General features: G+C 28.6%; 53 protein-coding genes and 1 tRNA gene (2 of these 54 cut by a window edge). 21 read left to right on the top strand and 33 right to left on the bottom strand.

What is annotated here, in order from left to right; all coding sequences use genetic code 11:
- On the bottom strand, nt 1-700 hold the 5' end (the start) of the coding sequence (locus tag R3342_RS08885; RefSeq protein WP_318939678.1) for a DUF5687 family protein. It extends 773 nt beyond the left edge of the window; 700 of the gene's 1473 nt are visible here — the first part of the coding sequence; it begins with the start codon at nt 698-700; its stop codon lies beyond the left edge, outside the window.
- A 129-nt stretch (nt 701-829) separates the two neighbouring features.
- Between R3342_RS08885 and R3342_RS08890 the strand changes: the two genes are divergently transcribed.
- From R3342_RS08890 to R3342_RS08910, 5 genes are all read left to right on the top strand, one after another.
- The gene (locus R3342_RS08890; RefSeq protein ID WP_318939679.1) at nt 830-1885 is read left to right on the top strand and encodes a ferredoxin--NADP reductase; all 1056 of its coding nucleotides are present in this window, start codon (nt 830-832) and stop codon (nt 1883-1885) included.
- A 33-nt stretch (nt 1886-1918) separates the two neighbouring features.
- On the top strand, nt 1919-2596 hold the full coding sequence (locus R3342_RS08895) for a LysE family translocator (protein WP_318939680.1): 678 nt from the start codon (nt 1919-1921) through the stop codon (nt 2594-2596).
- Between the two features lie 56 nt (nt 2597-2652).
- Complete coding sequence (locus R3342_RS08900) at nt 2653-3876, top strand: DUF6051 family protein (protein WP_318939681.1); 1224 nt, start codon at nt 2653-2655, stop codon at nt 3874-3876.
- An 89-nt stretch (nt 3877-3965) separates the two neighbouring features.
- Nucleotides 3966-4880, top strand: a complete 915-nt coding sequence (locus R3342_RS08905; protein ID WP_413468707.1) for a glutaminase — start codon at nt 3966-3968, stop codon at nt 4878-4880.
- A 15-nt stretch (nt 4881-4895) separates the two neighbouring features.
- Nucleotides 4896-5804, top strand: coding sequence for an aldo/keto reductase (locus R3342_RS08910; RefSeq protein ID WP_318939683.1), 909 nt, complete (start codon nt 4896-4898; stop codon nt 5802-5804).
- Between the two features lie 7 nt (nt 5805-5811).
- Here the strand turns inward: R3342_RS08910 and R3342_RS08915 are convergent, their stop codons facing one another.
- From R3342_RS08915 to R3342_RS08945, 7 genes are all read right to left on the bottom strand, one after another.
- A complete protein-coding gene (locus tag R3342_RS08915) occupies nt 5812-5961 on the bottom strand; it encodes a hypothetical protein (RefSeq protein ID WP_318939684.1) in 150 nt (49 codons plus the stop codon).
- A gap of 177 nt (nt 5962-6138) precedes the next feature.
- Nucleotides 6139-7974, bottom strand: coding sequence for a M1 family metallopeptidase (locus tag R3342_RS08920; protein WP_318939685.1), 1836 nt, complete (start codon nt 7972-7974; stop codon nt 6139-6141).
- A 100-nt stretch (nt 7975-8074) separates the two neighbouring features.
- Nucleotides 8075-9724, bottom strand: coding sequence for a S8 family peptidase (locus R3342_RS08925; protein WP_318939686.1), 1650 nt, complete (start codon nt 9722-9724; stop codon nt 8075-8077).
- A 12-nt stretch (nt 9725-9736) separates the two neighbouring features.
- Nucleotides 9737-10597, bottom strand: a complete 861-nt coding sequence (locus R3342_RS08930) for an MBL fold metallo-hydrolase (protein WP_318939687.1) — start codon at nt 10595-10597, stop codon at nt 9737-9739.
- Between the two features lie 93 nt (nt 10598-10690).
- Nucleotides 10691-10761, bottom strand: a tRNA-Cys gene (locus R3342_RS08935).
- Nucleotides 10762-10810: 49 nt separating this feature from the next.
- Nucleotides 10811-11173 carry a dihydroneopterin aldolase gene (gene folB / locus R3342_RS08940; RefSeq protein ID WP_318939688.1) on the bottom strand — a complete coding sequence of 121 codons (363 nt, stop codon included), beginning with the start codon at nt 11171-11173 and terminating at the stop codon, nt 10811-10813.
- Complete coding sequence (locus tag R3342_RS08945; RefSeq protein WP_318939689.1) at nt 11174-11389, bottom strand: zinc ribbon domain-containing protein; 216 nt, start codon at nt 11387-11389, stop codon at nt 11174-11176. It lies immediately after the preceding gene.
- A 95-nt stretch (nt 11390-11484) separates the two neighbouring features.
- Here R3342_RS08945 and R3342_RS08950 point away from each other — a divergent pair, with 95 nt between their 5' ends.
- Nucleotides 11485-13164, top strand: a complete 1680-nt coding sequence (locus tag R3342_RS08950) for a glutamine--tRNA ligase/YqeY domain fusion protein (protein ID WP_318939690.1) — start codon at nt 11485-11487, stop codon at nt 13162-13164.
- Nucleotides 13165-13213: 49 nt separating this feature from the next.
- Nucleotides 13214-13429 (top strand): DUF6515 family protein, encoded by a 216-nt coding sequence (locus tag R3342_RS08955; RefSeq protein WP_318939691.1) that lies wholly within the window; start codon nt 13214-13216, stop codon nt 13427-13429.
- Here the strand turns inward: R3342_RS08955 and R3342_RS08960 are convergent.
- The 10 genes from R3342_RS08960 to R3342_RS09005 form a co-directional block, all read right to left on the bottom strand.
- Nucleotides 13426-14400, bottom strand: coding sequence for a DUF4837 family protein (locus R3342_RS08960; protein WP_318939692.1), 975 nt, complete (start codon nt 14398-14400; stop codon nt 13426-13428). The two genes, R3342_RS08955 and R3342_RS08960, sit on opposite strands and share 4 nt — an antisense overlap.
- Nucleotides 14401-14407: 7 nt before the next feature.
- Nucleotides 14408-15949: a lytic transglycosylase domain-containing protein gene (locus R3342_RS08965; protein WP_318939693.1), complete on the bottom strand. Its 1542-nt coding sequence runs from the start codon at nt 15947-15949 to the stop codon at nt 14408-14410.
- Between the two features lie 55 nt (nt 15950-16004).
- Nucleotides 16005-16766 carry an exodeoxyribonuclease III gene (locus tag R3342_RS08970; RefSeq protein WP_318939694.1) on the bottom strand — a complete coding sequence of 254 codons (762 nt, stop codon included), beginning with the start codon at nt 16764-16766 and terminating at the stop codon, nt 16005-16007.
- Nucleotides 16767-16775: 9 nt separating this feature from the next.
- Complete coding sequence (locus R3342_RS08975; protein ID WP_318939695.1) at nt 16776-18596, bottom strand: AMP-binding protein; 1821 nt, start codon at nt 18594-18596, stop codon at nt 16776-16778.
- Nucleotides 18597-18602: 6 nt separating this feature from the next.
- A complete protein-coding gene (locus R3342_RS08980; RefSeq protein WP_318939696.1) occupies nt 18603-20897 on the bottom strand; it encodes a transglycosylase domain-containing protein in 2295 nt (764 codons plus the stop codon).
- Nucleotides 20894-21391, bottom strand: coding sequence for a gliding motility lipoprotein GldH (locus R3342_RS08985; RefSeq protein ID WP_318939697.1), 498 nt, complete (start codon nt 21389-21391; stop codon nt 20894-20896). Before R3342_RS08985 ends, R3342_RS08980 begins: the two co-directional genes overlap by 4 nt.
- Nucleotides 21375-22616 (bottom strand): regulatory iron-sulfur-containing complex subunit RicT, encoded by a 1242-nt coding sequence (locus tag R3342_RS08990; protein WP_318939698.1) that lies wholly within the window; start codon nt 22614-22616, stop codon nt 21375-21377. The genes R3342_RS08985 and R3342_RS08990 overlap by 17 nt, the downstream gene beginning before the upstream one ends.
- A gap of 108 nt (nt 22617-22724) precedes the next feature.
- Nucleotides 22725-22955, bottom strand: coding sequence for a ferredoxin (locus R3342_RS08995; protein WP_318939699.1), 231 nt, complete (start codon nt 22953-22955; stop codon nt 22725-22727).
- On the bottom strand, nt 22956-24209 hold the full coding sequence (locus R3342_RS09000) for a peptidase U32 family protein (RefSeq protein ID WP_318939700.1): 1254 nt from the start codon (nt 24207-24209) through the stop codon (nt 22956-22958).
- A gap of 118 nt (nt 24210-24327) precedes the next feature.
- Nucleotides 24328-25683: a carboxypeptidase-like regulatory domain-containing protein gene (locus tag R3342_RS09005; protein WP_318939701.1), complete on the bottom strand. Its 1356-nt coding sequence runs from the start codon at nt 25681-25683 to the stop codon at nt 24328-24330.
- A gap of 184 nt (nt 25684-25867) precedes the next feature.
- Here R3342_RS09005 and R3342_RS09010 point away from each other — a divergent pair, with 184 nt between their 5' ends.
- Nucleotides 25868-26857 carry an aspartate-semialdehyde dehydrogenase gene (locus R3342_RS09010; RefSeq protein ID WP_318939702.1) on the top strand — a complete coding sequence of 330 codons (990 nt, stop codon included), beginning with the start codon at nt 25868-25870 and terminating at the stop codon, nt 26855-26857.
- Between the two features lie 71 nt (nt 26858-26928).
- Here the strand turns inward: R3342_RS09010 and trxA are convergent, their stop codons facing one another.
- Entirely contained in the window at nt 26929-27285 is a 357-nt protein-coding gene (trxA, locus tag R3342_RS09015; protein ID WP_318939703.1) for a thioredoxin, read from the bottom strand.
- A 185-nt stretch (nt 27286-27470) separates the two neighbouring features.
- Here trxA and R3342_RS09020 point away from each other — a divergent pair, with 185 nt between their 5' ends.
- Nucleotides 27471-29615 (top strand): prolyl oligopeptidase family serine peptidase, encoded by a 2145-nt coding sequence (locus R3342_RS09020; RefSeq protein WP_318939704.1) that lies wholly within the window; start codon nt 27471-27473, stop codon nt 29613-29615.
- A gap of 79 nt (nt 29616-29694) precedes the next feature.
- Here the strand turns inward: R3342_RS09020 and R3342_RS09025 are convergent, their stop codons facing one another.
- A complete protein-coding gene (locus tag R3342_RS09025; protein ID WP_318939705.1) occupies nt 29695-30150 on the bottom strand; it encodes a 3-oxoacyl-ACP synthase in 456 nt (151 codons plus the stop codon).
- Nucleotides 30151-30214: 64 nt separating this feature from the next.
- Between R3342_RS09025 and R3342_RS09030 the strand changes: the two genes are divergently transcribed.
- Both R3342_RS09030 and R3342_RS09035 read left to right on the top strand, forming a co-directional pair.
- Complete coding sequence (locus R3342_RS09030) at nt 30215-31153, top strand: TIGR01212 family radical SAM protein (protein WP_318939706.1); 939 nt, start codon at nt 30215-30217, stop codon at nt 31151-31153.
- Between the two features lie 76 nt (nt 31154-31229).
- Nucleotides 31230-31958 carry a sulfite exporter TauE/SafE family protein gene (locus R3342_RS09035; protein WP_318939707.1) on the top strand — a complete coding sequence of 243 codons (729 nt, stop codon included), beginning with the start codon at nt 31230-31232 and terminating at the stop codon, nt 31956-31958.
- 33 nt (nt 31959-31991) lie between these two features.
- Here the strand turns inward: R3342_RS09035 and R3342_RS09040 are convergent, their stop codons facing one another.
- Nucleotides 31992-32762, bottom strand: a complete 771-nt coding sequence (locus tag R3342_RS09040) for a membrane metalloprotease (protein ID WP_318939708.1) — start codon at nt 32760-32762, stop codon at nt 31992-31994.
- A gap of 203 nt (nt 32763-32965) precedes the next feature.
- On the opposite strand from R3342_RS09040, the gene R3342_RS09045 reads away from it, so the two are divergent.
- Together R3342_RS09045 and R3342_RS09050 are read left to right on the top strand one after the other, a co-directional pair.
- On the top strand, nt 32966-33481 hold the full coding sequence (locus R3342_RS09045; protein ID WP_318939709.1) for a GNAT family N-acetyltransferase: 516 nt from the start codon (nt 32966-32968) through the stop codon (nt 33479-33481).
- A 211-nt stretch (nt 33482-33692) separates the two neighbouring features.
- Nucleotides 33693-34826, top strand: a complete 1134-nt coding sequence (locus tag R3342_RS09050; protein WP_318939710.1) for a saccharopine dehydrogenase family protein — start codon at nt 33693-33695, stop codon at nt 34824-34826.
- Here the strand turns inward: R3342_RS09050 and dinB are convergent.
- The 4 genes from dinB to gdhA (R3342_RS09070) form a co-directional block, all read right to left on the bottom strand.
- On the bottom strand, nt 34823-35914 hold the full coding sequence (gene dinB, locus R3342_RS09055) for a DNA polymerase IV (protein ID WP_318939711.1): 1092 nt from the start codon (nt 35912-35914) through the stop codon (nt 34823-34825). The two genes, R3342_RS09050 and dinB, sit on opposite strands and share 4 nt — an antisense overlap.
- 85 nt (nt 35915-35999) lie before the next feature.
- Nucleotides 36000-37337, bottom strand: coding sequence for an NADP-specific glutamate dehydrogenase (gene gdhA, locus R3342_RS09060; RefSeq protein ID WP_318939712.1), 1338 nt, complete (start codon nt 37335-37337; stop codon nt 36000-36002).
- Nucleotides 37338-37466: 129 nt separating this feature from the next.
- Nucleotides 37467-40508: a PEP/pyruvate-binding domain-containing protein gene (locus R3342_RS09065; protein WP_318939713.1), complete on the bottom strand. Its 3042-nt coding sequence runs from the start codon at nt 40506-40508 to the stop codon at nt 37467-37469.
- Between the two features lie 109 nt (nt 40509-40617).
- Nucleotides 40618-41961 carry an NADP-specific glutamate dehydrogenase gene (gdhA, locus tag R3342_RS09070; protein ID WP_318939714.1) on the bottom strand — a complete coding sequence of 448 codons (1344 nt, stop codon included), beginning with the start codon at nt 41959-41961 and terminating at the stop codon, nt 40618-40620.
- A gap of 228 nt (nt 41962-42189) precedes the next feature.
- Between gdhA (R3342_RS09070) and pheS the strand changes: the two genes are divergently transcribed.
- The 3 genes from pheS to R3342_RS09085 all read left to right on the top strand — a co-directional run bounded on the left by pheS (nt 42190) and on the right by R3342_RS09085 (nt 44243).
- Complete coding sequence (gene pheS, locus R3342_RS09075) at nt 42190-43209, top strand: phenylalanine--tRNA ligase subunit alpha (RefSeq protein WP_318939715.1); 1020 nt, start codon at nt 42190-42192, stop codon at nt 43207-43209.
- 89 nt (nt 43210-43298) lie between these two features.
- Entirely contained in the window at nt 43299-43838 is a 540-nt protein-coding gene (locus R3342_RS09080) for a GNAT family protein (RefSeq protein WP_318939716.1), read from the top strand.
- Between the two features lie 3 nt (nt 43839-43841).
- On the top strand, nt 43842-44243 hold the full coding sequence (locus tag R3342_RS09085; protein ID WP_318939717.1) for a hypothetical protein: 402 nt from the start codon (nt 43842-43844) through the stop codon (nt 44241-44243).
- 1 nt (nt 44244) lies between these two features.
- Here R3342_RS09085 and R3342_RS09090 read toward each other — a convergent pair whose 3' ends face one another.
- The 4 genes from R3342_RS09090 to R3342_RS09105 form a co-directional block, all read right to left on the bottom strand.
- The gene (locus R3342_RS09090) at nt 44245-46200 is read right to left on the bottom strand and encodes a PAS domain S-box protein (RefSeq protein WP_318939718.1); all 1956 of its coding nucleotides are present in this window, start codon (nt 46198-46200) and stop codon (nt 44245-44247) included.
- A gap of 166 nt (nt 46201-46366) precedes the next feature.
- Nucleotides 46367-46894: a menaquinone-dependent protoporphyrinogen IX dehydrogenase gene (gene hemG / locus R3342_RS09095; RefSeq protein ID WP_318939719.1), complete on the bottom strand. Its 528-nt coding sequence runs from the start codon at nt 46892-46894 to the stop codon at nt 46367-46369.
- Nucleotides 46895-47035: 141 nt separating this feature from the next.
- Entirely contained in the window at nt 47036-47227 is a 192-nt protein-coding gene (locus R3342_RS09100; protein ID WP_318939720.1) for a cold shock domain-containing protein, read from the bottom strand.
- A gap of 108 nt (nt 47228-47335) precedes the next feature.
- A complete protein-coding gene (locus R3342_RS09105) occupies nt 47336-48331 on the bottom strand; it encodes an NAD(P)H-dependent glycerol-3-phosphate dehydrogenase (RefSeq protein ID WP_318939721.1) in 996 nt (331 codons plus the stop codon).
- Nucleotides 48332-48464: 133 nt separating this feature from the next.
- Here R3342_RS09105 and R3342_RS09110 point away from each other — a divergent pair, with 133 nt between their 5' ends.
- From R3342_RS09110 to R3342_RS09125, 4 genes are all read left to right on the top strand, one after another.
- Complete coding sequence (locus R3342_RS09110; protein ID WP_318939722.1) at nt 48465-49919, top strand: polysaccharide biosynthesis C-terminal domain-containing protein; 1455 nt, start codon at nt 48465-48467, stop codon at nt 49917-49919.
- Nucleotides 49920-49923: 4 nt separating this feature from the next.
- Nucleotides 49924-50769 (top strand): alpha/beta hydrolase, encoded by an 846-nt coding sequence (locus tag R3342_RS09115; protein ID WP_318939723.1) that lies wholly within the window; start codon nt 49924-49926, stop codon nt 50767-50769.
- A gap of 2 nt (nt 50770-50771) precedes the next feature.
- On the top strand, nt 50772-51203 hold the full coding sequence (dut, locus tag R3342_RS09120; protein ID WP_318939724.1) for a dUTP diphosphatase: 432 nt from the start codon (nt 50772-50774) through the stop codon (nt 51201-51203).
- A gap of 63 nt (nt 51204-51266) precedes the next feature.
- Nucleotides 51267-52640 carry a HAMP domain-containing sensor histidine kinase gene (locus R3342_RS09125; protein WP_318939725.1) on the top strand — a complete coding sequence of 458 codons (1374 nt, stop codon included), beginning with the start codon at nt 51267-51269 and terminating at the stop codon, nt 52638-52640.
- Here the strand turns inward: R3342_RS09125 and R3342_RS09130 are convergent.
- From R3342_RS09130 to recA, 3 genes are all read right to left on the bottom strand, one after another.
- Nucleotides 52637-53587 carry an ABC transporter ATP-binding protein gene (locus tag R3342_RS09130; protein ID WP_318939726.1) on the bottom strand — a complete coding sequence of 317 codons (951 nt, stop codon included), beginning with the start codon at nt 53585-53587 and terminating at the stop codon, nt 52637-52639. The genes R3342_RS09125 and R3342_RS09130 overlap by 4 nt on opposite strands.
- Before the next feature lie 3 nt (nt 53588-53590).
- The gene (gene rimK / locus R3342_RS09135; RefSeq protein WP_318939727.1) at nt 53591-54958 is read right to left on the bottom strand and encodes a 30S ribosomal protein S6--L-glutamate ligase; all 1368 of its coding nucleotides are present in this window, start codon (nt 54956-54958) and stop codon (nt 53591-53593) included.
- Between the two features lie 116 nt (nt 54959-55074).
- On the bottom strand, nt 55075-56082 hold the full coding sequence (gene recA, locus R3342_RS09140; RefSeq protein ID WP_318939728.1) for a recombinase RecA: 1008 nt from the start codon (nt 56080-56082) through the stop codon (nt 55075-55077).
- An 88-nt stretch (nt 56083-56170) separates the two neighbouring features.
- Between recA and R3342_RS09145 the strand changes: the two genes are divergently transcribed.
- The gene (locus R3342_RS09145; protein WP_318939729.1) at nt 56171-56512 is read left to right on the top strand and encodes a cupin; all 342 of its coding nucleotides are present in this window, start codon (nt 56171-56173) and stop codon (nt 56510-56512) included.
- 65 nt (nt 56513-56577) lie between these two features.
- Here the strand turns inward: R3342_RS09145 and tyrS are convergent, their stop codons facing one another.
- Nucleotides 56578-57671, bottom strand: partial view of a tyrosine--tRNA ligase gene (gene tyrS / locus R3342_RS09150; protein WP_318939730.1) — the 3' portion only. The gene runs 196 nt beyond the window's last position; 1094 of the gene's 1290 nt are visible here — the last part of the coding sequence; its start codon lies off the right edge, out of view — the gene reads right to left on this strand; its stop codon occupies nt 56578-56580.

The raw sequence follows: 57671 nt of genomic DNA on the forward strand, positions 1-57671 counted from the left end.
CATCTACATAAAAATCACTTTTTATATAATTAAAATTCCAATAATATAATCCAACTAATAACAAAGCAGGAACAATAACTAAAATTGGATGATTGTATAAAGCATTAAACGCTAAACCAATTGGTTTTGAAATTTGAAAGATGTTAAAAAATTCTAAAGCAATAAATACAATTAACACAGAAAGTAATCCATAAAAAACAGCATCAATTTTATTTACTAAAAAATTAATAAAATTTACAGAATAGGTTAAAAAAAGTATCGCTAAAAACCAAGGAATTACATGTGAAGGAGGATAATTTTTAACTAGTAGCACAATACTAAAAGGTAAAAATAAAAACATTGGTAAAAAGTTGAAAAACGAAATAGTTGTTTTACCTAATAAATAATGAATTATGCTCTTTTTTTTAATTGGTACAGTCATTAAAGGTTTAATATTCATTACAGGCAATTGTTGCATAAAAAATCGCAACACCAAATCAAACAAAAACCAAAAAACAATAAAGTTGTTTACAATAACTATAGGATCGGACTCTGGTATTGCTTTTTTTAATATAAAGAACAAGCCTGTTCCTAAAAATAAAGCAGCACTACCAAAATATAGAACGGCGAATACTAAAATAATTTTTATAGCAATTCCTTTTTGAAAATAAGATGCTCTAAAAAACTGTTTCCATTCTAAACTTAAAAATTTTTGTATCATTTTTGGTTTGATTAAGGGTAATTAGCAATTTATGGGTATAAATTTAATTGATTTTGTTACAAGTAATAGCACGAATTATATTAATTTTCAAAACTAGTTTGTTTATTTTTGCACTTTAAAAATATAACAATGTCAAAATTTCATAAGCTTACGATTAAAGAAATAAAAAAGGAAACGGAAAAAGCAGTATCAGTTTTATTTGAAATTCCTTCCAATTTAAAAGAAGAATTTAAATTTATTGCAGGTCAATATGTTACAGTTAAAACAGAAATTAATGGCGAAGAAGTTAGACGAGCTTATTCTATTTGCTCTTCTCCAACTAGTAACCAATTAAGAATTGCAATTAAAGCAGTGGATAACGGGCTTTTTTCTGTATTTGCTTGCACTAATTTAAAAGAAGGTGACGCATTAGAAGTGACTAAACCTGAAGGAAAATTTTTAGTTGAAACCTCAAAAAATAATAGTAATAATTATTTAGGTATTGCTGCTGGTAGTGGAATTACACCAATAATGGCTATGATTAAAGCCGTGCTAACTGAAGAACCAAATAGTACATTTACACTTATTTACGGTAATAAAACACAAGCAGATACTATTTTTAAAAACGAAATAGAGCAATTACAAAATCAATATTCCAATCAATTTTTTATACAATACGTGTTTAGTAGAGAAGGAGTTCCAAATGCTTTGTTTGGAAGAATTGATAAAGGAAATTTAAATTATGCTTTAAAAAATAGATTCAAAGATCAGGTTTTTGATGCAGCTTATTTATGTGGACCAGAAACTATGATTGAAAACTCTAAAGAAATTTTGTTAGAAAATGGTTTAGATGAAAATAATATTCATTTTGAATTATTTATAACTCCAAGTTCCACAAATACTAAACCTTTAAAAAGTTTTGAAGGTAGTTGCGAAATAACCGTTTTGGTAGATGATGAAGAAACTACTTTTACCATGGAAACCAAAAACACCATTTTAACAGCTGCTTTAAAAGAAGGAATTGACGCTCCGTATTCTTGCCAGGGAGGAATCTGTAGTAGTTGTATGGCGAAAATAACCGAAGGAAGTGCAGTTATGGAAAAGAATACTATTTTAACAGATTCTGAAATTAAGGATGGCATTGTTTTAACTTGTCAAGCGCATCCAACTAGTAAAAAAATAACAGTAGATTATGATAATGTTTAACAAATAAACATTATTTTCACTTTTTAAATAGTTATGACATTCTACGAAATAAAAGACGCTTTACTTATTGGCTTTTTCTTAGCTTTTATGATTGGTCCTGTTTTTTTTATGCTTATACAAACAAGTATAATTAAAGGTTTTAGAGCCGCTTTTGTTTTTGATTTAGGAGTAATTTTAGGTGATGTCACCTTTATTCTTATAGCTTATTTTGGAAGTAGAAGTTTATTAGAGCAAATAAAAGATGATCCTCGATTATTTTTTATTGGAGGATTTATTCTGGTGGTTTATGGTCTCATAACCTATTTAGATAAAAGGCAAAAAAAATTAGCAGATGATAAAACCATTAATTTACCTGTTAAATCCAATTATTTAAAATTATTTTTAAAAGGATTTTTATTAAACTTTATTAATGTTGGAGTTTTGGCTTTTTGGCTTGGTATGATTGTAGTTATTGGAACTAATTTACAAATGAATCCTAATAAAATATTTGATTATTTTGGATTAATTATAGTTAGTTATTTAGTTACTGATGTTGGTAAAATTTTATTAGCAAAACAGCTTAAAAAGAAGCTAACTCCATATGTTGCTTATAAAATAAAGCGTACAATGGGAATTTTATTAATGATTTTTGGAATGGTTTTAATTTTAAAAGGATTTATTCCAAAAGAAAATCAACTTTTTAATCACGTTATAGAAAATGTAGAAGAATAGTTATTTTTTAAATTCGTTATAAAGTTTTTAATAAAATCATAAATAATTCTTGAATTATGGATTATCAAAATTGCTATATCAAGTTAAAAGAAGGTTTAGCATCTAATCAAAATAAAATTAAAATTGATGAAATTGAAATTCATAAACTTCCTTTTACTTCAAACTCTCATAACTTATTATCAGGTAACAAAAGTTATTTTTGCGAAAAACACCAATTAACTTTTGAAGATACCATTTCTTATTTTAATGATATAGGAACTATCGAATCTGGAGTACATATTAAAGATGTGTTTGTTAAAGAAAATCAACAGTTTAGTTATTATATTTTAAAACCATCGGGTACTGAAAAAATAAAAAAAGTTACTTTTCTTTTTCATGGATTAAACGAAAAAAATTGGGAAAAATATCTTCCTTGGGGTAAAGCTATTTGCGAAAAAACCAATAGTGCTATTGTATTTTTTCCTATAGCATTTCACATGGATCGAGCACCTTTAAGTTGGAGTGAAAAAAGAAAGATGTTTGAGCTAAGTGAACAGCGAAAACTAAGGTTCCCAAATGTTGTAAACTCATCGTTATCAAATGTTGCTATTAGTATGCGATTACACGCAATGCCACAACGAATGATTTGGTCTGGTTTACAAACCTATTATGATGTAATTCAGTTTATTGAAAATTGTAAAAGCAATAAACATCCGTTAATAGACAAAGATTTTAGCTTTAATATTTTTGCGTATTCTATTGGTGGTTTACTAGCCGAAATTTTAAAACTTTCTAACTACAAAAATTATTTTACTAACTCTAAACTTTGTTTATTTTGCAGTGGAGCAGTAGTAAATAGAATTTCACCAGTTTCAAAATTTATATTAGATAGCGAAGCTAATATTGCTTTATATGCGTATTTGGCCGAGCATTTTAATAAGTTTTTAGAAAAAGATAAATTATTACATCATTATATAGAAGAAGATCATATTGAAGGAGAAGTTTTTAATGCAATGCTTGAATATCAAAAAAAGCGAAAGTTTAGAGAAGATTTGTTTAAAAAAGTAGAACATCAAATTTATGCCATAGCTTTACAAAAGGATTTTGTAATTCCTCCTTTTGAAGTTATGAATACACTTCAAGGCGCTTTTAGAAATATTAATATAAAAGTAGATTTAATGGATTTTAATTACAATTATACACACGAAAATCCATTTCCGTTAAAGGTAGCTGACCAAAATTTGGTAAACGAAAACTTTAATTTAGTTTTTGATAAAGTAACTTCATTTTTCAATAAATAATTTTAAATACTTAACTATAAATAAAGTAATTTTGGTATTTAGTTTACCAACTAATTAATAATACATTTTAATAAAAAATGAATGCCAAAATAAATTATAATACGTTATTTTCTGAAATTGCTTCAGAAGTTGAAACTACCGTTTCCCCAGGAAAAATTGCAGATTATATTCCTGAGTTATGTAAAGTGAATCCTAATAAATTTGGTGTTCATTTAACAAATTTAAACCAAGAACATTTTGAGTTTGGCGATGCTAATGAAAAATTTTCAATACAAAGTATTTCAAAAGTTTTAGCATTAGTTTTAGCTTATAAAATGGAAGGTGAAAATCTTTGGAATAGAGTAGGAGTTGAACCTTCCGAAACGCCGTTTAATTCTTTTGTACAACTAGAAAATAATAATGGAATTCCACGAAATCCGTTAATAAATTCAGGAGCATTAGTAATTTCTGATGTTTTAATAAGTCATCTTAAAAATCCAAAAAAAGAATTTTTGGCATTTGTTAAAAGCCTTTCAAATAACAAGAGTATTAATTATTCGGCTCGTATTGCTGAATCAGAAAAATCTACAAGTTTTAGAAATGCAGCATTAATTAACTTAATGAAATCCTTTGGAAATATTAAAAATGATGTTAATGAAGTAATGGATTTTTATTTTTATTTATGTTCTATTGAAATGACTTGTAAAGAGCTTTCCGAAACGTTTTTATTTTTAGCTAATTACGGTGTTAATATTTTTACTAATGAACGAGTATTAAGTACAAGCAAGGCAAAACGTGTTAATGCAATAATGCAGCTTTGTGGGTTTTATGACGAAGCAGGTGATTTTTCGTTTAAAGTTGGTTTACCAGGTAAAAGTGGTGTTGGTGGAGGTATAGTTGCTATTTACCCAAATAATTATAGCATTGTAGTTTGGAGTCCTGAGTTAAATGAAAAAGGAAACTCTAAAAAAGGACTTAAATTTTTAGAACTATTTACTACAGAAACAGAAACATCTATTTTTTAAAATTTAATTTAAATTATGGCAATAAATAAAGTAAAACTTAATAATAATTTTGAAGTTTCTAACATAATTCAAGGTCATTGGCGTTTGGCAGATTGGAAATTAACTAATAATGAATTGTTAGATTTAACTCAGCAAACAATTGATCTTGGAATTACTACTTTTGATCATGCCGATATTTATGGAGATTATACTTGCGAACAATTATTTGGAGATGCGTTAAAACTAAAAAAAGGATTACGTAATAAAATTGAAATAATTACAAAATGTGGAATTAAACTGCTTTCTAAAAAATATCCGGAAAGAAAATTAAAATCGTACGATTATAGCTTTAAACATATTGTAGAATCGGTAGAAAATTCACTTAAAAATTTTAATACTGATTATATTGATTTGTTATTGTTGCACAGGCCATCTCCATATTTTAATCCAGCGGAAGTTGCCGAAGCATTTTCTTATCTAAAAAAGCAAGGAAAAGTATTGCATTTTGGAGTTTCTAATTTTAATAAAACTCAATTTGAAATGCTAAATAAATTTGTTGAAGAGCCTTTAGTAACTAACCAAGTTGAAATTTCACCATATAATTTAGAACATTTTATTAATGAAAATATTGATTATTTTTTAACGAATAATATAAAACCTTTAGCATGGTCTCCTTTAGCAGGAGGAAATTTACTTCAGCCAAATACTACAAAAGGAAATAGAATATTTTTAGCGTTACAGGAAGTTGCAGATGAACTCTACGTAAAAAGTTTAGATATAGTAATTTATAGCTGGTTACTTAGCCATCCTTCTAATATAATTCCAATAGTTGGAACTCATAAAATTAATCGTTTACAGAATGCGGTTAACGCTTTAGACTTAAAAATGAATGCAGAGCAATGGTTAAAAATTTATGTGGCATCATTAGGAAATGAATTACCTTAAATTTTAATTAACTAATGTAATTTTTTAAAAACTCTTTTAAAGGCATTGGCTCCAAGTTTCTTGAGCGATAATGCTGCACGTAAGTTTTGTAATTTTTTTCAGCAAAACTAAGAACAGCGTCCGTACTTGTAAATTCTGAAATAGATATTGTTCTCATAATATAAGAATTTGGGGTTGATAATTCTTAACTATAGAATATAAAATTCTAAATTTTGATATAAAACTACAATCTATTTTTTAGAAAAACAAATAAAATATCCATTTATTTAAAAAAACTTACCATTTATTTAAAAAAACACGCATTTTATTTTTAAACAAGACTCGTTAAATATTATTATTCATTTGGAAATACATTATTATTTCGATTAACATCTGCCATAATTTGTGATTTATCAATTACTACAGATTTAATATTTTTAGAAACTTCAAAAGTATAGGTTGGAATAGCCCAGGCCCAATCTTTTAAAATAGTATTATTAGTAGGTTTATGTCCATACATCATTCTAAGCGGAATAGTAAAATTTTCAGAACTTCCATCTGTATAAGTAACCGTAACATCAACAGGCATAGGCATTTTCCCTATTCTAGATAAAGTTATGGTCTTATTTTCTACATTGGTAATTGCATAATCAATAGTATGCGTAGTTTCTATCCATTCATTTAAATACCAACCTAATTGCAATCCAGAAACTTTTTCGGCTGTTCTAATAAAATCATTTGGAGTTGGGTGTTTTAGATGAAAATCTGCAAAGTATTTTTTTATTGTATTTTTTAAATTTTCTTTACCAATAATATAATTTAATTGAGCCAACAACATGCTTCCTTTTGTATAGCTTCCTACGCTAAACATGACATTGGTATTAAATCGGTCAGCGTGCGTAGTTAGCGGTTCATCTAATCCATTTTTTACTACATAAAAATAGCCTCTATAGTTTTTTGGTGAAAATTCATCTTTAATTCCTTTAGTAATTTCATTAGAAGCTAGGGTAGAAATATAAGTAGTAAATCCTTCATCCATCCATGAATGTTCACTTTCATTTGTTGCTAACATAAATTGAAACCACTCATGACCAAATTCGTGAAACATGGTTCCTAAAATACTATTTAAAGTTTCTCCTCCTGTAATTAAAGTACACATTGGATATTCCATTCCACCATCTCCACCTTGAATTACAGAGTATTGTTTGTATGGATATTTACCTATGTTTTTATTGTAATAGTTTAATGCTTTAACCGTATATGGCTGTATTTCTTTCCAAGCTTTAGCAAATTTTTTATCGTTTTTATATAAAAAATGAAGCGTAGTTCCTGTGTTTGTTTTAACTACATCATGTTGATAGTTTGGATCAGCAGCCCAAGTATAATCGTGTACATTTATAGCTTTAAAATGCCAAGCTAATTTTTTCCCTTTAGGAACTTTTAATTTTAGATTTTCATCTTGATAACCGTGTCCAACTTCTTGAGGGTTTTGTAGATTACCTGTACCTCCAATAGTATATTTTTTATCAATATGAAGCGTAACATCATAATTGCCCCAAACTCCAAAAAACTCACGAGCAATATACGGATCAGCATGCCAACCTTGGTAATCGTATTCTGCTAATTTTGGATACCATTGTCCCATAGAAAGTGCAACGCCATCGTTATTATTTCTACCTGCTCTTCTAATATGAACGGGTACTTGTCCTTTAAAAGTCATATCAAAAGTTGTTTTTTCTCCTGGTTTTATAGGTTCGTTTAAAACTACTTGTAAAACAGTTCCAACAGTTTTAAATTTTACAGGTTTTCCGTTTTGTTTTAAGGTAATAACTTTTAAATATCCTATTTCACTTGGTTTTAATTTAGCTATTCTACTTTCGTATTTTGGATTTTCTTTAGTGCCAACATTGGTTACCATTCTTGGATCAGGATCGGCTATATTTTGTAATCTAATATCCATTTCGCTTCCTGGTTGAAATGCATTGTAAAATAAATGATAAAACACTTGATGTAATTCATTTGGAGAATTGTTGGTATACACTAATTTTTGAGTTCCTGTGTATTGGTAATTTTCCACATTCATATCAACATCCATAGTATAATTAACATGTTGTTGCCAATAAGAAGTGTTATTTTGAGCGGTTGCTAAAAAAACAGCGCTTAAAAATAAAAAAGTAAATAGTTTTTTCATGGGATATTTATTTTGTCAGAGTTGCAATATAGATATAACTTCTTTAAAAGAAAAAAACGCACTCCTAGGAGTGCGTTTTTTAACAGAAAATTATAAGTTTTTATTTTTTGTTAACCATTTTGTCAGCTAAAACTAAAGCGTTGTATGCATTTACTACACCACCTGTAACAGAAAGTGAAGAGAAGTTAACCATTTTTGGATCACTACCTCTGTTAGCTGGTTGGAGAACCTCCATATTTACTTTTGTAGCAGAATTCATAAGGATATGTTTTACTTGGCTTGCGGATAATTGAGGATAGTATTCTCTAATTAAAGTAGCTACACCTGCAACTTCTGGAGAAGCCATTGATGTTCCGCTGTATTTTGCATATTTATTTTCAGGAACGGTAGAATAAATTTGAACTCCAGGAGCAAATACATCTACATTTTTTTGTCCGTAGTTAGAGAAAGTTGCTGGTAAATTTTCATCATAATTAATGCTCATTGCACCAACAGTAATCATGTTATCTGAAATTTCATTGATATGATCTTCAGAATCGTTTGGCCAGTTATTTTTAACATCAATATCTTTATTATCATTTCCAGCAGCGTGAACTAATAATACATCATGTTTTGCTGCATATTTTATAGCATCAAAAACCCAATTACGATTTGGAGACCAACTTTTTCCAAAACTCATATTAATAACTTTTGCTCCGTTATCTACAGCATATCTAATAGCTAATGCTACATCTTTATCTCTTTCATCTCCGTCTGGAACTGCCCTAACTACCATTAGTTTAGCATTATTAGCAACGCCATTTAATCCAATACCGTTATTACGTGTTGCTAAAATAATTCCTGAAACATGAGTTCCGTGAGATTCTGTTTTCGTTGAACCTATAACATTACCATTACCATAGTTTGTATCGTTAATATCTTCAGGATTATCTCCTACTATTTTTCTTCCATTAAAGTTTAAATCCCAGTTTTTATTTGCTTTTTGTGTGGCATAAAATTCTAAATATGCTTTTTCATCTAAACCTCTGCTATATAATCCTAAAACATCACCTACTTGAGCTTGTAATTTTTTATCATCGGTTTTAATTGCTTGTAAATCTTCTATAGTGAAATTATCTTTTCCTAAGAATTTTTTTACAGCAGCAATATTTTCACCAATTTGTTTTAAACGAGCCATTGTTTTAAAATGTCTTTCAGAAGAAGCTTCATAAGCTTTTTTGTATTTTAAATACTTTTCATAAGCTGGTTTTTCACTTTCGGTAATATCTGCTTCTGTTTTTCCTTCAAATAGAGGTTTAATTTTAGCGTATAATCTTGTAATTTCTAGTTGCTCTGGAGCTGAAACGCCATTGCCGCCTAAAAAATTCCATCCATGAATATCATCAATATAACCGTTTTTATCATCGTCAATTCCGTTACCAGCTATTTCATTTGGATTTGTCCAAACTTCATCTTTTAAATCTTCATGGTTAATATCAATTCCTGAATCTATAACTGCAACAAGTACGGTTTGTGATTTTTTTCCTTCTAAAAATTTGTATGCTTTAGTTACACTCATTCCAGGAATAGAATCTGTAACTAAATCGGCATGAGCCCAATTATCAAATTGTTTTTCACTAACAACACCTTTTTTTGCGGTTGCATTAACAGCGGTATCCATGGTAGGAACTGCTAAATTTTTTACAGAAGCGCAACTTGCAAGTGTTAATGTTGCTACAACTGCTACGTACATGGGTTTAAATATTCTCATTTTGGATCTATTTTAATTAAATATTTGATTGAATTTATAAGTTTGATTTAATCTCACACCTTTTTCGGTATGTTTTACGGTACACAATTCATTTACAGCATCGTGTTCTAAAAATAAATAATAGTTATTATCTGCAGCTTTGTTTAAAAATGCAGCTTTTTCATCCATAGTTAATAACGGACGTGTATCGTAACCCATTACATATGGTAAAGGTATATGTCCGGCAGTAGGTAATAAATCTGCTGCAAAAACTATGGTTTTATCTTGGTATTGAATATGCGGAATCATTTGTTTATCCGTATGTCCATCAGCAAAAAGAATATCAAATCCTAGTTCTGTTTTTGTTGCAAAATTTCCAACAGGGACATCTATAAAATTTAACTGTCCGCTAGATTCCATAGGATTTATATTTTCTTTTAAAAACGAAGCTTTTTCTCTTGGATTAGGTTCTGTAGCCCATTTCCAATGGTTTTTATTACTCCAAAATTTAGCATTTTTAAACGCAGGCTCGTATCCAGTTTTATTTTTATTCCATTGAATACTTCCACCACAATGATCAAAATGCAAATGCGTTAAAAATACATCGGTAATATCATCTCTATGAAATCCATATTTAGCTAAAGAGGTGTCTAACGAAAAATCGCCAAATAAATAATAGTAGCTAAAAAATTTATCGGACTGTTTGTTCCCAACTCCTGTATCAATTAAAATAAGTCGATTACCATCTTCAATAAGCATACAACGCATGCTCATATCAATTAAATTGTTGTTGTCTGCAGGATTGGTTTTTTGCCATAAAACTTTGGGTACAACTCCAAACATTGCACCACCATCTAGCTTAAAATTTCCTGTTTCAATAGGGTATATTTTCATATAAAGTCTATATTATTACAAATATACATCATTTTATAAGTAATAATATGTTAAAGAAAACAAAAAACCTAAGCATTTGCTTAGGTTTTGAAGAGGCGTCGAGCGGATTCGAACCGCTGTACAAGGTTTTGCAGACCTCTGCCTAGCCACTCGGCCACGACGCCATTATTGGATTGCAAAATTAACTATTTTTAATAAGTTACCAAGTATTTTTTAAGCTTTTCTTTCTTTACTCATTTCTATGGTAACCATGGCAACATTACCCCCAATAGGTGGATTTAGTTTTGAAATAGCAACAGTTGCTTTTTTAACTATAGGTATTTCTTCAAAAATTTTATCTAAAACTCTTTTTGCTACTTCCTCTAATAATTTGGATCGAATAGCCATTTCTGTTTTTACAATTTTATTTAAATGAACATAATCTACCGTATCGCCTAAATCATCTGTTATGGCAGATTTTGTTAAATCAGCTTTCACACTTAAATCTACTCTGTAATCAGAGCCAATTTTACCTTCTTCAATTAAACAACCATGATAGGCGTAAATTCGAATATTTTTAATTTTTATAGTACCCATTTAGTTGGTGAAAAAGTCGAAAATATTACTTAATGCTTTTGTAGATGCCTTGTAAAATTCTGTATAAGTACAATTACTACAAGTTATTGAAGTATATTTTTCAGTTTGTACATCAAATATTTTAGATAAAAATCCCCCAGTTGCACGCATTTGCCCAATTTTATAGGTTTTATTTCCGCATTTTGGGCAAGTGTAACTTAATGGTTTTGTATTCATAAACTTTATTTTTGTCAAATATAGTGATAAGGCTCTTTTTTTGTAGTTGTATTGACGAAAAAAATCGATAATTTTGTGACTTTAAGATTTGTATTATGAGTGAAGAAAAAAAATCGCTAAATTTTATCGAGCAAATTATTGAAGAAGATTTAGCTAATGGCTTGCCAAAAGATAAACTAAGGTTTAGATTTCCGCCAGAACCAAATGGATATTTACATATTGGTCATGCAGCTTCTATTTGTTTAAACTTTGGATTAGGTTTAAAATACAATGCACCTGTAAATTTACGATTTGATGATACAAATCCGGCAAAAGAAGAACAAGAGTATGTAGATTCTATTAAACATGATATTGAATGGCTAGGCTTTAAATGGGATAAAGAATTATATTCTTCAAATTATTTTCAACAATTATTTGATTGGACGATAGAGTTAATTAAAGAAGGTAAAGCTTATGTTGATAACCAAACTTCTCAAGAAATGGCTATTCAAAAAGGGACACCAACTGAACCAGGAACGGATAGTCCAAACAGAAATAGATCTATTGAAGAAAATCTAGCACTGTTTTTAAGAATGAAAAATGGCGAGTTTGAAGAAGGTTCTCATGTGTTGCGAGCTAAAATTGATATGAAACATACCAATATGCATATGCGCGACCCAATTATGTATAGAATTCTTAAAAAAGAACATCACAGAACTGGGAATGATTGGTGCATTTACCCAATGTATGATTGGACTCATGGCGAATCGGATTATATAGAGCAAGTATCTCATTCTATCTGTACTTTAGAATTTAAAAGTCATAGAGATTTGTACGATTGGTATGTTGATCAAGTGTACGATTCAAAAAAATTACGTCCAAAACAACGAGAATTTGCACGTCGTAATTTGAGTTACACTGTAATGAGCAAACGTAAATTATTACAATTAGTAGAAGAAAAAATTGTATCAGGTTGGGATGATCCACGAATGCCAACAATTTCAGGCTTAAGAAGAAGAGGCTATACTCCAGAATCTATACGAACTTTTAGTGATACTGCGGGTATTTCAAAACGTGAAAACGTAACAGATGTTGCTTTATTAGAACATTGTATTAAAGATGATTTAAACAAAACTGCGCCGAGAGTAATGGCCGTTTTAAATCCTGTAAAAGTAGTTATTACCAATTATCCAGAAGGAAAAGAAGAGTGGTTACAAGCAGAAAATAATCAAGAAGATGAAAATGCTGGTTTCAGAGAAGTTCCTTTTAGCAGGGAATTATATATTGAAAAAGAAGATTTTAGAGAAGAAGCTAATAAAAAATTCTTCCGTTTAAAATTAGGAAAAGAAGTCAGATTAAAAAATGCATACATTATAAAAGCGGAAAGCTGCATAAAAGATGAAAATGGAGAAGTTACTGAAATTCATTGTACATATGATGAAGATAGTAGAAGTGGAAGCGGTTCAGAAGCTAGTAAACGTAAAGTAAAGGGAACTTTGCATTGGGTTTCCATTAAACATGCAGTAAAAGCAGAAGTTCGATTATACGACAGATTATTTACTGATGAAGCTCCTGACGGACATAAAGATGTAGATTTTAAAGAGTTTATAAATCCAAATTCATTGCAAATAATTAATGCTTATGTTGAGCCAAGTTTAAAAACAGCTAAAGTATTAGATAGATTTCAATTTCAACGTTTAGGATATTTTTGTGTAGATAAAGATTCTACGGAAAATCGTTTAGTTTTCAACAGGACGGTTCCTTTACGAGACAGTTGGGCGAAAAAGGATAATTAAACCATTTTAATTTTACTTAGTCTTATAACAAATCTTAAAGGATTAAGTTATGAGAACCGCAATAGTATTTTTAATAACATTATTTTTTTCATTTACTTTAACATCTTGTGTAACTACAGTAAGGGCAACGCCAAATAATATTATTGTTGTTAAAAGGTTGCCACGAATACATAAAGTCGTTTATATTAAAGGACATAGATATTATAAGTGGAATGGTGTTTACCACAGAAAAACAACAAGAGGGTATGTAGTTGTTAGAGTTTAATTAATTTTTAGCGTTTTTAAAATAGCTTCTAACTCAAACATATAATCACGTTTATTTATAGATGGTGCAAAAGTAAAGCCTTCAACTACAATTACTCTATTATTTTTTTTGTCAATTACCGAATAATTTAAAAAAGGACCAGCCATATAAACACCTTTAACTTCCCATTTACCTCTTGTTTCAATAGCAGGTAAACCTGCTAGTTTTGTTTGAAACATATGTGGTGTATAAGCAGCTTCAGTAATCATATATGAATTTTTAATAGCTCCAGGAATATATTTTTTACCAATACTATCTCTTTTTTCCACTACATTATTTCCATTTATATCATTATCAGATTTAATAGGATAAGTGTAAGAAATTAACTCCATACTATTTCCACCTGCTAAATGATATCTATACCAAATAAAATCTCCATTATCTTCTACTTTATTATATGATTTAGGGATCTTTAAACTGTAACCATGTTTTTTAAATGTAGCAATATTAGCAATATTATAATATTTTTTAATAATCTTATTTTGTACTAAATGAATATCTGCTTTTTTAAAAGTACTAATAATAGATTTGCTGTTTTTTTTAATTTCAGCTATTAAATCTGCTTTTGTTTTTCCTGTAACAGTTATAATTTTTTGTGGATCAGCATATACATTGGTAGCTATGTTAAATGAATTTCTATCTGCGATTCCAAGTTTTAAAACGTTTCTAACAGCTTTAAACATCGACCCAAAATTATCTTCAGGAACTTGTGTAATATCAAATAAAGGTTCAGGTTGAGGTAATCCAACTACAGGTTCTGTTAGTATTTTTCTAATTGCATCTCCTACATTTCCTTTCCACTCACTATTTTTCATTACAATAAGAAGGTGGTTCATTCTTCCATTTGATTCTTGAAGAACAATTTTATTATTCCCTGTACTACAGGAAATTAAAAGTGTAAAAATGGTAAATAATACTGCTAATTTTTTCATTTTTTTTCTAAAGATTATATATTTTTAACTTAGTTCCTGGTTTTAAACTTTTAACACTCCAAATATTGTTCCAATCTTTAATATTTTGAACAGAAACATTAGAAAACTTTTTAGCGATTAACCATAATGAATCTCCATTTTTAACGGTATAAATTTGATACTTACCTTTTGGTGTTGATTTTTTGGTGTGTTTTTTTGTGATTTTAGATCTTGAAACTCCGGGTAATCTTTTAGGATAAATAGTTAACCGTTGCCCTATTCTTAATCGAGTACTTTTTAAACGATTCCATTTTTTTATACTTCTTACAGAAACACCATATCTATTTGCTATTTTACCTAAAAAATCTCCACTTCTAACTCTGTATCTAATACGTTGATTCATTTCAAAGTATTTAGGTAAAGGTTTTTCTCTTTTGGCGTCATCAAGTTTAGCTAACGTATATATTTGACGTTCGTTACTTACAAATTTTCCAATATATTTAATAGGTAGCGTTAACGTGTAATTTTTACCCTTTACGTATGGAATTATATCTAATTTGTATTCTGGATTTAAAAATTGAAGTATTTTAATATCAACACCAACTGTTTGACTAATTTGAGCAAAAGTTAATAATCGTTTTACTTGAACAGTATCTGTTTCAAACTTGGCTAAAGCAGTTTTTTTAGCTTCAATATGATGTTCATTAGCATATTCAAAAATATATAAAGTGGCATAAAAAGCAGGTAAGTAACCTGCAGTTTCCATAGGTAAATTGTGACGGATATTCCAATAATTAGTACTTCCGCCAGATCTTCTAATAGCTTTGGAAACATTTCCTGGTCCTGAATTATATGCTGCTAAAGCTAAATCCCAATCTCCAAAAATTTGATGTAAATCTTTTAGATATTTACAGGCTGCTTCTGTAGCTCTATAAGGATCGTAACGCTCATCAACATACGAACTAACATTTAAGTTATATTGTTTACCAGTTTGATACATAAATTGCCATAACCCTGCAGCGCCTACCCTTGAACGAGCTCTTGGTTTTAAAGCCGATTCTACAATTGCCAAATATTTTACCTCAAGAGGAATATCATATTTACTTAATTTTTCTTCAAATAAAGGAAAATAATAACGTGCTCTTTCTAATAATTTTGAAAAAGTTGCTTTTCTACGTTTTAAATAGGTTTTAATTATAGATTCTAGTTGCGGATTATACTCAATATGAAAGGGAGACTTTGCATCTAAAATTTTTAGACGTTTTTTTAAAGTGTCTGTAGGTAATTCAACTAAATCAGAAACCACCATTTTATCGCCAGTTAATACATATTTAATGGTGTCATTTAATGGTGAATTTACTAAATGGTGTAACCATAAACTATCTATTTTATCAGCAATAGTATCTTTTGTAAAAGTTAATGAATCTTTTGGTTGCTTAAAAATAGTGTCGTTTTTTGAAGATATTTGTTTTAAATCTTCAATTTTTTGAAGCTTAATCGTGTCTTTTTTCTCTTGGGAAAAACCGTTATAAAAAAAACATAATAAAAGAATATATACTAGTTGTTTCATTTTAATCATTTCAAATTTCTACAAAGTTACCTTTTCAAGAGGTAACTATTATCACTTAATCTATTTCAACAACAATTGGACAATGGTCAGAATGTTTTGCTTCAGGCAAAATATAGGCTCTTTTAATTCTGTCTTTCATTGGTTCACTAACCATATGATAATCTATTCGCCATCCTTTATTATTATTTCTTGCATTTGCTCGATAGCTCCACCAAGTATAATTATGAGGCTCTTTATTCAAATACCTAAAAGAGTCTATAAACCCACTATCAATAAATTTACCTAACCACTCTCTTTCTACAGGTAAAAAACCTGAAGTGTTTTTATTTTGAACAGGGTTATGAATATCAATTTCGGTATGACAAATATTATAATCGCCACATATAATTAAATTTGGAATATTGTTTTTTAACTCATTTACATATTCTTGAAATTCAGCCATGTAATTTAATTTAAAATCTAGTCTGGCATCATTTGTTCCAGAAGGTAAATATAAACTCATTAAAGAAAAATTATCAAAATCTATTCGAAGGTTTCTTCCTTCAAAATCCATGGATTCAATTCCTGTTCCGTATTCCACATGATTGGGTTTGTGCTTTGATAAAATAGCAACACTACTATACCCTTTTTTTTGAGCGGAAAACCAATAATTATAAATATATCCTGCTTTTTCAAACACGTCTATATCTAATTGTTCTTTATGTGCTTTTGTTTCCTGTAAGCAAATAATATCTGGGTTTGCTGAGGTTAACCATTCTATAAATCCTTTTTTTAAGGCTGCTCTAATTCCGTTTACGTTGTAGGATATTATTTTCACAAATTGTACTTAGTTTTGTTCGTATAAATTTCTTAATTTTCTACGCATCACTTTATTGGATGCTGTTCTAGGCAATATATCTATTTTAATTAAATCCACTAATTTAAAAAGAGGATTTAATTCTTTTCTAATTTTATTTTTAGCTTTATTAAATCTTTCCTCATTTGAAAAATCGCTTTTGTTTTCCACATAATAAACTACTAAAAAACTTGGACCTCCTCCTTTTGGAGATGCGGCAATTGCGGCGGATTCTTTTACAAAAGGTAATTTGTTAATTACCGCTTCAATTTGTGTAGAACTAACTTTTATTCCGCCTAAATTCATAGCATCATCAACTCGTCCTTGAGCTTGGAAATACCCATTTGGTAATTCTTCCATTTGATCTCCATGACGTCTTAACACTTTTCCTCCAAAATCAGGTGTATTTTCATAATACACTTTAAAATGATTTCGATTTAAAAGTTTAGTTGATAATCCCATAACAGGAGGAATTATAAATACTTCACCTTTTGTTGATTGTTGATGATTTTCATCTAATAAAACAAAATTTCCACCTAATGCTTGTGTTGAAAATGTACTAGCAAAATTTGGCTGAACTATAGAACTTGTAACATAACCACCACCAATTTCGGTTCCTCCACAATATTCTATAACAGGTTTATTATTAGCTAACTGCATTAAGTATTTCATTTCTTCAGGATTGGATACTTCTCCAGTAGAACTAAAACATTTAATAGTATTCCAATTATATTTTTCCATGCATTTACTGCTTTTCCAATATTTTACAAAACTTGGAATAACACCTAACATAGTAACCTTGGCGTTTTGTACAAATTCTCCAAACTCTTCTCCCATAGGAGCTCCATAATATAAAGCGATAGTTGCTTTATTTATAAGTGTGGCAAAAACTAACCAAGGCCCCATCATCCAGCCTAAATTTGTTGGCCAGCAAACTACATTATTTGCTTGAATATCATGGTGATAGTAGCCATCACTAGCGCTTTTTATTGGAGTGGTGTGTGTCCACGGAATTGCTTTTGGTTCTCCTGTAGTTCCTGATGAAAATAATATGGTTATAATATCTTCAGGATTTTGAACAACCGATTCAAACTCTTTATTTTCAGTTAAAAAATCACTCCAATAAACATCGTTTTCTCTAGTTTCAATTGTTTCTTCTGAAATTTTTAAAATTATGGCTTGTGGCGCATTAGCTTCAACTACTTTTTTAAATAATGGAAGTTTTTTACCAGCTCTAGAAATTACGTCTTGTGTAAAAACAATCTTTGGTTCTGTTATTTTTAATCGGATAGCAATCTCGTTTGGAGTAAAACTATCTGCAATAGTAACTATAGGCATTCTGGCTTTTATTCCTGCTAAATAAATAGCAACTGCTTCCACAGTCATTGGCATATAAATTGCTATTTTATCTCCTTTTTTTAAACCTAATTTTAATAAACTGTTAGCTATTTTATTGGTTAAATTTAAAAGCTCTTTTTGAGAAATTTTTTCAATCTCTCCTCCTTCTTTTTGAAAAACAATAGCAGTAGCATTATTTTCATTCTGAAAACATGAATCTACAATATTTAATTTTGCATTTTTAAGCCATTCTGCATTTTCAACTCCTTTTGAGATATCTAAAATGGAAGTATAATTTTTATTTAAATGAATATTTAAATTTTGAAGGGTTTCTTTCCAAAAAGTTTCTTTATGCGAAATAGACCATTTCCAAAAATTTGGATAGTTATCAAACCCAAATTTTTGCATCATTTTAAAAATGTTGCTGTTTTTAATAATTTCTTTGGTTGGATTCCAATCAGGTTTAAAATTCATAAATAATTAAAATTCAGGATTATCATCAACACTTTTTTCGTCAGGATTATCTTTATCTGTGTTTTTATCACAATCTACTTGAATGGTTAATTTTTCTGGTTTTTTAAAGTCATCCTGACTAACATGTAAATCTTTATCCGCATACAACTTTTTATAATACAAAGCCCAAATAGGTAAAGCCATGGTTGCTCCTTGACCTTTATCTATTCCTGCAAAATGTATAGAACGATCTTCACCTCCAACCCAAACTCCAGTAGCTAAATTCGGCACCATTCCCATAAACCAACCATCCGATTGGTTTTGTGTGGTTCCTGTTTTACCAGCTATTGGATTGGTAAATTCATATGGATAGCCTGTAGAAACATTATCAGGATATTTACCCCATTTGCTTCGTAGACGAACACCTGAGCCCGATTCGGTAACACCTTCCAGTAATTTTATAACTACATATGCAGATTCTTCACTTAAAACCTCTTTTGATTTTGGAATAAACCGTTCTAAAACGGTTCCATTTTTATCTTCAATTTTAACTAACATCATTGGAGCAATTCGTAAACCTTTATTCGCAAACGTGGTATAAGCTCCAACCATTTCATATAGCGATAAATCTACAGTTCCTAAAGCTATAGCAGGAACTTCAGGAATTTTACTTGTAATACCTGCACTTTTAGCTAAATTAACTACGGTTTTTGGGTTAACCATATCAATTAATTTTGCAGTTATCACATTTACAGAATTTGCTAAAGCATCTTTAAGAGTTAGTTCTCCGCCATATTCATCACTTGCATTTTTTGGAGTCCAATCTTCTGGCATTCCATATTTTTCTTTAGGAATAGTGTATAAAGTATTTGGTAATTTATAACAAGGTGATAATTTTAATTGATTGATTGCCGATGCATAAACAAACGGTTTAAAAGTAGAACCAACTTGACGTTTTTGTTGTTTTACAGCATCAAATTGAAAATGTTTATAATTAATACCTCCAACCCAAGCTTTTATATAACCTGTTTGTGGTTCAATAGATAATAAGCCCGCTCTTAAAAAATACTTATAATAGCGGATAGAATCCTTTGGAGTCATAATAGTATCTTTATCTCCTTTCCAAGAAAATACACTCATTTTTACTTTTTCATTAAATGAAGCTAGTATTTCTTTTTCGGATTTTCCTTGTTTTTTCATGCGATGCCAACGATTAGATCGTTTCATAGCTTGAAGCATGGTGTTGGCAATTTGATGTTTGTCTAAATCATAAAAAGGAGCTGTTTTATTGTGTTTTTGTTCTTTAAAAAAGACTCGTTGCAAATTTGCCATATGTTCTTTCATAGCTTCTTCTGCATAGGTTTGCATACGAGAATCTATGGTTACATAAATTTTAAGTCCATCACGATGTAAATTGTAAAAAGTTCCATCAGGTTTTGGATTATTTTTAATCCAATTTTTCATAAAATCACGCAAATATTCTCTAAAATAAGTAGCATGACCATCACTATGACCTTCTCTATTAACGTTTAATCCTAAGTCTGTTTTTTGAAGTGAATCTTTTTGTTTTTCCGTTATGAAATCATTTTTAGCCATTTGGTGTAACACCACATTTCTACGTTTTTTAACTAATTTTTTTCTGGATTCTCTTAAAGGGTTAAATAACGAAGCATTTTTTAGCATTCCAACTAGCATTGCAGATTCTGGAATGGTTAGTTCTTTAGGCTCTTTTCCAAAATAAATACGAGATGCAGATCGAATACCTACTGCTTGGTTTAAAAAATCGTACTTATTTAAGTACATGGTTATAATTTCTTGCTTGGTATATTCTCGTTCTAATTCTACAGCAATTACATATTCTTTTATTTTTTGTAAAATACGTTCTGCTACGTTTTTTGAGCCTTCTCCATGAAATAAAAGTTTTGCTAATTGTTGTGTAATAGTACTTCCACCACCTTCACTGCCCATTTTTACAACTGCTCTAATACTGGATTTAAAATCAATTCCTGAATGTTCATAAAAACGTTCATCTTCAGTTGCAACTAAAGCATTAACTAAGTTTTGAGGTAAGTCTTTATATTTTACAGGAGTTCTATTTTCATATGCGTATTTACCTAAAGTTTGTCCGTCAAGAGAAATTACTTCAGTAGCTAAGTTTTTTTCAGGATTTTCTAATTCTTCAAAAGTTGGTAATGGGCCAAAAACACCCCAAGATGCTAATAAAAATATTAGTATAATAGAACCTGTTCCTCCTAAAATTAGTATCCAAAACCATTTAATATAGGTGGAAAATGGATTAGTAGTTACTTTCTTTTTTTTCATTTTTTCATTTTTTCAATACTTAAACCAACATCCGAAATACCTTTTAAAGGCATACTTCCTTCAATATCGTTATTTCCACGTGTTGCTTGTTGAATGGTAAACGTATAATTTCCTTTTTTTGAAAAATGATAATTTTGTTTATAAATCAACTTGTTTTCTTTTAAATTAGAAATTCCAGAGCCTAACCAATTTCCAAAATTGTCTGCCATTTTATATTCTAAAGTGTCAATAATCTGCTTTTTAGCTGGTGTTTCAATTTTAGCAATTAAAAACAATGAACTAAATGGATAGTTATTGGTATTTCTTATATTAAGAAACACATTTTTATTAAAAATAGTATCTGTGTTATCTACATTAAAGACAATTTTATTATTTAAAAACCATGTTTCGTTTGGTAGACTTTTATATTCGCTAAATTCTGTTTTTGAATTACATGATAATAGCACTAAGGAAAATACTATATAAATTTTAAATTGCTTAAGCATTTTTTTCATTATTAGGTTTTCTTCTTGGTGGTTTTCGTTTAGAATTTCTTTTAATGTTTGGTTTATTTTCTCTAGAAACAGTATTTTTAGTTGCTACTGCATTATTTTTGGAAGGTTTTTTCTTCTTTCTTTTTTTTCTTTTTGGAGTATCAAATCTTGTTAAACTATCTTGACCAACTACATTTTCAAAAGTGTTAACTTTTTCTACGATTAATTCATTTTCAAAATCTTCTAAAGAGGCTACTGTTTTATTTTTTTTGTTTTGTTCAATAATTTCTTTGGTTTGCTCTACAGTTAATTTGTACCATTTACTACGGTCATTTTTGTAGGTGTACCAAATCAAATTTTTAAAAATATCCATTTTAATAAAAACAGCAACTCCTTTTTCTGTTTTTAGTTCTACATCTTGTTTTGGGAAGTCTTTAAGAGCATCTAAATAGGTGTCTAACTCGTAATTTAAACAGCATTTTAATTTACCACATTGTCCTGCTAATTTTTGAGGATTTAAAGATAATTGTTGGTAACGTGCCGCTGCGGTATTTACTTTTCGTAAATCAGTTAGCCAAGTAGAACAGCATAATTCTCTCCCACAGGATCCAACACCTCCAAGCCTAGCAGCTTCCTGACGCAAACCTACTTGTTTCATTTCAACACGTATGCTAAAAGCACTTGCTAAATCTCTAATTAATTGCCTAAAATCTACACGTTCATCCGCAGTATAATAAAAAGTAGCTTTATTTCCATCTCCCTGATACTCAACATCAGATAGTTTCATTTTTAATCCTAATCTACTTATTATTTCTCTTCCTCGGTATTGTGTATTGTACTCTTTTTCTCGTGCAGCGGTCCAAATATCAATATCTTTTTGGGTGGCAATCCTATATATTTTTTTTATTTCTTCGCTTTCTAAATTAACGCCCTTTTTTTTAAGTTGTATTTTAACTAATTCACCAGCAAGAGAGACAATGCCAATATCATGACCGGGATTACTTTCAACGGCAACAATATCGCCCATAGTAATTTTTAAGTTATCTACATTTCGATAAAAATGTTTTCTTCCGTTTTTAAAACGTACTTCAAACACATCCATAGGTTTTTGTCCTGTTGGTAAAGCCATGTTTGCCAACCAGTCAAAAACGGCTAATTTCTCACAGCCTCCTGTTGAACAATTTCCGTTACTTTTACATCCTTTTGGGACACTATTTATAGTTGAAGAGCAATTATTACAGCTCATATTTATTTATATTTATTTGGTGTTATTAAACTGAAAGATACTTTCAGTGCTCACTAATTTGTAAAGATAGGATTAAAATTAAGAATTATAAAACGTTCAAATATGGTTTTACACTTGTTTTACATCAATAATTTTAACCGGACAAGCTTCTTTAGCTTTTAGGCTATTCTCAAAAATTGTTTCATCGGGTGATTTAATTGTAAAAAAACCTTTTTTTTCTTTAGAATGAAGCAAAACGGATTTTCCATCTTTTTTTGACATTTGAAATTGAGAAGGAGCTAATTCTACACAATAATTACAGCCAATACATTTGGCTCTTTGTAATGTTATAATTACCATTTAAGCTTCTACTTTATTTTCAACTATTTTATATAATTTGTCAGAAGGCCTTATTCTAAATGTTAAAGGAATAGTTACGGAATCTCCTTTTTGAGCTTTTTCTCCTTTTGTATCATTTACAAACATTTCACTTACTTCCATTTCTTTAGCTCCGGTTGTTGGACCTGTAATTAAAATAGTATCTCCAATAGTTATATCGTAGGCTTCAATTTTAAATTCGCCAATGTTAGATTTAGGAAAATAATGCATTCCTTTTCCTAAATATACTTTCTTTTGAGTAGCATGACTTCCAGAACCTTTACTCCATTCTCCTAGCTTTTGACCTAAATAATAACCACTCCAAAAACCACGATTGTAAACTTTTTCTAGTTCTTGCATCCAAGAAATTACTTTTTCTTTACTATAAGTTCCGTTTTCAACACTATCAATAGCATCTCTATAACTTTTAATTACTCTTGCAACATATTCAGGAGCTCTACCTCTTCCTTCAATTTTTAAAACTTTTACACCAGCATCTACAATTTGATCTAAAAAATCAATAGTACATAAATCTTTTGGCGACATAATGTACTCGTTATCCAGTTCCATTTCAACACCAGTTTCTTGATCTATAACGGTGTATTTTTTTCTACAATTTTGTTTACAAGCTCCTCTATTTGCTGATGAATTATGATTATGCAAACTCATGTAACATTTTCCGGAAACTGCCATACATAAAGCTCCGTGACCAAAAATTTCAATTTCTACTAAGTTTCCTGAAGGTCCACAAACATTTTCTTTTACAATTTGTTCAGTGATTTTTTTAACCTGACGTAAACTTAATTCTCTACTTAAAACCATAGTATCTGCAAACATGGCATAAAATTTTACCGTTTCAATATTGGTAATATTAATTTGAGTAGAAATATGTATTTCCATTCCAATAGCTTTTGCAGAAGCAATAACTGCTTGATCCATCGCAATAACTGCTGTAATATCCGCTTCTTTTGCCTTTTGAAGTAATGTTTTAACAATAGTTAAATCGTGATCGTAAATTATAGTATTTAAGGTAAGATATGTTCTAACATTTTTAGCCTTACATCTATTGGATATTTCCTGTAAATCATCTATAGTAAAATTTATAGATGCTCTAGCTCGCATATTTAATTGTTCCACACCAAAATAAACTGAATCAGCTCCGTTATCTAATGCAGCTTGTAACGATTCAAAATTTCCGGCAGGAGCCATTAATTCTATTTTTCCAGTAGTAGTCATTCTTTTTAATTTTTTGCAAAACTACATAATTTCTTATAACTAATAGGAATTCAATGGTATAATCATGTTTTTAAATTATTGAATTCTTTGTTAAAGTTGCTTTAATTAAATAAGAATTTTAGAATGTTTTTGATTTTATGACTTTTGTTAAGTTAAATTCATTTAAGTCAATGCTAAAAAGATCATCGGAACGTACTTTAGAATAATTGGTATACTTAAAACCACCTAAAATATACAATTTGTTATTGTAGTAATAAAGATGTGCTGATTTCTCATTCAAATTAATATAATATTCATTTAGTTCTTTTGTTTTTATATTGTAGGTATAAATTTTACCATCGTCATATATATAAATGAATTCTTCGTTATGGGCTATTGCAGGTCTTTCCATTCCTTTAAATAGTTGGCCTTCTTTTTTCCATTTACCAGTTTTAATATTGTAAGTTTCCATAGAACTTGATGGTTTATTGTTAAAACCTCCTATTAAATAAATGGTATTATCAATTAAAACTCCGTTAACTTCTTTAGCTACAGGCATAGTTGCCAAATTGTACCATAAACCTGTTTTTATATTGTATAAATGAACTTTATTTGAAAATTCTTTAACGCCATTCCTTTTTAATTTAATTGATCCGCCAACAATTATAATATTATCCTTATAGGTGAAAGAAGCAAAATTTACTGCTTGATGTGGATTTGTGTTATCAATAGTTACGGTTTCTTTTTCTAAATCTATTACTTCAATTTTATCATCTAAGTATTCATTAAAATAACGCCCATGTCTTGCTAAATTTTTACCTCCTAAAACATATATTTTATTATTATAAAAATTTGAATTGTTATAAGCTCTTTTTCTTAGTTTTAATTTTGATTTTGTCCAAGTATCACTTTTAATGTCATAAATTAAAAATTTATTTGAATAGCCTCTGAAGTAGTTTGAATTTCGTATTCCTTTTGCTAATAATTCATTAAAACTCATATCAGGAGATTCATCCATTATTTTTCGTAAACCGTCTTCATAAAAAGAAACATCACCTCCAAGTACATAAATTTTGCCATTATTTAAAAAAGATCCAAAATTATGCAATCCTACTTTCATTGGAGAAAGTTTTTTAAAAGATATACTAGATTTTAAGTTTCTTTTTTTTGAAATTTTAATTTCATTAAGTTTATTTACATCTTCAAATAGATAAACTAAATAATTTTTTTTATTTGAAGTAAAAGGAATTTCTTTGGTTTTATATGCTATATGAGAAAACTGAATAACATCAGATTTTACAATTCTAGCAGGAAATTTTAAATAATAATTTCCTTTTACATTGGTTAAAGTTCCTCTATTTATACCTTTCATAAAAACGTGAACTCCTTGAATTGGTTTATTAGTTATGGCATCTAAAACTTTTCCTTCAATATATTGAGAAAATGAAATAAAAGAGCAAAGCGAAAAGAGGGCAACTAATAGAAGTTTTCTCATAATTAATTTTTAAATACAGCATCAAAAATTATACCTAACGAATTAAATTAAAAGCTAATTTTAAATAAAACAAACATACCTATTTAACAAAAGTATATTTATTTGTTAATTAATGCTTATTTACTACATTTTTCTTACAATTTTTTATAAGATTTGCATTTAATTAATATTTAAATTCTTTTATATGAAAGTTGCTGTTGTTGGCGCTACCGGAATGGTAGGAAATGTAATGTTACAGGTTTTAGAGGAACGAAATTTTCCAATTGATGAACTACTTTTGGTTGCTTCAGAAAAATCAGTTGGTAAACAATTAACATATAAAGAAAAAACATATACGGTTATTGGATTACAAGACGCCGTTAATGCGCGCCCAGATATTGCCTTATTCTCAGCTGGAGGAACTACTTCAGAATTGTGGGCACCAAAGTTTGCCGAAGTTGGAACTACAGTTGTAGATAATTCTTCTGCTTGGAGAATGGATTCTTCTAAAAAATTAGTCGTTCCTGAAATAAATGGTTATGTGTTAACAAAAGAAGATAAAATTATTGCAAACCCTAATTGTTCAACTATTCAATTAGTTATGGCATTAGCTCCTTTACACAAAAAATATAAAATGAAACGAGTGGTAATTTCAACCTATCAATCTGTTTCAGGAACTGGAGTAAAGGCAGTACAACAACTAGAAAATGAAGCCAAAGGAATTAAAGGAGAAATGGCTTATCATTATCCAATTAACCGAAATGCAATTCCACACTGCGATGTTTTTTTAGAAAATGGATACACTAAAGAAGAAATGAAATTAGTGAAAGAACCAAAAAAAATATTAAATGATGAATCATTTTCAGTAACTGCAACTGCAGTTCGTATTCCAACAGCTGGTGGACATTCTGAGGCGGTAAATGTTCAATTTGAAAATGATTTTGAGTTAAATGAAGTTCGTAAATTGTTAAGTGAAACTTCCGGTGTTGTTGTTCAGGATAATTTAGATACTAATACGTATCCAATGCCAATTTACGCACATAATAAAGATGAAGTTTTTGTTGGGCGTATCCGTAGAGACGAATCGCAACCAAATACGTTAAATATGTGGATTGTATCCGATAATCTTAGAAAAGGTGCAGCAACCAATACCATTCAAATTGCAGAATATTTGATTGAAAACGAGTTAGTATAATTAAAATTAATGAAAAAATAAAAGCCGCATATTATGCGGCTTTTGTCTTCAGGATTTTGGGGTTTAAACCATTAAGCTATTTTTAAAACGTCTTTAAAAATTTGTTCCAATTGATGTTTAGGTAATGCACCTTGAGCCATTTGAGGTTCTCCATCTTTAGGACAAAATAATATAGAAGGAATACTTCTAATTCCAAATGCACCAGCTAATTCTTGTTGAGCTTCAGTATCAACTTTATAGATGTTTAATTTACCTTCATATTCGTTGCTTAATTCTTCTAAAACTGGGGCAACCATTTTACAAGGACCACACCAATCAGCATAAAAATCAATAACACATGGTAATTCACCTTCAAACTTCCACTCTTTATTTTTTTCGTAATTAAAAACTTTTTCTAAAAAAGTTTCTTTAGTTAAATATTCAGTCATTTTCTACTTTTTTTAAATTCATAAAATACTTTTATGCACTTTATTAGTCTGCAAAGTGACATAAAAACTTACAAAGTTTGCGTAACTTTGGTTACACCCATTAATTATCAAGCAATTTAAAAAAAAACATACATTTATCTACACTCTTTTTAGTTAAATTTGTTAGGTATTATAAAACAATAATCATGAAAAATATTATATTAATCGCTCTTTTTGGAATTTTATTAATTTCTTGTAAAAATTCTGAATCAAATAAAAACGAAATTAGTTTGAACTATCCAGCCACAAAAAAAGTTGATACTGTTACTGATTATTTTGGAACAAAAGTTAAAGATCCATATAGATGGTTAGAGGATGATACTTCTACTGAAACTGGCAATTGGGTAGAAAAAGAAAATGAATTTACTTATAATTATTTAGCCAAAATTCCTTACAGAGAAGAATTAAAAAAAAGGTTAGAAAAATTATGGAATTACGAAAAAATTGGAGCTCCATTTAAAGAAGGTAATTACACCTATTTTTATAAAAATAATGGACTACAAAATCAATATGTTCTTTACAGACAAAAAGGAGAAGAAACACCTGAAGTATTTTTAGATCCAAATACTTTTTCAAAAGATGGAACTACTTCGTTAGGGAATGTTTCTTTTTCTAAAAATGGAGAAACAGTTGCTTATTCTATTTCTGAAGGAGGTTCCGATTGGCGTAAAATTATTGTAATGGATGCCGAATCCAAAAAAATTAAAGAAGATACTATTGTTGATGTAAAATTTAGTGGAATTTCTTGGAAAAACAATGAAGGGTTCTTTTATTCTAGTTATGAAAAACCTAAAGGAAGCGAGCTTTCCGCTAAAACAGACCAACATCACTTATTTTATCATAAACTAGGAACTTCTCAAAAAGAAGATCAAATAATATTTGGGAAAGATCAAAAAAGAAGATATGTTGGTGGAAATGTTACAGAAGATGGCCATTATTTATTAATAAGCGCATCAATTTCAACATCAGGTAATGAATTATATATTAAGGATTTAACCAATAAGAATAGTGAAATAATACCTATAGTTTCTAATTTCGAATCAACAACTTCATTGCTAGATAGTAAAGGAGATATTTTATTTTTAGTTACCAATTTAAATGCTCCAAATAAACGAGTAATAAAGGTTAACGCATCTAATCCTGAACCAAAAAATTGGGTAGATGTAATTCCAGAAACAAGTAATGTACTAACTCCTTCTACAGGAAATGGCTACATTTTTGCAAAATATATGGTTGATGCTATTTCTAAAGTAAAACAATACGATTATAATGGTAAACTTATTAGAGATATTAAATTACCTGGTATAGGAACTGCTTCTGGTTTTAGAGGCAAAAAAGATCAAAAAATTATTTATTATTCGTTCTCAAATTATATTACTCCTAGCTCTATTTACGATTTAAATACAGAAACAGGAAAGACTTCTTTATACAAAAAACCTGCTATCGATTTTAATTCTGATGATTTTGAATCGCATCAAGTTTTTTATAATTCAAAAGATGGAACTAAAATTCCAATGATAATTTCCTATAAAAAAGGTACTGTATTAAACGGTAAAAACCCAACTATTTTATACGGTTATGGAGGATTTAATATTAGCATAACTCCAAGTTTTAGTATTGTAAATGCTGTTTGGATGGAACAAGGTGGTGTTTATGCTGTACCAAATTTACGTGGTGGAGGTGAATATGGCGAAAAATGGCATAATGCAGGTATTAAAATGAAGAAACAAAATGTGTTTGATGATTTTATTGCTGCAGCCGAATATTTAATTAAAAACAATTATACTTCATCAAAATATTTAGCAATTAGAGGTGCTTCAAACGGAGGTTTATTAGTTGGCGCAACTATGACGCAACGACCAGATTTAATGAAAGTTGCTTTACCTGCTGTTGGTGTTATGGACATGTTACGTTATCATAAATTTACAGCCGGAGCAGGTTGGGCTTATGATTATGGAACTTCAGATGATTCTAAAGAAATGTTTGAATATTTAAAAGGGTATTCTCCAGTTCAAAATGTAAAAAAAGGAGTTCATTACCCAGCAACATTAATAACAACTGGTGATCATGATGATCGTGTTGTTCCTGCACATTCTTTTAAATTTGCTGCTCAATTACAAGCAAAACAAGGTGGTAATGCACCTATTTTAATTCGAATTGAAACTAATGCAGGTCATGGAGCCGGTACTCCTGTATCCAAAACTATTGAACAATACGCAGATATTTTTGGATTCACTTTATATAATATGGGATATAAAGATTTACCTAGTAAAACAAAAGTAAAAGGATAATATTAAAAAAACTTTTTGTCAAATTGGGCTTGTCGAAACCTTTAATTAAAATTTCAACAAGCCCAATTTTTATTAAAATTCAATTTATTTCCAATATTTCAGCATCATTAAAAGGTATGATATCTCCAATTTTTTTACCTAATAATTGCTTCCCAATTGGTGAATTTGTGGAAACTGCATAGTAATCCACTAAATTTATAGTGATTTTTCCAACGCTAATTGCTAAATAATAATTTGCTTTGTTGGTTAAAATTAAGCTTCCCAAGCAAACTATTTTAGAAGTTTTTTTAACATCAATTTTTTTTAAAACAGCGTTCATTTCATTTATTTCAGCTAATTGTGCTCCAGCTTTTTCCATTTCAAGTTGAATCATTGCTCTACCTGTTTCGTGTTTATCACCAGCAGAACTTTTTGTTTCTGAAAGCAATGCTTTTTTGTTAGAAGTTATAATAGAAGAAATGGTTTGCTGTTTTTTATTTACAAAAAGCAAACAAGCCTCCAATAAACTCTTTTTTATTTCTAGAAAACGCTTCATAATTTATAGGTAAAAGTAACTCAATCTATATTCTTTTAATAATTTTGTCATACAATTTTTATAAATGCAATTTACAGGAAAACGATATTTAGATTATTCTTCTTTTATTAAACTAAAGTTTGGTGAAAGAGTACAAAAAATAGCTTTAAATATTGGGTTTTCTTGTCCAAATAGAGATGGTTTAAAAGGTTATGGAGGTTGTACGTATTGTAATAATAATACGTTTAATCCAGATTATTGTGAACCTGAAAAAAGTATAAAACAGCAACTAGAACAAGGTATTGACTTTTTTTCTAAAAAAAAGAAAAACAATAAATATTTGGCTTATTTTCAAGCATATACCAATACGTATTCTGATATTGAATCGTTAAAAAAAATGTATGAAGAAGCTTTACGCGTTCCTAAAATTGTTGGTCTAGTTATTGGTACAAGACCAGATTGTATTTCAGATGAAATAATTGAGTATCTATCATTTCTTTCAAAAAAGTATTTTATTTCTTTAGAGTTTGGTGTTGAAAGTACTTCAGAAAAAACTTTATTAAATGTAAATAGATGTCACACTTTTGAAGACACCAAAAAAGCATTTGAACGTTGTAAAAATAAAGGTTTTCATTTAGGAGCTCATTTAATAATTGGTTTACCTAGAGAAACTAAAAAGGTATTATTGCAACATGCAAAGGAAATTTCTAAACTACCAATTGATACTTTAAAACTACACCATTTACAAATAGTAAAAAATTCGGTAATGGCTGTGCAATACAAAAGGAACCCTGAAAATTTTAACTTATTTACTTCTGAAAATTATATTGATTTTATTACTGAATTTATAAGTTATTTAAGCCCAGATATTATTATTGAACGGTTTGTTAGTGAGGCTCCAAAAGATTTATTAATTGCACCAAAATGGGGGAATTTAAAAAATTTTGAAATTGTTGCTAAAATTGATAAAAAACTTATCGAAAAAAATAGTTGGCAAGGGAAAAATTATAAATACCATTTATAAATAATCTATGTACAATTAGTAGTCTTTAAAATAAAGCCGTATTTTTAAAAAGGTTTTATTAGAAAATTTACGGATTTTGGATTACTTGTTATTATTTATTTTTTTAGCGTTAATAGCTGAAATAATTGGTACTGTAGGAGGGTTTGGTTCCTCATTGTTTTTTATTCCAATTGCAAGTTTTTTTTTAGATTTTCATTCTGTATTGGGTATTACTGCAATATTTCATCTGTCAAGTAATCTTACAAAAATTGCATTTTTCAGAAAAGGTTTCGATAAAAAATTAATTTTATATATTGGTATTCCAGCTATTATTTTTGTAATTATTGGTTCTTATATAAGTAAATTTATTCAATCAAATTGGCTTGAGGTTTTTTTAGGATTTTTTTTAATCACCACTAGTTTATTGTTACTTATTTTTAAAGATTTAACCATAAAACCTACTGCTAAAAATTCAATTTTAGGTGGAATATTTTCGGGCTTAATTGCAGGTGTTATTGGTACGGGAGGAGCTATTAGAGGAATGACTCTAGCAGCATTTAATTTGAAAATTGAAATTTTTATTGCGACTTCTGCTATTATAGATTTTGGAATAGATTTTAGTAGAGGTTTTGTTTATTACATGAACGGTTATTTGCACAAACATGACTTGTATTTAATACCTTTATTGTTAGTGGCTAGTATTTTAGGAACTTTTATTGGAAAAAAAATATTAAATAAAATTTCAGAACAAAAGTTTAAAAAAATTGTGCTATTACTTATTTTAACAACTGGAATTGTTACAGTTTTTAAAGTACTGTTCTTTTAGTTATTATAAATTTTTCTCTATTAATATATATTTTTATCTTCCTCCATTTGCTTTTAAATCTTCTAAACAAAACGAATCTAATTGTGGTATTTGTCCACCTGAAACCATATTACCAATACTACTACCATTTTCAGCTTTATAATACATTAAGCAATTTTGATCTGTACAATGAGCTCCATTTGCGGTGTCTTGATGATCAGTAACCATAGTTGTTCCAACATTTACTAATCCTAATAAATGACCAAATTCATGTAAAACTACCGTTGATTCTAAAACTTCTCTACTTGGTTCAAATTGGCTATCTGAAAATGATTGTACAGATTCTTCGAAAATAACAAATGAAGTATTTCTGTATGCGGTTCCTAATACATACGAATCAGAGGTGTTATTTGCAGAGGCTCCATTTATAAAGATGGCGGAAAGTGCTATTTGATTATTAGCTGAAAAATGAGTTCTATTATCATCTTCAATTGTTCGTATATCATCTATTGAATAGGTGGTTTGTACTGGGGGAGTTATTTCTTTTTTCTCCACAATAACATTTGTTTTATAAGTTCTTTGCTCAATAAAATTTTTAAAATTATTAAGTGTATTATCTGTTGGAGCAAAACCATTAACATACATTACTTCAATATAAATAGTAGAAAATGTATTGTTTGATAAAATATCATTAGCTGAATATCCTACTTGCTGTAAATAAGGATAATCTGCAATAGAAGTTGAACCTGAATTAAAAGTATCGTCACCTTTACTACACGCAATAAATAAACTAAAGATCAAAAGGCTTTTAAGTATGTTTTTCATGAAAAAGGGTTAAAAATTATAAGTTATAACGCTAATAATTACCGTTTTAATACATAATATTAATTTTTTTTGCAAATAAACACAAAATATATATAATCTGTCAAGATTGTTGTTAATAAATGATAGTGCATATATTTCAATTACTTGAGTAAAAGAAATAAAATTGTATGTTTATAGCAGGTTAAAAACATCAAGAATTTAAAATGATAAAGATTATTAAAGGTGAAATTGAGCACTGTGAATTAATAGCTGAAATTGGTAAAAAATCGTTTTGGGAATCACACGGCAAAAGTGCTTCAAAAGAGGATATTGAAACGTTTGTTTTTAAAACGTATAGCAAGGAAAATATATCAAAAGAATTAGAAAATTTAAATATCAAATACCATATAATTTATTATAAAAATAAAGCAGTTGGATATTCTAAAATTGAACTGAATTCTCCAAATACTAATATTGAATATAAAAATGTTACCAAATTAGATAGGTTTTATTTGTTGAAAGATTTTTATGGTAAAAATTTAGGTAAAAAACTATTCGATTTTAATGTTGAACTATCTAAAAAAAACAATCAAAAAGGTATTTGGTTGGCTGTTTGGATAAAAAATGAAAGGGCAATTAAATTTTATAACAAAACAGGATTTAAAATAGTTGGAAAATATAATTTTCAAATTTCTGAAACACATTCTAATCCAAATCATATAATGTACTTAGCGTATTAAATATTTGCAAACAATAGGTTGCCATAAAAAAAATAGATATCTTTCCATCGTTTAAATTAAATTTAAGTTTGGTAAATTATCAAATAATACAACTTTCCGAAATGCCTTGGATATTAATTCCAGGCTTATAGTTTCGCCTTATTTTTAAAAGAGAGTTACAACTTTCAAATCACAATTATTTTCTTTTTTCATTTTAAAATCTCACACAATTATGAGCAATATAATAGTATTAGGAGCCGGTATGGTTGGCTCAACAATGGCCATTGATTTAACAAAAAAACATAACATAACATTAGCTGATTTTAGTCAAAAAGCTCTTGAAATAGCTGTAAATAAATGCAATAAGTTGCAAACACTTCAAATAGATGTAACTAATAAAATTGAACTTGAAATAAAACTTCAACCTTTTGATTTAGTAATTTGTGCTGTTCCAGGTTTTTTGGGTTTTCAAACTTTAAAAAATATTCTTGAAGCCAAGAAAAACGTAGTAGATATTTCCTTTTTTCCAGAAAATTCTCTTGAATTAGACGAATTAGCAAAAAAAAATAATGTAACTGCTATTGTAGATTGCGGAGTTGCGCCAGGTATGGGAAATATTATTTTAGGTCATTACAATGAAAAATTAAAAATAACTGATTTTGAATGTTTGGTTGGTGGTTTGCCTAAAGTTAAAAAGTGGCCTTTTAATTATAAAGCTCCTTTTTCTCCAGTAGATGTAATTGAAGAATATACTAGACCAGCTAGATATGTTGAAAATGGAAATGTAATTATTAAGGATGCTTTGTCAGATGTTGAATTAGTAGATTTTAAAAGTGTTGGAACGTTAGAATCTTTTAATTCTGACGGGTTACGTTCGCTAATTTTTACCATGTCACATATTAAAAACATGAAAGAAAAGACATTACGATATCCTGGACATGTGGAATATGTTCAAGTTTTAAAACAAAGTGGTTTTTTTGATACGAATCCTATTAAAATTAATGGTAATAAAATATCTCCATTAGAGTTTACTTCAAAAATATTATTTAACGAGTGGAAATTAGGAGAAACAGAAGAAGAATTAACTGTAATGAAAATTAGTTTAAAAGGAATCGATATAAATAACAACTCAAAAACTATTGTTTACCATTTACACGATGAATTTTGTCCTAAAACTAAAACCTCATCAATGGCAAGAACAACAGGTTACACAGCAACAGCAGCAGCCAATATGTTTTTAGATGGATTATTTAAAGAAAAAGGTGTGTTTCCACCAGAATTAATAGGAAGTAAAAAAGGTGTTTTTGAATATATTTTAAATTATTTAAAAGAACGAAATGTAAAGTATATAAAAGAGGAATTTTAAAATTCAAATTTCAATTGTACGTTTATTTGTTTTTCAATTTTTTTAGATAATGTATTTAAATTAGTTACTGAAATACCTAACAAACGAACAGAATTTTTTACCTTTTCTTGAAAAAGTAACTCTTTTACAGTATCAAGTATAATTGCTTTATCTTTAACAAAGTAAGGTAATGTTTTGCTACGTGTTTGTGTTTTAAAATCGCTATATTTTATTTTTAAAGTAATGGTTTTTCCCGAAACTTTTGAATTAATTAAACGTTGTTCTAGTTCTTCGGAAATATTCTCTAATCGTTCAAGCATAAAAACTTCAGAAGTTAAATTTTTAGTAAACGTATGCTCTGCAGCAACCGATTTTCTAATTCTATTAGGTTTAACTTCACTTTGTTGAACACCTCTAACTATATTGTAGTAATGTAAACCAGCTTTATTAAAATGTTTTGCTAAAAATTCAATATTTTTTTCTTTTAAATCTTTTCCGTTAAAAATGCCTAAATTATACATTTTTGAAGCGGTTACTTTTCCAATTCCAAAAAATTTTTCAATTGGCAATTCTTCTAAAAAAGTAACAACTTCTTCAGGAGGAATTGTTTTTTGACCGTTAGGTTTATTTATATCTGAAGCAACTTTGGCTATAAATTTATTTATTGAAATTCCTGCGGAAGCTTTTAAGTGTAGTTCATTAAAAATTCTGTTTCTTATTTCTTTAGCAATTAAACTAGCTGAAGGATTTCCTTTTTTATTTACGGTTACATCTAAATAAGCTTCATCTAAGGAAAGTGGTTCTACTAAATCGGTATATTCATAAAATATAGCTCTAATTTTATTAGAAATATCTTTATATCTGCTAAAACGTGGTTTTACAAATATTAAATTAGGACAATTTCTTTTGGCCATCGCTCCGCTCATAGCAGACTTAACTCCAAATTTTCGAGCTTCATAACTTGCTGCAGCAACAACACCTCTTTCACTGCCTCCGCCAACAGCAACTGGTTTTCCTATTAATTCAGGATTATCTAATTGCTCAACAGAGGCAAAAAAGGCATCCATATCAATATGGATTATTTTTCGGTAGGTTATTATTTCCTTCACTTTTTAAAACTACAAAATTGAAGATAATACTCCATAAAAAAAGCCCACCAATTTGGTGAGCTTTTTTATTTATTGAATTGTAAAATTATATAATACCTTGATCTAGCATAGCATCAGCAACTTTAATAAATCCAGCAATATTTGCTCCATTTACATAGTTGATGTAACCATCACTTTGAGTACCATATTTAATACAAGCTTCATGGATTGAAGACATAATGTGATGTAATTTAGCATCTACTTCTTCGGTAGTCCAATTTAATTTCATTGCATTTTGAGACATTTCAAGTCCTGAAACTGCAACACCACCAGCATTAACCGCTTTACCTGGCGCAAAAGGAATTCCAGCTTTTTGGAACTCTTCTATAGCTTCAGGGGTACATCCCATATTAGAAACTTCAGCAGCATATTGTACACCATTAGCAATTAATTTTTTAGCATCTTCACCATTTAATTCATTTTGAATTGCACTTGGCATAGCAATATCACATTTTACTTCCCAAGGTTTTTTACCTGGAATAAATTTAGCTTCAGGGAATTCATCAGCATAAGGAGAAACGATGTCATTATTAGAAGCGCGTAATTCTAATAAATAATCAATTTTTTCAGCATCTAATCCTTTTTCATCATAAATATATCCATCAGGGCCAGAAATAGTAACTACTTTACCGCCAAGTTCGGTTACTTTTAAAGCAACACCCCAAGCAACATTTCCAAAGCCAGAAACAGTAACTGTTTTTCCTTTAAAAGTATCATTATTAACTGCTAACATTTCTTTAGCAAAGTAAGTAGCTCCAAAACCAGTAGCTTCTGGTCTAATTAAACTACCACCCCAATTTAAACCTTTACCAGTTAAAACACCAGTGTTTTCCATTTGTAATTTTTTATACATTCCGTATAAATAACCAATTTCTCTACCACCAGTTCCTATATCTCCTGCAGGAACATCAGTATTAGGGCCAATAACTCTCCATAACTCTAACATAAAAGCTTGACAGAATCGCATAATTTCAGCATCCGATTTCCCTTTAGGATTAAAATCAGATCCACCTTTTGCACCTCCCATTGGTAGAGTAGTAAGTGCATTTTTGAAAGTTTGTTCAAATCCTAAGAATTTCAAAATGCTTAAATTTACACTAGGGTGTAATCTAAGCCCACCTTTATATGGACCAATAGCATTGTTAAAATGAACTCTGTAACCTAAGTTTACATGTACTTGACCTTCGTCATCAGTCCAAGAAACTCTAAAGGTTAAGATACGATCAGGTTCAACTAAACGTTCAATTATTTTTGCAGCTTCATATTGAGGATTTTCATTGTAAATAGTTTCAATAGATTCTAAAACCTCATGTACTGCTTGTAAGTATTCTTTTTCACCCGGATGCTTTGCCTCCAAGTTGTTAATTATAGTATTAACATTCATTTTTATTGTGATTTTAAATAATTAAATTAGGTTTGTTATTAATTTAAATTAAATTGTCTACAAATTTAAGTATAAAAAATCCATTATTATCATAATAATGTGCTGATTTTTATCATATTGATATTATTGTTACATAAACCCATCTGGGGGTAAATCGTCTATTAAATCTTCACTATTATTACTGGCTTTTTTCCAGTCAAAATTTTCTTTATAAATGGCAGCCTTATTATTTTTTCCTTCAATAATTACAGTTAAGGGAGTTTTAAATTCTATATGCCGTAAATACTCATCTTCATATACAGCTTTTTGATTGTTTAAATAATCTATGTCAAAAAAACCGTCATTTAAAAATGGATTTATAGTAAAATAGCCAACTCTAAATGATGTTAAATTTTGAAAGAAGTGAGTTCCTTGACTTGGGTCAATTCTAAAATCATGCAATCCTGCTTCTACAATTATTTTTGCAGCAGAAATTTGAGGCCAAATAACCGGAATTCCTAACCAAGGATCACTAGAACCCCAACGTCCGGGACCAACTAAAATATATTGTTTATCTTTTTTCAAAAAATCTTTATTTATTTTTTCAACGGCTTTAGCTATTTCTCTTGTGTTTGCAGAATTAAAAGTTTCAGGTTTTACATAAACAAAATCTTGAATATGGTCGTAAGTTCCATTTCCTAAAGCCGATTTTGAATAAATAATAGTGTCTTTTTCATCAAAATCTTTTGGAAGTTCACTTTTAGTTTCAATACTTTCTACAATAGGTCTTATTTGTAAAAAGCTAAAAATTCTAGGTTGACCTTTTGGAACATCTAAATTTATTGCAAATTCTATTTCAATAGGATTTCGCATTTCTCGCTGTCCTATTCTTAATAATTCTTGTAAAATTTCAGCTAAAGGAAATGTTCCATATTTTAGTACATTATCAAAAGTAATTACACGAATTCCATCGTGTAAAGTTCCAGGTTTAATTATATTATTTTGAAGGTCATACGTTGATGCTACAAATTTTAAGGAATTATGATTTTTTGCAGCTCTAATACTAATTTTCTTTTTATTAATAGCCTCACTTGTAGAAACCTTATAGCTATCTGGATTTAAATCGAGCCCGTAAAAATATTTTTGTGTATCTCTTTGAGATGATCCTGGAGAGGATAATTGTAAAACTTTTTTAGGATGATATGGCGAAAATCTTAAAGTTTGTCCTCCTCCTACAATAATTTCACCCAAACCTAAAGCTATATTAGCAATTCCTTCGTGAGGTTTTTCATTTCCAATTGGATAGAAATTAATAGAACGAGCCACACCTGAAATGTTAGGATAATAAACATCTTCATATTCTTTACCTGTTAATTCTTGTAAAATAACCGCCATTTTATCTTCTTCAATACTGTGTGAAGTTGCTTCCAAATAAGATTTGCTATTTTGGAAAAATGAAGATGCAATAACCGATTTAACAGCATTACTTGCCATTTTAAGCATTTTTTTCTTACCCGAATGTGGAATCATATAAGTTGCAAAAACTCCAGCAAAAGGTTGATAATGAGAATCTTCTAATACGCTTGATGAACGAACGGCAATAGGTCTTTTAATAATATTTAAAAATGCAGCTATATCATCTTCTACCCATTTTGGTAAAGGCTTTGAAATAAATTCATTTAATATTTCTTCATCGCTATTACATTTTACCACAAAATTTATTAAATCGTGTTGCTCAATAAATTCATCAAAAACTTCAGTACTTAAAACAACAGTTCTAGGAATGGAAATAAATACATCTTTATATTTATTAAATAATTTGTGGCGTTTTAAAAAGGAATCTACAAAAGCTAAACCGCGACCTTTACCTCCTAATGCGCCTTCTCCAATTCTTGCAAATCCTAAATATTCATCATATTTATCTTTATCAAAATTTGCAATTACTCCTCGTGATTGGTAAATTCGATATACTTTTATGGCTTTAATTAAAAAATCTCTTATTTCTTCAGGATGATCAAAATCATCATATTCTACATTGCTAAATAAATTTGCTAAAGAAAATAAAGCTCTGGATTTTAGCCATTTAGAGTACTCACTTCTTTTGGCATGATATTTTATAGATTCAAGCGAAACAATAGATAATGCTTTTTGAAAACTATTTAAATCTTTAACTTTTACAAGTACTTTTTCTTGCTCTGGGTCCCAAAATTCAAAATCACCAAATGAAAAATATTTAGTAATGTATTTTTTAATATCGGTTCCTAAAGTGCTTGAATATTTATGTAAAAATTTACCTTTAAGTTCCAGCGCTTTTTTTTGATTTTCTATGTTTGAAGACTGAATTAAAAAAGGAAAATAACGTTCTACACTTCTAACATATTTTAAGAATGCAAACCCAGCTTTTGGATTTCTTTTGCCTCCTTTAAAATAATTTACATCAGAAATTACGCCTAATAAATTTTGCTGATAGGTTTGAAATAAATTTATTCCATCTTCGTAATTTGTTGCTAGTAAAATTTTAGGACGACCTCGCATAAGCATCATTCTTCTATGTTCATTTAATCCTTCGGACATAAAAGAGCGAGTTTGTTTCATTAAAATTTTATAAATAATTGGCAAATACCGGGAATAAAATTTTAAAGAATCTTCTACTAATAAAATGGCTTTTACACCAATTTTATTAATATCATTTTCTGCATTCATTCTATCCTCAGTTAGTTTTATAATTGCCAAAAAAATATCCACATTTCCGTTCCAATGAAAAACATAATCAATAATACCTGTATTTCCGCTTTTTAATTTTTTACGTAATTCTGAAGAATACAAACTTAAAGCCGCAATAGGCACATCTGGAAAAGCATCTTTTATTTGTTTAGAGGTTTCAAAAGCTTTGTAATTTCCAATATCTAGCCAAGTAATAACTAAATCAATTTTATTGGCTTCAAGCATTTTAATAGCTCTTCTTGCTGAATTTGCATGTGTAAAACTAGGTGGATAACGTAAATTTAAGGCAGTATACTCATTAAAAATCCGCTCATCAATTCTACCATCTTCTTCTAACATATAATAATCGTAATTAGAACATACAATTAATATGTTATTAATACGATTTTGCATCAATTGATTAAAGGCTACATCTTCAAATTTATAGGTTTTTAAATCTGGCAATCGGTTATTTTTTTCGCTATCCATAATAAGTATTTCCCTATTTTTAATTTTTTCCCTAATTTAAACGCTTTTTGTACTACTAACCAAAAAAAATGCTGCTAATTAGCAGCATTTTTAATTCTTTTTTTTGAGATTAAACAACTCCTTGTGCTAACATTGCGTCGGCTACTTTTACAAATCCAGCAATATTTGCTCCTTTAACATAATCAATATATCCATTGGAATCTTTACCGTATTTTACACAGGCTTGATGAATATTAAACATAATTCCATGTAGTTTGGTATCTACCTCTTTAGTGGTCCAGTTATAACGCATAGAATTTTGGCTCATTTCTAACCCAGAAACAGAAACACCACCTGCATTAGAAGCTTTTCCAGGAGAATATAAAATTTTATTTGATTGAAAAACATTTATTGCTTCTGGTGTAGTAGGCATATTTGCCCCTTCTGAAACACAAATAACTCCATTTGCAACTAATGTTTTAGCAGCAGCTTCGTCTAATTCATTTTGAGTTGCACATGGCAAAGCGATATCGCATTTTACTCCCCAAGGTTTTTCATTTTTAAAGAATTGAGCTGAAGGATATTTTTTTACATATTCGCTAATTCTACCACGTTTAACATTTTTTAATTTAAATACGTATGCTAATTTATCTGCATAAATACCTGCCTTATCATAAATATATCCTGATGAATCAGAAAGCGTAACAACTTTACCGCCTAATTGTGAAGCTTTTTCACAAGCATATTGCGCAACATTACCTGAACCTGAAATAACTACTGTTTTTCCTTTAAATAATTTACTTTGCGTAGCTAACATGTTTTTTGCAAAATATACAGTTCCATAACCAGTAGCTTCTGGTCTTATTAAAGATCCTCCAAAAGACATTCCTTTACCAGTTAAAACTCCAGTAAACTCATTTCTTAAACGCTTATATTGCCCATATAAAAAACCTATTTCTCTTCCGCCAACTCCAATATCTCCTGCGGGAACATCTGTATTTGGGCCAATATGTCTATAAAGTTCTGACATAAAAGATTGGCAAAAACGCATTACTTCTGCATCCGATTTTCCTTTAGGATCAAAATCTGAACCTCCTTTAGCACCTCCCATTGGAAGTGTAGTTAGTGAATTTTTAAATGTTTGTTCAAAACCTAAAAATTTTAAAATACTTAAATTAACAGAAGGATGAAAACGCAAACCTCCTTTATATGGGCCAATTGCTGAATTAAATTCTATTCTAAAACCTCTATTTACAACAGTATCTCCTTTATCATTAACCCATGGAACTCTAAAAATTATTGTTCTTTCAGGCTCAACCATTCTTTCAAGTAGTTTTTTACCTTTATACTGAGGATTTTTTTCAATAAAAGGGATAACGGCCTCCGCAACTTCTTGTACGGCTTGTAAAAATTCTGGCTCATTTGGGTTACTTTTTTTCACCAAATTCATGAACTCATCTATTTTAGATTTCATAATTAAAGATAAGATATTTTAAATATTTGTTAAATTATTACTCAAATATAATTAATAATATGATGAAAATAAAGGAAATAAGTTTCGAATTGATATTTTTTTTAATTTAACGAAAACGTTTTCGTTAAATTTGTAAATATTAAATTTTAATACCCTTTTTAAACCCCATTCAGAAAAGTTAAAAACCCAATAAAATTGTTTAAATTTGCAATCTAATTTTTATGGAAGATGATAGATAAAGTTAAAGAGTTTCTTGCTGAAATTTCAGAATTTAATGCAAAAACTTCTGAAGAAATAGAAGCTTTTAGAATTAAGTTTTTAGGAAAAAAAGGAATTTTAAATGATTTATTTGCTGCATTTAAAAATGTTGCACCTGAAGATAGAAAAGAATTTGGGCAATTTTTAAACACATTAAAAAATAGGGCTCAAGAAAAAGTAACAGAGCTTAAAGAATCTTTAGAAAACACTAAAGAATTAAAAGGAGTTTATGGAGATTTAACAAAACCTGAAGAGCCAATTGAATTAGGAGCTAGACATCCAATTTCTATTGTAAGGAATAAAATAATTGATGTATTTTCTAGAGTTGGTTTTAATGTTTCTGAAGGTCCTGAAATTGAAGACGATTGGCATAATTTTACAGCGCTAAATTTACCAGAATACCACCCTGCGCGTGATATGCAGGATACTTTTTTTATTGAAAAAAATCCAGATATTTTATTAAGAACGCACACTTCTTCGGTTCAGGTTAGATACATGGAAAACAATAAACCGCCAATTAGAACCATTTCACCAGGTAGAGTATTTAGAAATGAAGATATTTCGGCGCGTTCACATTGTATTTTTCATCAAGTAGAAGGGTTATATATTGATACGGATGTTTCCTTTGCTGATTTAAAACAAACGCTGTTGTATTTTACAAAAGAAATGTTTGGCAAATCTAAAATTAGATTGCGTCCATCTTATTTCCCATTTACGGAGCCAAGTGCAGAAGTTGATATTTATTGGGGATTAGAAACTGAAGTAGATTACAAAATTACTAAAGGTACAGGCTGGTTGGAAATTATGGGATGCGGAATGGTTGACCCAAACGTGCTTAAAAACGCAAATATTGATCCAGAAAAATATTCTGGATATGCATTTGGAATGGGAATTGAACGTATTGCAATGTTATTATATCAAATTCCAGATATTAGAATGTTTTATGAAAACGATATTCGCTTTTTAGAGCAATTTAAATCTGTTTTGTAAATACGACTTTCTAGGAAACTTTAAGTAACTTTTTTTATTAAGATTAACTGCAAAGAATTAATATTGTTTATTGCAAATAAAATTTAACGATGGAAAAAGTAATTATAGAGACGCTTAGGTTACGTTTAAGACCAATTGACAATAAAGACGCAGTTGAATTATTTAAATACAGGTCTGATGCTGTTACAAATAAATTTCAAGGATGGATTCCAAAGGAATTGGAAGATGCTTATGAATTTATAAAAAAAACTTCCACTGAAATTGATATTGTAGATTCTTGGTTTCAATTTGTTATAATTGAAAGAAATTCTAATGAATTAGTTGGAGATATTGGTGTTCATTTTTTAGATACAGATAAAAAACAAGTCGAAATAGGAATTACATTAGATAAAAATCAGCAAGGAAAAGGATTTGCAACAGAAGCTTTAAAAGGAACAATTGATTTTTTGTTTAATAAATTAAATAAGCATAGAATAACTGCATCCATTGATCCTGAAAACAATAAATCCATAGAGCTTTTTGAGCGATTAGGCTTTAGAAAAGAAGCACATTTTAGAGAAAGTTTACTTATAAATGGAGAATGGGCGGATGATTTAATATTTGCTATTCTTAAAAATGAGTGGAAATAAAAAATGAAAAAAGATATTAAAATACCTGAAGTTTCTAACGTTTTTATTGCGGCAGTTAAAGAATATAATGAAGAATTTAAATGTGATGATTGGAATACATATATAATTAATGCTAAAGAAATACCTATTGAAATGATTTTAATTGTTTCTAAAGGTTATGACGAAACTAAAGGAATTGAAACCGCAGTTTTAAGACATAAAATTGAGAAATTACCGGCTAACTCTTTCGCTAAAATTGAATTACTACAAAACGAAGTTTTAAAACTTACTAATTTTTTTAATGTTACTTTTTTTGAAGGAAATAAAATGTTTGATAAAAAATATGTTTTTAAAAAAGGAATCATTAAAGAAGGTAATTTACGTCAAATTCCTATGTTAAATAAACGAGGTATTCTTATAAAGTAAGTTATTTTATATATTTTTTTAATACGGTTTTTATTTTTTCTTTATCTATAGGTTTCGAAATAAATTCGGAACAACCATATTCTAATGCTTTTTCCTTTTCGTTGTTTGTAGAATATGCAGTTTGTGCAATAATAATAGCGTTCGGTCGTATTTTTTTAATTTCTTTAGTTGCTTCAAAACCGTTCATTACAGGCATTTTTAAATCCATTAAAATTATATTAATAGTTTTATCTTGCTTAATTATATCCACGGCTTCTTTTCCATTTTTAGCATGTATAATTGTGCAATCTGCAAAGGCGTGAATTATTGTTTCAAGATATAATACATTAACTTCTTCGTCTTCTGCAATTAACACTTTACATTTCTTTCTTTTTAAATTTGTAGTAATTTCCTTTTTTATTTTTTTAGAAATAGGTTCATATGGTAAAGTTAAAATAAACTCAGAGCCTTTCATAACTTTAGAAATTACTTCTAAAGTACCACCTAATAATTCGGCATTTTCTTTAGCAATTGAAAGTCCTAATCCTAAACCAGAGGCATTACTACTTAGTGGATGATCGTTTGCTTGTGTAAAACGTCCGAAAATAATTTTTAATTTGCTTGATAAAATTCCTATTCCTGTATCTTTTACATATATTTTAAGGTTATCATTTTCTAAATAATAACCAAGTTCAATATATCCTTCATTGGTGTATTTTATGGCATTTTCTAATAAGTTGCAAATAATTTTATGCAATTTAGTTATATCGGTTTCAATTATACTTTCTTTATCTGAAAGAGAATTTTTTAAATATAATGGCGTTCTATTTTCTTTGGCTTTGTTATCAAATATTGAAAATAATTCTACAAGTAAATTGTTTAAACAAACGGGTTCGTTAATTACTTTAACTTGTTTTGTTCCTAATCTTGAAATTTCTAAAATATCATCTATAATTCGAAGTAATAATTTTCCGCTATTCTGAATTATCGTAATATAATGTTTTTGTTTTTCGGCAGGTAAATTTGGGCTTCCTAATAATTCTGAGAATCCTAAAATTCCGTTCATAGGAGTTCTAATTTCATGAGACATATTATGCAAAAACTCAGACTTTAATCTACTACTTTCTTCTGCTTTTTCTTTGGCTTTAATTAATTCTTTTCTAACAAGAGTTTCTTCAGTAATATCTTTAAATGTACAATAAGATTGTTTAAATTCTCCATCAGCATTTTTGCTAATGCAACCTTCATATAAAACCTGAATTTTTGTTTTGTCCTTTTTAATCATAGTATATTGTTCACTATGAATATGTCCTGTTTCTTTAAAAACAGGGAAAAGAGATTTGAATTTTTCGTGAGATTTTTTGGTTAAAAAATCCCCAAAATATTTGTTAATTACTTCTGCTTTTTTATATCCTAAGGTTTTTAACCAAGCAGGATTAACATCTATAATAATACCATCTTTATTAAGTGATTGATAAGCTAAGGGAGCTTTTTCATATAAAGCTTTATATTTCTCTTCGCTTTCTGCAATCTGTTCTTTAATTTTTTTTTGCTCGGTTATATTTCTAGCAATGCCTAAAGCCATTTTTTTACCATTAGCTTCTATTGTAGAAATTTTAATTTCAACAGGAAAAGAACTTCCATCTTTACGTTTATGATATTTTTCAATAGTAACTGGTTTTTCAGGCCTAATATTTTGCCATCTTTTTTGTTCTTTTTTTAAATCGAAATCTGTAGTATCTAAATCACTTACTTTTAATTTTAATAGTTCTTTTTTTGTATATCCTAAATTTTTACAAGCTACTTTATTACACTCTAATATTTGTCCAGTTTCTATATCTGCTAACAAAATAGCATCTCCAGCAACATCAAATAAATAGTTAAAATGAAGATTGTTATTTGTGTTTGATTTTGGTGTAGTTGAGTTTTCTACAGCATTGGATAGGTTGTTTGTCATAGCTTTTAACCTAAATTTCAATTAGTTAGATTTTAAATTTACTTATTTTTTTTGAATAAAACTTGTTTTTATTAAAAAAATGAAGGCCAGAAAAATTTATATTTTGTTTATTTAAGTAATTATTGAAAGAAAATAGCAATTGTTTAATTTTTTAATTTATTATCTAAAAACATACTAAACAAGCTAATTATAACTTAGAAAGTTTTTCAGAAAATTGAGCTACTTTTTCCCAATTAGTATATTCAATTTTTGTGTTTTTGTCGGTAGGCCCTTTGGTCATCCACATAATAAATTGAATCATAATTCTATCAAAAAATTTATATCGTTGGTAATCTAACATTCCAGCAAAAACTTCAACAATAGTTGGTTTCCAGTTTATAGTTTTAAAAAATTTAACTACATATGGATTAGTTTCCGGAGTGTTTTTTTCTGGTTTTCTTGCAACTAAATTAACAGAAATAAATGCAGTTTTAGTTGCATCTAATTCTTTTTTATGCGCTTTAATAAAGTTGATTATTTTTTCATTATGAATACCATATCGTATACTTGAAGCAACAACAAAAGTTTTGTAATTAGAAATTTTTGAATTAAAATCGTCTATTGAAAATAAATCTACATTTTGATTGTTTTGTTGTAATTTATCTTTAATAAAATTACATATTTTATGAGTTTGCCCATCTATAGAGCAGTACAAAATTCCAATTTTATCACTCATAATTAAATACTTAAATATTAGTAAGTAACAAATTTACAAAACTATTTAAGTTACAAGTATGATATAAATCAATAGCAATATAAAAGAAAAACCAGCCTAATTAGGCTGGCTTGTACTTTAAAAAAATTTATGTAATAAATATTAAATTACTTTTACATTTACTGCGTTTAAACCTTTTTTACCTTCTTTTAGTTCAAATTCAACATCATCACCTTGTTTAATTTCGTCAATTAAACCAGAGATGTGTACAAAGTAATCTGTGCCTGAATTCTCTTCTGTAATAAAACCAAATCCTTTAGTTTCGTTGAAAAATTTTACTGTTCCTTTTTTCATTGTTAAATAAATATGTTAAAAAGCAAATATAAACTTATTTCGATTTAAATCATATTTTTATAAAAAAAAACAGCTAATTTTTTTAAAATTATTTGATGTAAGTTGTTGTTAGTCTAATAGTTCTGTTAATTTTGAGAATATTTTTTTAGGATTTTTTTGTTTGTAAAGCACAGCATAAACAGCATCAATAATTGGAGTTTTAGCTTTATTTTTTTCGTTTATTAAATAGGCGCTTTTTGAAGCGTAATAGCCTTCTGCAATCATACTCATTTCCATCATAGCACTTTTTACGGTATACCCTTTACCAATCATATTTCCAAACATACGGTTTCTACTAAAAATGGAATATCCTGTAACTAATAAATCGCCTAAATAAGCAGAGTTATTAATATTTCGTTTCATTTTATGTATTTTTTTGATAAATCGTTTCATTTCTCTAATAGAATTAGACATTAAAACCGATTGGAAGTTATCTCCATAACCTAATCCGTGTGCTATACCAGCGGCAATTGCATAAATATTTTTTAACATTGCCGCATATTCAATTCCTATAATATCATCAGAAATTTTAGTTTTAATATAATCGCTTGATAAGTAATTGCTTAACATTATTGCTTTTTCTTCATCTCTACAAGAAATAGTTAAATAGGATAAACGTTCCATAGCAACTTCTTCTGCGTGGCAAGGACCAGAAATTACACCAATGTTTTCAATAGGGATATTTAGCAGTTGATTAAAATGTTCGCCAACAATTAATCCTGATTCAGGAACAATTCCTTTAATTGCTGAAAATATAATTTTATTAGAAAAATCAACGGTTATTTTATCTAATTCCGATTTTAAAAATGCAGATGGAATAACGAAAATTAAAACATCTGCATATTTAACCATTTGATTTATGTTGTTGGTCATTTTTAGTTTTGAAACATCAAATTCGGCAGAACTTAGGTAATTTGGATTATGGTGTTCTTTTTTTATATAACTAATTGTAGCTTTATTACGCATATACCATCCAACCTGATCTAAGTTTTCGCATAACATTTTTACAATTGCGGTAGCCCAACTTCCACCTCCAAAAACAGCAACCTTAGGTAATTTATTCATTCTATGAAATTTTAGAATTCAAAAGTATAAAATCTAAATTAAATGATTTTTAAATTAGCTTGAATTTTAATAGGAAATCAAATGATTACTTTTGTACATTTATACGGTATATTTTACTAATACTTATTTCTAATTGAGCGCACTTAAAAGATTTTTTAAAGACACCATTATCTACGGAATTGCAGCTGTTTTACCTAGGGTAATAAACTTTTTATTAGTAAAAGTTCAAACAGATGCTTTACCAACTAATAATTATGCTGAAAACACTAACTTTTATATTTGGGCGGCTTTATTTGCTATTTTATTAACTTTTGGCTTTGAAACAGCTTTTTTTAGGTTTTATAAATCGGAAAAAAATAAAGATTCTTTACTTTCTACGGCTTTTTTAAGTGTGGCATTTTCCGCATTTATTTTTATAATAATAGCTATTTCGTTTACTGATTTTTTTATAAATATTTTTGATTTTGAACATAATCCTATTCAGTTTAAATTATTAATAGGAATTTTAACGATAGATACTTTAGCAGTTATTCCTTTTGCATATTTGAGAGCTACAAACAGACCTATAAGGTACACAACCATTAAGCTTTTAAACGTTTTTGTAATTGTTGTAATAAATTTAATTTTCCTAAAATTTATTCCGGAATATATTAATGAAGGAAAGCATGTTCCAAAATTTTTAGTTTCAGCCTTTAATAGTACAAAAATTGTAAACTTTATTTTTATTGCTAATTTAATAGGAAGCGCTATTTCGTTGCTACTATTAGTTCCTTATTTGTTGAAATTTAAATGGACTTTTAATGTTGCTTTATTAAAAAAAATGCTTTCGTATTCTTGGCCAATTGCAATAGCGGGAATTGCGTATGTAATTAATGAAAATTTAGATAAAATTTTAATCGGAAAATTAATAGATAAAAATGCTATGGGAATTTATGCTGCTTGTTATAAGCTAGCTATTTTTATGAATTTATACATTATGGCATTTCGCTTAGGAGCTGAGCCGTTCTTTTTTAATCATTCTGATCAAAAAAACGCAAAAGAAACGTATGCTAAAATTTTAAATTATTTTATAATAATTGGCGCTTTGGTATTTGTTAGTATTGTAGTTTTTATTGATGTTTTAAAACAATTATTTATAAATAAGGCATATTGGGAAGCTATTGGCATTGTACCAATTGTTTTGTTAGCAAATTTATTATTAGGAGTTTATCACAATTTAGCAATTTGGTATAAGTTAACCGATAAAACACGTTATGCCATGTTATTTTCTATAATTGGAGCAATAATTACTATTGTAGCTAATGTAACTTTAATACCAATTATTGGGTTTATGGCTTCTGCTTGGGCAACTTTATTTGCTTATGGAAGTATGACGATTCTTTCTTATTTTATTGGAAAAAAACATTATAAAGTTCCATATAATTTAAAAAAATCTGGAAGTTATTTAGTAGCTTCTATCATTATTTCATTTGTTTCATTCCAGTATTTTAGAGAAAATTATTTAATTTCTGCAGGACTTGTTTTGGCTTTTGGGATTTTAATTTTTTGGAATGAAAAAAAGGAAATATTAGCAATTATTAAACGATAGTTTTATGAAAAAAATAATTAGTTTTTTTACAATAATTTGCTTTTCTGTTTCAGTAGTAACAGCTCAAAATTCAATTGAAAAGAAATCCACAGCAGCAAAAAATGTTTCCATTTTAAAAAAGGAGTTTGTAATACAAAACTTAAATAATATTTCTCATAAAATTTGGGTGTATTTACCGCCAAATTATACTAAAACATCTAAAAAATTTCCAGTAATTTATATGCATGATGCTCAAAATTTATTTGATAATGCAACTTCATATATAGGAGAATGGCAAGTTGATGAAACTTTAAATAAATTGTTTGAAAAAACAGGAAAAGGCTTTATTGTGGTTGGAATAGAAAATGGAGGAAACGAAAGAATTAATGAATATACACCTTGGAAAAATAAAAAATATGGAGGTGGTAAAGGAGAAATTTATATAGATTTTATTGTGCACACTTTAAAACCTTATATTGACGCTAATTATCGGACTAAAAAACAAGCAAAACAAACAGCATTAATTGGCAGCTCATTAGGAGGTTTAATTTCGTATTATGGAGGACTAAAATATTCGAATATTTTTGGTAAAATTGGTGCGCTTTCTACATCTTTTTGGTTTTCAAATAAAGTTATTGATTTTACTAAGAAATTTGGAAATACTTCTAAGATAAAATTATATTTATACGTTGGAGGTAAAGAAGGAGAATCTATGGATTCAGACACTAAAAACATGAAAAACTTATTAATTGCAACTGGTTTTCCGGTAAATAATTTAAAAATAGGCATAAATCCAAACGGAAAACATAATGAAGCTACATGGAAAAACGAATTTTTAAAAATAATTTCATGGCTTTATAAAATACACTAATTATGAAAATACAAATCATTAACAAATCAAAACACGAATTACCAAGTTATGAAACTATTGCATCTGCAGGAATGGATTTGCGAGCAAATATTACTGAATCAATTACTTTAAAACCTTTAGAAAGAGCAATTGTTAAAACGGGTTTGTTTATTGCTTTGCCTGTAGGAACCGAAGCGCAAGTACGTCCAAGAAGTGGGCTTGCAGCTAAAAAAGGAATTACAGTTTTAAATTCTCCTGGCACGGTAGACGCAGATTATAGAGGTGAAATAGGTGTTATTTTAGTGAACTTATCTAATAATGATTTTATAATAAATGATGGGGAACGAATAGCTCAATTAGTAATTGCAAAACATGAACGCGCTAACTGGGAAGAAGTAGAAATTTTGAGTGAAACAGAAAGAGGCTCAGGAGGTTTTGGAAGTACTGGTTTATAACTTTTTTTGTTATCTCAATATTTTTAAATAAACAAATAACTCTTTTTTAAAACTTTAAACTTAATGGTAGATATAGATGTAAAAACTCTCTTTGTTTTTTCGGCAATAGCAAATATTTTTATTATTGCTTTATTTGTTACTTACATTAAGTTATATAAAGTAAAAAGTCCCATTATTAATATTTTCATACTGTCGAGAGTATTAGGTATTATTTTCTTAATTATACTTTCTTTAAGAGACGGTGTGCCAAAACCTTTAGGTATTATTATTAATACAACAATAAACTTATTTATTATGTTTTATGAAATTTATTGTATCTCTTTTATAGAGCGAAAATTTGATTCAAAACATTTCAAACGATTTATTTTAATTCCACTATTTTTCTCTGTTGTTTTATCTTTTTTTAGTACTTCTCCTGTAAGTGAACGAATTAGTATTAGATCATTAAGTGTTGCAATTATGTATGCTTTTGCTGCATATATACTTCTAACAGAAAAAGGCAAAACCAAAATACAACGTATAACAGGTTACATATTGCCATTAGTTTCTATATTACTTGTAATGCGTGCTTTTGGGGCAATTTTAAATGTTAATGTTAACATGCATTCAACAAATTATATGCTAATTATTCCTTTAGTTTTTTTCTTAATTCTTAATTTAATTATTCCTCTATTATTACTTTTTATTTTAAAAGAAAAAGATAATGAAACTATAGAAATAGACAATATAAAACTATCTGAATTAAATAAAAGTAAAGACAAGTTTTTTTCAATTATTGCACACGATTTAAGGGGTCCTTTAGGAGGACTTCAACAAATTGGAGAGCTTCTTTGGTTGAATAATATTACAACTGAAAAAAGAGAAAAACTAACCAATGTTCTTTATCAAAATAGTAAAAACACATTTAACTTATTAGATAACTTACTTAAGTGGGCTAACGCTAGTTCTGGATTAATAGTTTATAAACCATCACAACTGAATATTCATGAAATAGTACTAAACAACATGCGTCTTTTTAGTTCTCAAGTTAAATTTAAAAACCTAAATTTAACCTGTAATTTTGAAAATGATATTTTTGTTTATGCAGATTATGAAATGATAGATACTGTAATTAGAAATCTTATATCAAATGCCATAAAATACACTTATGAAGGAGGAAAAATTGAAATTATTTTAGTTGAAATTAATAAAAGTAATAACACGTGTACTTTAGCAGTAGTAGATAATGGAGTAGGTATAAATAAAGAGGCTCAATTAAAGATTTTTGAAATAGAATCTACAGTTTCTACTTTAGGAACCAAGGATGAAAAAGGGACAGGATTAGGATTAAAACTTTGTAAAGAATTTTTAACTATAAATAAAGGATCTATTTGGATTGAAAGTGAGGAAAATAAAGGTACAAGTGTTTTTATTTCTCTACCAATAAAAATAAATTAATTAGGTTCAACTACTTTTAAAAAAACCTGTTGGTTAATTTCTAATTTTTTGAAGTGTTCAAAAAACACTATTGTTTTCTTTAATTTAGCTTCAATAAGATAATATTCACCTTTAAAATAAGAAGAAATTATGGTTGCTTTAATACCTTTTTTTGAAGTAGTTTTTAATTGATTTGGATATAATAATGTTTTCTTTTTAGAAGTAGTATTTTCTTCAATTTCAAATAACGGAACAGTATTAATTTCATTAAAAAAAGAAGCAATATATGCGGATTTAGGATGGTTATATAATACTTCTGGAATTCCTTTTGCAATTAATTTTCCATTTCTTAAAACTATAATTTCATCAGCAAAAGAAAGTGCATCGGTTGTGTCATGCGTAGCAACAATACACAAAATTTGTTTTGATTTTAAATATTTAAAAAGACTTCTTCTAAGTTTATTTTTTCTGAAATTATCAATATGACTAAATGGCTCATCCAATAATAAAACTTCAGGTTCTTTTGCCAATACTTTTGCTATAGCCACGCGTTGTTTTTGACCGCCACTTAGGTTTTTAACTTTAGTTTTTAAAAACTCAGACATATCCACAACCTTCAATAATTCGTTTATGCGCTTTTTTTTATTCGGAGCTAAACTAGATATATTTTTACCTACGTTTTCTTCCACAGTTATGTATGGCATCAAATCAAAATCTTGAGGAAGATATTTCATAAACGGTTCTCCTGGAATTAATCTAAAATCAGGTCCTAACAATTTTTTTCTATTCCAATAAACAGAACCTTTTTCAATAGATAGTAAACCATAAATAATTTCTAATAGCGTGCTTTTTCCGCAACCACTTTCGCCAACAATAGCAATATAATTTCCTTTGTTAGCTGTAAAGCTAATATTACTAATAACTTCTGTAGACGAATATCCAAAAGAAACATTTAGGATTTCTAACATTTATTATTTTTTAAGTTTTAGTTTCTTTTCAATGGCAAAAATCATCATACTTGCAATATCTTTTCCTGTTGCTTTTTCAATTCCTTCTAAGCCAGGAGAAGAATTAACTTCTAACAATAATGGACCTTTATTTGATCTAATAATATCAACACCTGCTACTTCTAAATTTAACACTTTAGCAGCTTTTATTGCTAATTTTTTTTCTTCGGTAGTAATTTTAATAACATTTGCGGTTCCTCCTTGATGAATGTTAGCTCTAAATTCGCCTTTTAAAGCAACACGTTCAATAGAAGCAACAACTTTTCCATCAATTACAAAACAGCGAATGTCTTTACCTCCAGCTTCTTTAATAAATTCTTGTACTAATATATTTGTTTTTAAACTTTTGAAAGCGTTTATAACACTTTCGGCAGCTTTATTTGTTTCGGCTAAAACCACTCCTTTACCTTGTGTACTTTCTAATAATTTAATAATAAGTGGAGCTCCATTAACCATTTCAATTAAATCTTTGGTTTCAATAGGTGAATTTGCAAAACCTGTAATTGGAATGTTTATTCCGTTTTTTGAAAATAGTTGTGATGAATATAGTTTATCTCTTGATTGTGAAATTGCTTCGGCTTTGTTAAAAATATATGCTCCAATTGAATCAAATTGACGAATTAATGCACAGCCATAAAAAGTCATGCTTGGTTTAATTCTTGGTATAATTGCGTCTAAATCATTAATAATTTTTCCTCCTCTATAATGAATTTCTGGAGTATTAGCATCCATTTTCATATAACATTGTTGTGCATTTAAAAAATACATTTTATGCCCTCTTTGTTCACCTGCTTCTATTATTCTTTTATTACTATATAGTTCAGGATTACTAGCTAATAAACCTATTTTTAGACCGCTTTCTATTGTTTTGTCTACTCTATAAAATTTATTAATTTGTTCTGAAGAAAACTTTAAGATACACTCTTTTTGTGATGGATCAATAATCATTCGGTCTTTCATCGCTTCTCGTCCTAATAACATGCGATATCCCATAGAATCCCTATTTGCTAACGAAATCTTAATATCCCAATTATGTTCTCCTATTTTAAGTGTAGTTTTAATTACATACCTTTTTTCACTAACTCCAGTAGAACTTTTAATGTATTTAGTGTTTATAATTTTAGATTCACAATGTATGGAAACTCTTCTGTTATCTTGTAAAGGAAAAACTTCATAACGAACCCATTTTTCACCATTTTTTTTAAATGTTGAAATATTAACTGCATGAATAGATGATGTTTGAGCCCCTGAATCTACACGAACTTTTATTGCGTGAATACCTAAATCTGGCAACTCACACCATTCTTCGCTACCGATAATTAATTTTTCCATTTTAAATTATTTTAAATCAAATATATGTCATTTTTAAAAATAAGAATTATGCTAATAATAAAAGGAAGTAAATTTTAATCTACTTCCTTTTATGAAATGTTCTTATTTTCTATTTTTTACTTTTTACTGTTAATAGCTTCTTTAATTTTAGTTTCTAATTCTTCAGCTAATTCAGGATTGTCTTTTATTAAAGCTTTAACAGCATCACGACCTTGACCTAATTTGGTTTCGCCATAACTAAACCATGAACCGCTTTTTTTAACAATTCCAAAATCAACGCCTAAATCTAATATTTCTCCTGTTTTAGAAATACCTTCTCCATACATAATATCAAATTCAGCAACTTGAAAAGGAGGAGCTACTTTATTTTTTACCACTTTTACTTTGGTACTGTTACCAACAACCCTATCGCCATCTTTAATTTGTGTTCTTCTTCTAATATCCAATCTAACCGATGCATAAAATTTAAGTGCATTTCCTCCAGTTGTAGTTTCAGGATTGCCAAACATAACACCAATTTTTTCTCTTAATTGATTGATGAATATTACAGTACAATTAGTTTTATGAATAGTTCCTGTTAATTTACGTAGTGCTTGCGACATTAAACGAGCATGTAAACCCATTTTTGAATCTCCCATTTCTCCTTCAATTTCACTTTTTGGAGTTAGCGCAGCAACAGAATCAATAACCACAATATCAATTGCTCCAGAACTAATTAAATTGTCTGCAATTTCTAACGCTTGTTCCCCGTAATCAGGTTGCGAAATAATTAAATTATCAATATCAACACCTAAATTTTCAGCATAAAAACGATCAAATGCATGTTCAGCATCAATAAATGCTGCAATACCTCCTGCTTTTTGTGTTTCAGCAATTGCATGCAAAGTTAAAGTTGTTTTACCTGAAGATTCTGGTCCGTAAATTTCAATAACTCTACCTCTTGGATAACCACCAACTCCTAATGCTAAATCTAATCCTAATGAGCCTGTAGAAATTGCTTCTACATCATCTATAGCTACATCTCCCATTTTCATTACCGTTCCTTTTCCGTAAGATTTGTCTAACTTATCTAAAGTAAGTTGTAATGCTTTTAATTTTGCTGCTTTTTCTTTGTCGTCTGCCATAATCTTTTTTAAAATGTTTGATGCTAAAATATAAAAAAGTATTGAGTATATTTAAAGTTTAGTTATAATAATATTAACCAAATTTTTTATGCAAAAATCTTCTTTGTTAGATAACCTAGTACACAAAACAGATAAACCTGCTATTACTGTTTTATTTGAAACCGAAACTACTAAAGAAATTAGAATTGTTTTTAAAAAGGAACAATTTATGAAAGCTCATAAAACGTCATTTCCAATAACTGTTGAAATTTTTGATGGTGCTATTGATTTTGGAGTAAATGGTAAAATTGAAAAATTAATTAAAGGCGATTTAATTTGGTTAGAAGCAAATACAGCACATGATTTAATGGCTAAAAAAGATAGAATTGTACGTTTAACTCTTTCAAAATTAGATACTGTTGAACGAGTTATTAAAGTTTCAGAATCTTAATTATAAAAAAACATCTTCTGAATTTTTAAACTCAAAAGATGTTTAATTTTTATAAGTTTATTTTATTAAATAACTTTTAATAAAAAATAAGTTTTTTTACCACGTTGTAATAACACGTATTTATTTGCAATTAAATCAGACGTTTTAATTACAAAACCATCTTTTACTTTTTCTTTATTTACAGAAATTGAATTCTCTTTTAAAGCTCGTCTTACTTCCCCGTTTGATTTTAAAAAACCAGTATCTGCAAAAGCAGCAACAATATCTAAACCGTTTTCTATTAGTTGTTTACTAATTTCCGCTTGAGGAACTCCATCAAAAACATCTAAAAAGGTTTGTTCATCTAACGATTTTAAATCGTCGGCAGTAGATTTTCCAAACAAAATATTAGATGCTTTTATAGCATTTTCATAAGCTTCTTTTCCGTGTGTCATTATAGTAACTTCTTCTCCAATTTTCTTTTGAAGAATACGTAAATGTGGTGCTTCGTTATGTTCTGCTATTAATTTTTCAATAGTTTCTTTATCTAAAAAAGTAAATATTTTAATATATTTTTCGGCATCTTCATCAGAAGAATTTAACCAATATTGGTAAAATTTATAAGGTGAAGTTCTGTTTGCATCTAACCAAATATTTCCTCCAGCAGTTTTTCCAAATTTAGAGCCATCAGCTTTTGTAATTAGTTTACAAGTAAGTGCATAAGCTTTTCCTTGGGCTTTTCTTCTTATTAATTCTGTTCCAGTAGTTATATTTCCCCATTGATCAGAACCACCCATTTGAAGTAAGCAGTTTTTTTCTTTATATAAATGATAAAAGTCGTATCCTTGAAATAATTGATAGGTAAATTCTGTAAAACTCATTCCTGCTTGAGAATCAGATCCTAATCGTTTTTTTACAGAATCTTTTGCCATCATATAGTTTACGGTAAGGTGTTTACCTATATCTCGTACAAATTCAATTAACGAAATTTCCTTCATCCAATCGTAATTATTTACTAATTCCGCTGGATTTTCACTAGTAGATTCATCAAAATTTAAAAATCGTGCTAATTGTGCTTTAACACCTGCAACATTTTTATTTAAAGTTGCTTCATCTAACAAATTACGTTCTGCACTTTTTCCTGAAGGGTCACCAACCATACCTGTTGCTCCACCTACTA

Source organism: Lutibacter sp., assembly GCF_033723435.1.
Classification (GTDB): domain Bacteria; phylum Bacteroidota; class Bacteroidia; order Flavobacteriales; family Flavobacteriaceae; genus Lutibacter.

What these genes read in the sequence shown, in the direction of transcription:
- R3342_RS08925 (WP_318939686.1), bottom strand. Translation starts at nt 9,724, where the DNA reads ATGAGAATATTTAAACCCATGTACGTAGCAGTTGTAGCAACATTAACA.
- R3342_RS08950 (WP_318939690.1), top strand. Translation starts at nt 11,485, where the DNA reads ATGAGTGAAGAAAAAAAATCGCTAAATTTTATCGAGCAAATTATTGAA.
- R3342_RS09040 (WP_318939708.1), bottom strand. Translation starts at nt 32,762, where the DNA reads ATGAAAAACATACTTAAAAGCCTTTTGATCTTTAGTTTATTTATTGCG.
- R3342_RS09100 (WP_318939720.1), bottom strand. Translation starts at nt 47,227, where the DNA reads ATGAAAAAAGGAACAGTAAAATTTTTCAACGAAACTAAAGGATTTGGT.
- R3342_RS08985 (WP_318939697.1), bottom strand. Translation starts at nt 21,391, where the DNA reads ATGAAAAAAATGCTTAAGCAATTTAAAATTTATATAGTATTTTCCTTA.
- R3342_RS08965 (WP_318939693.1), bottom strand. Translation starts at nt 15,949, where the DNA reads ATGAAACAACTAGTATATATTCTTTTATTATGTTTTTTTTATAACGGT.
- gdhA (WP_318939714.1), bottom strand. Translation starts at nt 41,961, where the DNA reads ATGAAATCTAAAATAGATGAGTTCATGAATTTGGTGAAAAAAAGTAAC.
- hemG (WP_318939719.1), bottom strand. Translation starts at nt 46,894, where the DNA reads ATGAGTGATAAAATTGGAATTTTGTACTGCTCTATAGATGGGCAAACT.
- R3342_RS08990 (WP_318939698.1), bottom strand. Translation starts at nt 22,616, where the DNA reads ATGAGCTGTAATAATTGCTCTTCAACTATAAATAGTGTCCCAAAAGGA.
- R3342_RS08900 (WP_318939681.1), top strand. Translation starts at nt 2,653, where the DNA reads ATGGATTATCAAAATTGCTATATCAAGTTAAAAGAAGGTTTAGCATCT.
- R3342_RS09130 (WP_318939726.1), bottom strand. Translation starts at nt 53,587, where the DNA reads ATGTTAGAAATCCTAAATGTTTCTTTTGGATATTCGTCTACAGAAGTT.
- pheS (WP_318939715.1), top strand. Translation starts at nt 42,190, where the DNA reads ATGATAGATAAAGTTAAAGAGTTTCTTGCTGAAATTTCAGAATTTAAT.
- R3342_RS09145 (WP_318939729.1), top strand. Translation starts at nt 56,171, where the DNA reads ATGCAAAAATCTTCTTTGTTAGATAACCTAGTACACAAAACAGATAAA.
- R3342_RS08975 (WP_318939695.1), bottom strand. Translation starts at nt 18,596, where the DNA reads ATGAATTTTAAACCTGATTGGAATCCAACCAAAGAAATTATTAAAAAC.
- R3342_RS09115 (WP_318939723.1), top strand. Translation starts at nt 49,924, where the DNA reads ATGAAAAAAATAATTAGTTTTTTTACAATAATTTGCTTTTCTGTTTCA.
- R3342_RS09005 (WP_318939701.1), bottom strand. Translation starts at nt 25,683, where the DNA reads ATGAGAAAACTTCTATTAGTTGCCCTCTTTTCGCTTTGCTCTTTTATT.
- R3342_RS08955 (WP_318939691.1), top strand. Translation starts at nt 13,214, where the DNA reads ATGAGAACCGCAATAGTATTTTTAATAACATTATTTTTTTCATTTACT.
- R3342_RS09065 (WP_318939713.1), bottom strand. Translation starts at nt 40,508, where the DNA reads ATGGATAGCGAAAAAAATAACCGATTGCCAGATTTAAAAACCTATAAA.
- R3342_RS08915 (WP_318939684.1), bottom strand. Translation starts at nt 5,961, where the DNA reads ATGAGAACAATATCTATTTCAGAATTTACAAGTACGGACGCTGTTCTT.
- R3342_RS09025 (WP_318939705.1), bottom strand. Translation starts at nt 30,150, where the DNA reads ATGAAGCGTTTTCTAGAAATAAAAAAGAGTTTATTGGAGGCTTGTTTG.
- R3342_RS09010 (WP_318939702.1), top strand. Translation starts at nt 25,868, where the DNA reads ATGAAAGTTGCTGTTGTTGGCGCTACCGGAATGGTAGGAAATGTAATG.
- R3342_RS08910 (WP_318939683.1), top strand. Translation starts at nt 4,896, where the DNA reads ATGGCAATAAATAAAGTAAAACTTAATAATAATTTTGAAGTTTCTAAC.
- R3342_RS09105 (WP_318939721.1), bottom strand. Translation starts at nt 48,331, where the DNA reads ATGAATAAATTACCTAAGGTTGCTGTTTTTGGAGGTGGAAGTTGGGCT.
- R3342_RS09050 (WP_318939710.1), top strand. Translation starts at nt 33,693, where the DNA reads ATGAGCAATATAATAGTATTAGGAGCCGGTATGGTTGGCTCAACAATG.
- R3342_RS09080 (WP_318939716.1), top strand. Translation starts at nt 43,299, where the DNA reads ATGGAAAAAGTAATTATAGAGACGCTTAGGTTACGTTTAAGACCAATT.
- R3342_RS09000 (WP_318939700.1), bottom strand. Translation starts at nt 24,209, where the DNA reads ATGACTACTACTGGAAAAATAGAATTAATGGCTCCTGCCGGAAATTTT.
- R3342_RS09020 (WP_318939704.1), top strand. Translation starts at nt 27,471, where the DNA reads ATGAAAAATATTATATTAATCGCTCTTTTTGGAATTTTATTAATTTCT.
- dut (WP_318939724.1), top strand. Translation starts at nt 50,772, where the DNA reads ATGAAAATACAAATCATTAACAAATCAAAACACGAATTACCAAGTTAT.
- folB (WP_318939688.1), bottom strand. Translation starts at nt 11,173, where the DNA reads ATGGGTACTATAAAAATTAAAAATATTCGAATTTACGCCTATCATGGT.
- R3342_RS08895 (WP_318939680.1), top strand. Translation starts at nt 1,919, where the DNA reads ATGACATTCTACGAAATAAAAGACGCTTTACTTATTGGCTTTTTCTTA.
- R3342_RS09085 (WP_318939717.1), top strand. Translation starts at nt 43,842, where the DNA reads ATGAAAAAAGATATTAAAATACCTGAAGTTTCTAACGTTTTTATTGCG.
- R3342_RS09030 (WP_318939706.1), top strand. Translation starts at nt 30,215, where the DNA reads ATGCAATTTACAGGAAAACGATATTTAGATTATTCTTCTTTTATTAAA.
- R3342_RS08960 (WP_318939692.1), bottom strand. Translation starts at nt 14,400, where the DNA reads ATGAAAAAATTAGCAGTATTATTTACCATTTTTACACTTTTAATTTCC.
- rimK (WP_318939727.1), bottom strand. Translation starts at nt 54,958, where the DNA reads ATGGAAAAATTAATTATCGGTAGCGAAGAATGGTGTGAGTTGCCAGAT.
- R3342_RS08920 (WP_318939685.1), bottom strand. Translation starts at nt 7,974, where the DNA reads ATGAAAAAACTATTTACTTTTTTATTTTTAAGCGCTGTTTTTTTAGCA.
- R3342_RS08890 (WP_318939679.1), top strand. Translation starts at nt 830, where the DNA reads ATGTCAAAATTTCATAAGCTTACGATTAAAGAAATAAAAAAGGAAACG.
- gdhA (WP_318939712.1), bottom strand. Translation starts at nt 37,337, where the DNA reads ATGAATGTTAATACTATAATTAACAACTTGGAGGCAAAGCATCCGGGT.
- R3342_RS08995 (WP_318939699.1), bottom strand. Translation starts at nt 22,955, where the DNA reads ATGGTAATTATAACATTACAAAGAGCCAAATGTATTGGCTGTAATTAT.
- R3342_RS09045 (WP_318939709.1), top strand. Translation starts at nt 32,966, where the DNA reads ATGATAAAGATTATTAAAGGTGAAATTGAGCACTGTGAATTAATAGCT.
- R3342_RS09125 (WP_318939725.1), top strand. Translation starts at nt 51,267, where the DNA reads ATGGTAGATATAGATGTAAAAACTCTCTTTGTTTTTTCGGCAATAGCA.
- R3342_RS08945 (WP_318939689.1), bottom strand. Translation starts at nt 11,389, where the DNA reads ATGAATACAAAACCATTAAGTTACACTTGCCCAAAATGCGGAAATAAA.
- trxA (WP_318939703.1), bottom strand. Translation starts at nt 27,285, where the DNA reads ATGACTGAATATTTAACTAAAGAAACTTTTTTAGAAAAAGTTTTTAAT.
- R3342_RS08980 (WP_318939696.1), bottom strand. Translation starts at nt 20,897, where the DNA reads ATGAAAAAAAAGAAAGTAACTACTAATCCATTTTCCACCTATATTAAA.
- recA (WP_318939728.1), bottom strand. Translation starts at nt 56,082, where the DNA reads ATGGCAGACGACAAAGAAAAAGCAGCAAAATTAAAAGCATTACAACTT.
- R3342_RS08930 (WP_318939687.1), bottom strand. Translation starts at nt 10,597, where the DNA reads ATGAAAATATACCCTATTGAAACAGGAAATTTTAAGCTAGATGGTGGT.